At 65.2% G+C, this 57,671-nt stretch carries 49 protein-coding genes, 2 tRNA genes and 1 pseudogene; 35 read left to right on the top strand and 17 right to left on the bottom strand.

Features of this window, described 5'->3' with window-relative positions; genetic code table 11:
* Both ATO4_RS28820 and ATO4_RS22080 read left to right on the top strand, forming a co-directional pair.
* Positions 1 to 98 (top strand): annotated as a pseudogene (locus tag ATO4_RS28820) (DUF4126 domain-containing protein); the annotation flags it as partial.
* Complete coding sequence (locus ATO4_RS22080) at positions 95 to 1,474, top strand: FAD-containing oxidoreductase (protein WP_083593940.1); 1,380 nt, start codon at positions 95 to 97, stop codon at positions 1,472 to 1,474. The pseudogene ATO4_RS28820 and the gene ATO4_RS22080, both read left to right, overlap by 4 nt.
* Before the next feature lie 193 nt (positions 1,475 to 1,667).
* Here the strand turns inward: ATO4_RS22080 and ATO4_RS22085 are convergent, their stop codons facing one another.
* Complete coding sequence (locus tag ATO4_RS22085) at positions 1,668 to 1,865, bottom strand: hypothetical protein (protein ID WP_083593941.1); 198 nt, start codon at positions 1,863 to 1,865, stop codon at positions 1,668 to 1,670.
* Between the two features lie 124 nt (positions 1,866 to 1,989).
* Positions 1,990 to 2,745: an SDR family oxidoreductase gene (locus tag ATO4_RS22090; protein WP_083593942.1), complete on the bottom strand. Its 756-nt coding sequence runs from the start codon at positions 2,743 to 2,745 to the stop codon at positions 1,990 to 1,992.
* Between the two features lie 136 nt (positions 2,746 to 2,881).
* On the opposite strand from ATO4_RS22090, the gene ATO4_RS22095 reads away from it, so the two are divergent.
* From ATO4_RS22095 to ATO4_RS22135, 10 genes are all read left to right on the top strand, one after another.
* Complete coding sequence (locus tag ATO4_RS22095; RefSeq protein WP_083593943.1) at positions 2,882 to 3,775, top strand: AraC family transcriptional regulator; 894 nt, start codon at positions 2,882 to 2,884, stop codon at positions 3,773 to 3,775.
* A gap of 539 nt (positions 3,776 to 4,314) precedes the next feature.
* The gene (locus tag ATO4_RS22100) at positions 4,315 to 6,099 is read left to right on the top strand and encodes a DUF6538 domain-containing protein (protein ID WP_245308890.1); all 1,785 of its coding nucleotides are present in this window, start codon (positions 4,315 to 4,317) and stop codon (positions 6,097 to 6,099) included.
* A gap of 100 nt (positions 6,100 to 6,199) precedes the next feature.
* Entirely contained in the window at positions 6,200 to 7,057 is an 858-nt protein-coding gene (locus ATO4_RS27405; protein ID WP_139802626.1) for a hypothetical protein, read from the top strand.
* A gap of 146 nt (positions 7,058 to 7,203) precedes the next feature.
* Positions 7,204 to 8,439 carry a phage portal protein gene (locus tag ATO4_RS22105; protein ID WP_083593944.1) on the top strand — a complete coding sequence of 412 codons (1,236 nt, stop codon included), beginning with the start codon at positions 7,204 to 7,206 and terminating at the stop codon, positions 8,437 to 8,439.
* Positions 8,432 to 8,638 (top strand): hypothetical protein, encoded by a 207-nt coding sequence (locus tag ATO4_RS22110; RefSeq protein WP_083593945.1) that lies wholly within the window; start codon positions 8,432 to 8,434, stop codon positions 8,636 to 8,638. Before ATO4_RS22105 ends, ATO4_RS22110 begins: the two co-directional genes overlap by 8 nt.
* Positions 8,635 to 8,955 (top strand): gene transfer agent family protein, encoded by a 321-nt coding sequence (locus tag ATO4_RS22115; protein WP_083593946.1) that lies wholly within the window; start codon positions 8,635 to 8,637, stop codon positions 8,953 to 8,955. Before ATO4_RS22110 ends, ATO4_RS22115 begins: the two co-directional genes overlap by 4 nt.
* Positions 8,952 to 10,505 carry a phage major capsid protein gene (locus tag ATO4_RS22120; RefSeq protein WP_245308891.1) on the top strand — a complete coding sequence of 518 codons (1,554 nt, stop codon included), beginning with the start codon at positions 8,952 to 8,954 and terminating at the stop codon, positions 10,503 to 10,505. Before ATO4_RS22115 ends, ATO4_RS22120 begins: the two co-directional genes overlap by 4 nt.
* 10 nt (positions 10,506 to 10,515) lie before the next feature.
* Entirely contained in the window at positions 10,516 to 10,974 is a 459-nt protein-coding gene (locus tag ATO4_RS22125; protein ID WP_083593947.1) for a phage tail tube protein, read from the top strand.
* A gap of 2 nt (positions 10,975 to 10,976) precedes the next feature.
* Complete coding sequence (locus tag ATO4_RS22130; protein WP_083593948.1) at positions 10,977 to 11,588, top strand: hypothetical protein; 612 nt, start codon at positions 10,977 to 10,979, stop codon at positions 11,586 to 11,588.
* Positions 11,578 to 11,919, top strand: coding sequence for an HNH endonuclease (locus ATO4_RS22135; protein ID WP_083593949.1), 342 nt, complete (start codon positions 11,578 to 11,580; stop codon positions 11,917 to 11,919). The genes ATO4_RS22130 and ATO4_RS22135 overlap by 11 nt, the downstream gene beginning before the upstream one ends.
* Positions 11,920 to 12,004: 85 nt before the next feature.
* Here ATO4_RS22135 and ATO4_RS27410 read toward each other — a convergent pair whose 3' ends face one another.
* A complete protein-coding gene (locus ATO4_RS27410) occupies positions 12,005 to 12,298 on the bottom strand; it encodes a hypothetical protein (RefSeq protein WP_139802627.1) in 294 nt (97 codons plus the stop codon).
* A 101-nt stretch (positions 12,299 to 12,399) separates the two neighbouring features.
* On the opposite strand from ATO4_RS27410, the gene ATO4_RS22140 reads away from it, so the two are divergent.
* From ATO4_RS22140 to ATO4_RS27415, 12 genes are all read left to right on the top strand, one after another.
* A complete protein-coding gene (locus ATO4_RS22140) occupies positions 12,400 to 12,756 on the top strand; it encodes a phage tail protein (protein ID WP_083593950.1) in 357 nt (118 codons plus the stop codon).
* On the top strand, positions 12,753 to 13,151 hold the full coding sequence (locus ATO4_RS22145; protein ID WP_083593951.1) for a hypothetical protein: 399 nt from the start codon (positions 12,753 to 12,755) through the stop codon (positions 13,149 to 13,151). Before ATO4_RS22140 ends, ATO4_RS22145 begins: the two co-directional genes overlap by 4 nt.
* Before the next feature lie 407 nt (positions 13,152 to 13,558).
* Entirely contained in the window at positions 13,559 to 13,831 is a 273-nt protein-coding gene (locus ATO4_RS22150; protein WP_176223121.1) for a head-tail connector protein, read from the top strand.
* Positions 13,832 to 14,206: an HK97-gp10 family putative phage morphogenesis protein gene (locus ATO4_RS22155; protein WP_083593953.1), complete on the top strand. Its 375-nt coding sequence runs from the start codon at positions 13,832 to 13,834 to the stop codon at positions 14,204 to 14,206.
* Positions 14,203 to 14,616 (top strand): DUF3168 domain-containing protein, encoded by a 414-nt coding sequence (locus tag ATO4_RS22160; protein WP_083593954.1) that lies wholly within the window; start codon positions 14,203 to 14,205, stop codon positions 14,614 to 14,616. The genes ATO4_RS22155 and ATO4_RS22160 overlap by 4 nt, the downstream gene beginning before the upstream one ends.
* Positions 14,613 to 14,930, top strand: a complete 318-nt coding sequence (locus ATO4_RS22165; protein ID WP_083593955.1) for a phage head closure protein — start codon at positions 14,613 to 14,615, stop codon at positions 14,928 to 14,930. Before ATO4_RS22160 ends, ATO4_RS22165 begins: the two co-directional genes overlap by 4 nt.
* Positions 14,927 to 15,331 carry a phage terminase small subunit P27 family gene (locus tag ATO4_RS22170; RefSeq protein WP_083593956.1) on the top strand — a complete coding sequence of 135 codons (405 nt, stop codon included), beginning with the start codon at positions 14,927 to 14,929 and terminating at the stop codon, positions 15,329 to 15,331. The genes ATO4_RS22165 and ATO4_RS22170 overlap by 4 nt, the downstream gene beginning before the upstream one ends.
* The gene (locus ATO4_RS22175) at positions 15,300 to 16,916 is read left to right on the top strand and encodes a terminase TerL endonuclease subunit (protein WP_083593957.1); all 1,617 of its coding nucleotides are present in this window, start codon (positions 15,300 to 15,302) and stop codon (positions 16,914 to 16,916) included. The genes ATO4_RS22170 and ATO4_RS22175 overlap by 32 nt, the downstream gene beginning before the upstream one ends.
* A gap of 8 nt (positions 16,917 to 16,924) precedes the next feature.
* Positions 16,925 to 19,510 (top strand): tape measure protein, encoded by a 2,586-nt coding sequence (locus tag ATO4_RS22180; protein WP_083593958.1) that lies wholly within the window; start codon positions 16,925 to 16,927, stop codon positions 19,508 to 19,510.
* Between the two features lie 931 nt (positions 19,511 to 20,441).
* Positions 20,442 to 20,621, top strand: coding sequence for a hypothetical protein (locus tag ATO4_RS22185; protein ID WP_083593959.1), 180 nt, complete (start codon positions 20,442 to 20,444; stop codon positions 20,619 to 20,621).
* A 127-nt stretch (positions 20,622 to 20,748) separates the two neighbouring features.
* Positions 20,749 to 21,159 carry a hypothetical protein gene (locus tag ATO4_RS22190; protein WP_083593960.1) on the top strand — a complete coding sequence of 137 codons (411 nt, stop codon included), beginning with the start codon at positions 20,749 to 20,751 and terminating at the stop codon, positions 21,157 to 21,159.
* A gap of 710 nt (positions 21,160 to 21,869) precedes the next feature.
* The gene (locus tag ATO4_RS27415; protein WP_139802629.1) at positions 21,870 to 22,523 is read left to right on the top strand and encodes a hypothetical protein; all 654 of its coding nucleotides are present in this window, start codon (positions 21,870 to 21,872) and stop codon (positions 22,521 to 22,523) included.
* A 321-nt stretch (positions 22,524 to 22,844) separates the two neighbouring features.
* On the opposite strand, the gene ATO4_RS22195 is transcribed toward ATO4_RS27415, so the two are convergent.
* Positions 22,845 to 22,918 (bottom strand) — tRNA-Gln (locus ATO4_RS22195).
* A gap of 331 nt (positions 22,919 to 23,249) precedes the next feature.
* On the opposite strand from ATO4_RS22195, the gene ATO4_RS22200 reads away from it, so the two are divergent.
* Both ATO4_RS22200 and ATO4_RS22205 read left to right on the top strand, forming a co-directional pair.
* Complete coding sequence (locus tag ATO4_RS22200; RefSeq protein WP_083593961.1) at positions 23,250 to 24,212, top strand: DMT family transporter; 963 nt, start codon at positions 23,250 to 23,252, stop codon at positions 24,210 to 24,212.
* Positions 24,213 to 24,312: 100 nt separating this feature from the next.
* On the top strand, positions 24,313 to 26,829 hold the full coding sequence (locus ATO4_RS22205; protein WP_139802632.1) for a ligase-associated DNA damage response DEXH box helicase: 2,517 nt from the start codon (positions 24,313 to 24,315) through the stop codon (positions 26,827 to 26,829).
* 261 nt (positions 26,830 to 27,090) lie between these two features.
* Here the strand turns inward: ATO4_RS22205 and ATO4_RS22215 are convergent.
* Positions 27,091 to 27,175 (bottom strand) — tRNA-Tyr (locus ATO4_RS22215).
* Positions 27,176 to 27,803: 628 nt separating this feature from the next.
* Between ATO4_RS22215 and pdeM the strand changes: the two genes are divergently transcribed.
* On the top strand, positions 27,804 to 28,517 hold the full coding sequence (gene pdeM / locus ATO4_RS22220) for a ligase-associated DNA damage response endonuclease PdeM (RefSeq protein WP_083593963.1): 714 nt from the start codon (positions 27,804 to 27,806) through the stop codon (positions 28,515 to 28,517).
* A 9-nt stretch (positions 28,518 to 28,526) separates the two neighbouring features.
* On the opposite strand, the gene ATO4_RS22225 is transcribed toward pdeM, so the two are convergent.
* The 4 genes from ATO4_RS22225 to ATO4_RS22240 form a co-directional block, all read right to left on the bottom strand.
* Complete coding sequence (locus ATO4_RS22225; RefSeq protein ID WP_176223122.1) at positions 28,527 to 29,036, bottom strand: DUF3429 domain-containing protein; 510 nt, start codon at positions 29,034 to 29,036, stop codon at positions 28,527 to 28,529.
* A gap of 175 nt (positions 29,037 to 29,211) precedes the next feature.
* Positions 29,212 to 30,156 carry a TIGR02186 family protein gene (locus ATO4_RS22230; RefSeq protein ID WP_245308892.1) on the bottom strand — a complete coding sequence of 315 codons (945 nt, stop codon included), beginning with the start codon at positions 30,154 to 30,156 and terminating at the stop codon, positions 29,212 to 29,214.
* Positions 30,153 to 31,082 carry a sulfite exporter TauE/SafE family protein gene (locus ATO4_RS22235; RefSeq protein WP_083593965.1) on the bottom strand — a complete coding sequence of 310 codons (930 nt, stop codon included), beginning with the start codon at positions 31,080 to 31,082 and terminating at the stop codon, positions 30,153 to 30,155. The genes ATO4_RS22230 and ATO4_RS22235 overlap by 4 nt, the downstream gene beginning before the upstream one ends.
* A gap of 130 nt (positions 31,083 to 31,212) precedes the next feature.
* Positions 31,213 to 35,136: a peptidoglycan-binding protein gene (locus ATO4_RS22240; RefSeq protein ID WP_083593966.1), complete on the bottom strand. Its 3,924-nt coding sequence runs from the start codon at positions 35,134 to 35,136 to the stop codon at positions 31,213 to 31,215.
* A 304-nt stretch (positions 35,137 to 35,440) separates the two neighbouring features.
* Between ATO4_RS22240 and ATO4_RS22245 the strand changes: the two genes are divergently transcribed.
* Complete coding sequence (locus ATO4_RS22245; RefSeq protein WP_083593967.1) at positions 35,441 to 35,914, top strand: MerR family DNA-binding transcriptional regulator; 474 nt, start codon at positions 35,441 to 35,443, stop codon at positions 35,912 to 35,914.
* 339 nt (positions 35,915 to 36,253) lie between these two features.
* Positions 36,254 to 37,462 (top strand): acetyl-CoA C-acetyltransferase, encoded by a 1,209-nt coding sequence (locus ATO4_RS22250; protein WP_083593968.1) that lies wholly within the window; start codon positions 36,254 to 36,256, stop codon positions 37,460 to 37,462.
* A gap of 35 nt (positions 37,463 to 37,497) precedes the next feature.
* Here the strand turns inward: ATO4_RS22250 and ATO4_RS22255 are convergent, their stop codons facing one another.
* Positions 37,498 to 38,286 (bottom strand): EAL domain-containing protein, encoded by a 789-nt coding sequence (locus tag ATO4_RS22255; protein ID WP_083593969.1) that lies wholly within the window; start codon positions 38,284 to 38,286, stop codon positions 37,498 to 37,500.
* 155 nt (positions 38,287 to 38,441) lie between these two features.
* On the opposite strand from ATO4_RS22255, the gene ATO4_RS22260 reads away from it, so the two are divergent.
* Positions 38,442 to 40,649, top strand: coding sequence for a 3-hydroxyacyl-CoA dehydrogenase NAD-binding domain-containing protein (locus tag ATO4_RS22260; RefSeq protein WP_083593985.1), 2,208 nt, complete (start codon positions 38,442 to 38,444; stop codon positions 40,647 to 40,649).
* 336 nt (positions 40,650 to 40,985) lie between these two features.
* A complete protein-coding gene (locus ATO4_RS22265) occupies positions 40,986 to 42,251 on the top strand; it encodes an SH3 domain-containing protein (RefSeq protein WP_083593970.1) in 1,266 nt (421 codons plus the stop codon).
* 27 nt (positions 42,252 to 42,278) lie between these two features.
* On the opposite strand, the gene murI is transcribed toward ATO4_RS22265, so the two are convergent.
* The 3 genes from murI to ATO4_RS22280 all read right to left on the bottom strand — a co-directional run bounded on the left by murI (position 42,279) and on the right by ATO4_RS22280 (position 45,545).
* Positions 42,279 to 43,100 carry a glutamate racemase gene (murI, locus tag ATO4_RS22270; protein WP_083593971.1) on the bottom strand — a complete coding sequence of 274 codons (822 nt, stop codon included), beginning with the start codon at positions 43,098 to 43,100 and terminating at the stop codon, positions 42,279 to 42,281.
* Entirely contained in the window at positions 43,097 to 43,888 is a 792-nt protein-coding gene (locus ATO4_RS22275; RefSeq protein WP_280940519.1) for an RNA methyltransferase, read from the bottom strand. Before ATO4_RS22275 ends, murI begins: the two co-directional genes overlap by 4 nt.
* A 163-nt stretch (positions 43,889 to 44,051) precedes the next feature.
* On the bottom strand, positions 44,052 to 45,545 hold the full coding sequence (locus tag ATO4_RS22280; RefSeq protein ID WP_083593973.1) for a carboxylesterase family protein: 1,494 nt from the start codon (positions 45,543 to 45,545) through the stop codon (positions 44,052 to 44,054).
* 175 nt (positions 45,546 to 45,720) lie between these two features.
* On the opposite strand from ATO4_RS22280, the gene ATO4_RS22285 reads away from it, so the two are divergent.
* Positions 45,721 to 46,938, top strand: a complete 1,218-nt coding sequence (locus ATO4_RS22285; RefSeq protein ID WP_083593974.1) for an NADP-dependent isocitrate dehydrogenase — start codon at positions 45,721 to 45,723, stop codon at positions 46,936 to 46,938.
* Between the two features lie 114 nt (positions 46,939 to 47,052).
* Positions 47,053 to 47,544, top strand: coding sequence for a VOC family protein (locus ATO4_RS22290; protein WP_176223125.1), 492 nt, complete (start codon positions 47,053 to 47,055; stop codon positions 47,542 to 47,544).
* Between the two features lie 145 nt (positions 47,545 to 47,689).
* Here the strand turns inward: ATO4_RS22290 and alaS are convergent, their stop codons facing one another.
* Entirely contained in the window at positions 47,690 to 50,353 is a 2,664-nt protein-coding gene (alaS, locus tag ATO4_RS22295; RefSeq protein ID WP_083593976.1) for an alanine--tRNA ligase, read from the bottom strand.
* 226 nt (positions 50,354 to 50,579) lie between these two features.
* Positions 50,580 to 51,650: a recombinase RecA gene (recA, locus tag ATO4_RS22300; protein ID WP_083593977.1), complete on the bottom strand. Its 1,071-nt coding sequence runs from the start codon at positions 51,648 to 51,650 to the stop codon at positions 50,580 to 50,582.
* 158 nt (positions 51,651 to 51,808) lie between these two features.
* Between recA and ATO4_RS22305 the strand changes: the two genes are divergently transcribed.
* On the top strand, positions 51,809 to 52,759 hold the full coding sequence (locus tag ATO4_RS22305; protein ID WP_176223123.1) for a PfkB family carbohydrate kinase: 951 nt from the start codon (positions 51,809 to 51,811) through the stop codon (positions 52,757 to 52,759).
* A 10-nt stretch (positions 52,760 to 52,769) separates the two neighbouring features.
* The gene (locus tag ATO4_RS22310) at positions 52,770 to 53,681 is read left to right on the top strand and encodes a pseudouridine-5'-phosphate glycosidase (RefSeq protein ID WP_083593979.1); all 912 of its coding nucleotides are present in this window, start codon (positions 52,770 to 52,772) and stop codon (positions 53,679 to 53,681) included.
* A 109-nt stretch (positions 53,682 to 53,790) separates the two neighbouring features.
* On the opposite strand, the gene ATO4_RS22315 is transcribed toward ATO4_RS22310, so the two are convergent.
* Together ATO4_RS22315 and ATO4_RS22320 are read right to left on the bottom strand one after the other, a co-directional pair.
* Entirely contained in the window at positions 53,791 to 54,702 is a 912-nt protein-coding gene (locus ATO4_RS22315; RefSeq protein ID WP_083593980.1) for an agmatinase, read from the bottom strand.
* A 167-nt stretch (positions 54,703 to 54,869) separates the two neighbouring features.
* Positions 54,870 to 57,395 carry a PAS domain-containing sensor histidine kinase gene (locus tag ATO4_RS22320; protein WP_083593981.1) on the bottom strand — a complete coding sequence of 842 codons (2,526 nt, stop codon included), beginning with the start codon at positions 57,393 to 57,395 and terminating at the stop codon, positions 54,870 to 54,872.
* Between the last annotated feature and the right edge of the window lie 276 nt (positions 57,396 to 57,671).

Here is a 57,671-nt window from a genome sequence, read left to right on the forward strand (position 1 = left end):
GGCTCGCCGCGGCCCTCGGGCGAGACCTTCCGGCCGCGCTGATCGAGGATGTGGCTGCGATCGGCGGAGCGATCCTGATCGTCTGGTCCCTCGCATGACCCGGAACTTCGACGCCATCATTATCGGCGCCGGACAGGCGGGGCCCTCGCTCGCCGGGCGTCTGACCTCGAGCGGAATGACGGTGGCGCTAATCGAGCGCCACCTCGTCGGCGGCACCTGCGTCAACACCGGCTGCATGCCGACGAAGACGCTCGTCGCCAGCGCCAAGGTGGCCGCCATGGCGCGCCGCGGCGGCGACTATGGCGTCACGCTTGCCGGCGACGTTTCGGTGGACATGAGGCGCGTCCGGGCACGGGCCGAAACAGTGTCGCGCGACGCCCGTCAGAACAACGAGCGCTGGCTGGAGGGTATGGATCGGCTGACCTTCCTGCGCGGCCACGCCCGTTTCCTCGACGCAGGGACGATCGCGGTCGGCGATGAAACCCTCTCGGCTCCGCTGATCTTTCTCAATGTCGGGGGCCGCGCCATCGTGCCGGACATGCCCGGCATCGGCGACGTCGCGGTGATGACCAACACCGACATCGTCGCGCTGGACGTCCTGCCGCGCCATCTCGTGGTGATCGGCGGCAGCTATATCGGCCTGGAATTTGCGCAGATGTACCGACGCTTCGGCGCCAAGGTCACGGTGATCGAAAAGGGTCCCCGCCTCGTCTCCCGGGAGGACGAGGACGTGTCGTCGGCCATCCGCGAGATCCTGGAAGCCGAGGATATTCATGTCCGCACCGGCGCCGAGTGTATCGCCTTTGCCGCCCACGCCGACGGGGTCGCGGTTCGTGTCGATTGCCGGGAGGGCTCCCCCGAAATCGTCGGCAGCCACGTCCTCATGGCGGTCGGCCGCCGCCCCAACACCGACGACCTCGGGCTGGACGCGGCAGGGATCGACACCGATGGCCGCGGCTACATCAAGGTCGACGACCGGCTGCAGACGAATGTTTCCGGCATCTACGCCCTCGGCGACTGCAACGGCCGCGGCGCCTTCACCCACACCGCCTACAACGACTACGAGATCGTCGCTGCGAACCTTCTCGAAGGGGGCGCACGCAGCCTCGAGGACCGCATTCCCGCCTATGCGCTCTACATCGACCCGCCGCTCGGCCGCGTCGGCATGACCGAGACGCAGGCCCGTGCCAGCGGCCGGCCATTGCTGATCTCGACCCGCCCGATGAGCCGTGTCGGTCGGGCGAAGGAAAAGGGCGAGACGAAAGGGTTCATGAAGCTCATCGCCGACGCGCAGACCAGACGCATCCTCGGCGCGAGCATTCTCGGCGTCGAGGGCGACGAGGCGATCCACGGCATCCTCGACGTGATGGCTGCCGACCTGCCCTACACGATCTTCGAGCGCGCCGTTCCCATCCACCCGACCGTCTCCGAGCTCATTCCGACGCTGGCGGGCGATCTGCAGCCGGCGACGTAGCGACGAGGGCTGGCGCTGGTTTTTGTCAGCAGAGCGGCCAAGGAAACGAGACGACTTTGCAGTCGGTCGAAGCATATTCCGGTTATCTCCAACTCAAGTGCATGCTGCAGTGCATTCTTCATCCTCCACGGGTGGAGGATCCATGGCTTCTGATTTGCATGCGCGTGCGTCCGGCTATTCGACCGGCGCCTTGTTACGGATACTGTTCGCCTTCGGCCTCGTGCCCTGCCTGCCCTCGCCCAGTCGGCTCCCCTCCGGCATTGGCGACGATGGCGGCCAGCGGCTGGTTGACCTCGTGGACGATCGAGGCGGAGAGCTCCGCCAGACTGGCCGCCTGCATCGCCCCGGCCAGCCGATCCTGCAGGCGCCGCAGGGCGCGCTGGGAGCTCACTTCGCTGTCGACGTCGATCAGGATGCCGTAGCGACCGGCGAGATTGCCCGTGTCCCCGGTGGTGGTATGGGAGGCCGCGCGCGGAGCCTTCGGCGTAGCGCTGCGCGCGGCAGAGGGTGAAGCGTCAGATCGTCTGGCCGCCCGAAACCTCGATACGCTGGCCGGTGACCCAGCGATTGTCGGGCCCGAGCAGGCTTGCCACCATCGGGCCGATATCGTCGGGAAGGCCGACGCGGCCGAGCGCCGTCATTCCGGCGAAGGCCGCATTGTAGTCCGGAGTATCGCGCACCGCGCCGCCGAGGAAGTCGGTCTCGATGGCGCCGGGCGCGACGGTGTTTGCCGTGATGCCGCGGCTTCCGAGCTCCTTCGCCATGTAGACCGTCATGATCTCCACCGCTCCCTTGGCGGCGGAGTACGCCGAGAAGCCCGGAAACGAAACACGCGTCAGGCCGGACGAGAAGTTTACGATCCGGCCGCCGTCGGCCAGCATCGGCAGCAGGGCCTGCGTCAGGAAGAAGACGCCCTTGACGTGGACGGCGAACAGCCCGTCGAACTGCTCCTCGGTGGTGGCGGCGAAGTCCGCCATCTCGCCATGGCCGGCATTGTTGACGAGGTGGTCGAATGTCGCCCGCCCCCAGGTCGCAGAAAGAGCACTGCGCAACGCCTCGACGAAGGTTGGAAAGGTCGAGACGCGGCCGGTGTCGAGTTGCAAGGCGACCGCCTTGCGGCCGAGCGCCTCGATGTCGGCGACGACGGCCTCGGCGTTGTCCTTGCCGCTGTGGTAGGTGAGGATCACGTCGCCCCCGTGTCGGGCGATGCTGATCGCGGTGTTGCGGCCAAGGCCGCGGCTGCCGCCGGTGACGAGAGAAATGCTGGACATGGATGCCTCCGGGTTGGTTGGTGTCGGCGATCCTTGTAGCTCAGGCCGTGCGGGCGGGGTTGCGCGATCGTCCTGAAAACTTGCCTGATTATCCTGCCGCGTTGCCGAGACCTCGTTCCGCTTCTATGATCGGTCCATGCACGAACCGCTTCTCGACCATGCGCGGCGCTATGCCGATCGTCTCGCCGATCAGGGCGGCGTCGCCGCTACTCCTGTCGAGGGGCTGGTGATCCTGCGCGAGACCGCCCCCAGCATGCTGCAATACGCGATATCGAAGCCGTTGGTGGCGCTGGTCCTGCAGGGCGGCAAGCGCGTGTCGATGGGAAGCCACAGCTTCGACTTCGGCGCCGGCGAATCCCTCCTCATCACCACCGATGTTCCGACCGTCAGCCAGATCACCAAGGCGAGCCGCGTCTTGCCTTATTATTCGCTGGTTCTCGAACTCGACCCCGCCATCATCGCCGAACTGGTCGGCCAGATCGCCCCGGCACCGGTCAAGGCGGACCGGCCGGTTCGTGTCGATCCGACCGAGGCGGACGTGGCCGATGCCGCTTTGCGCCTGCTGCGCCTGCTCGACCGTCCCGACAGCCTCGCCGTGTTGGGGCCGCAGCTGGTCCGCGAGTGGCACTACTGGCTGTTGATGGGGCGACATGGCGGGGCCATTCGGGCGCTCGGCGTGACCGACAGCCATGCGCAACGGATCGCACGATCCGTCGCGGTCCTTCGCCGGCATTATGCCGAGCCCATCAAGATCGACGCACTGGCGGCGGCTGCCGGGATGAGCCTCTCGGCCTTCCACATTCATTTCCGCAGCATCACCTCACTCTCTCCGCTTCAGTTCCAGAAGCAGCTGCGGCTCATCGAGGCCCGGCGGCGAATGCTGGCGGGGGGAGAGAGCGTGGCGGACGCGGCCTATGGCGTCGGATACGAGAGCGTGCCGCAGTTCACCCGCGAATGTGGCCGCATGTTCGGGCAGCCGCCGGCCCGAGACATCCGCCAGGCCCGATCGCAGCTCGAAGCGGCCGCATAGGAGATCAGCGTGCGCCCGCAGAAGTCCGCGGCAGACGGATCACACGCTCCGGCCGGCATCGATCGGCGGTTCCACGCCGGTTAGGAAGGAAGCCGCTTCGAAGGCCGGACAAAGCGCGGCTGCAGCGACGTCGGCGGGGTTCGGTCAAGTGTCCGATCGAAACGGAATCGAAATATTTCCGTCTGTTCGCCGACTTGTCGGTGTGTAGTCTCGGCGCCGATCGGCGTGATAGGTCGCAGAGCGCTGTCAGCGCTGGGGGAGCAGCATGCGCTGCCGATTGGCAGCACGGAGCTGCCGAGCCTACCGGAAGCCCCTGGAAGTCAGGGGAACTCCCTGCAACAGGAATGCGACATGGAGACCGCGCGTTCGCCAACGTGGCGACGCCTCAATCACCGAATTTTCTAAAGAGTTTGAATGGCTGGGGAACCTGGAACATAATCCAAGTCTCATTAAGCCCTTGTCATCTTTAGAACTATCTGAATTTGTTGCCTTTTTCAAACGAAATTGCTACACTGGGATGCTACACTGATCCCTTCCGAATGGTCTTCAAATTGGCTCGAATTTCCTACCTCACCCGGCGCGGCTCCTCCTATTACGCTCGCATGAAAGTCCCGGCCGAACTCGCAGCAGTCGTCGGCCGAAACGAACTGACGAAGGCGCTCGGCACGAAGGACGAGAACGAGGCCAAGCGCCGACTGTGGCCTGTTATAGAGGGATGGCGGACGCAACTCGACGACGTGTCGCGGCGGCGGACTTTGACCGACGATGATCGTGCGGCAGCACCATGGGCGCACTACGAAGGCACCCTCGATCGCGACGACGCCAGTCGCGCGGCGAGGCCGACGCCAGACAAGATCGACGCGGCGACGCGATCCCTCTTCGCCAATGCCGGCACGATCGACGCCAGCGATCCGCTCGCCATGCTGGACGCCACCATAGAGGTAAAGGCGATGCACAGCGCGGGCGCACTCGACGCCAAGCTGAGACAGGCGAAGGCTGCTGATCTCCGCAAGCACCTCGTCTCTGGCGAACTTGCCCTTGTCCGGCACGAGATCGACGAGTTTGCCCTCAAACATGATCTCATCATCCCGCGCGGATCGCCGGAAGAGGCCGACATAGGCCGGCGCATGATCCGTGCCGAGATCGAGGCGCTTGAGCGCACCTTCGAACGCGACCGGGGCGATTACGGCGGCACCCCGCGCGACCCGATCGTGAAGCCGGCGACGACGCAGGTTCGCGAGCGCGCCAAACCGGGTGAGACGGTCCCGGAACTCTTCGAAGCGTATGCGCGCGACAATCCGAAGGGCATCGCGGCGGACACGTTGAACCAAGCCCGGCGCGACATTAGCACCTTCCTCGATCTTCACGGCCGGACTCTTCCCGTTCGCCGGATCGACCGCAAGGCCATTCGCGAATGGAAGGCGCTCCTTCGCGAGTATCCCGTGAAGGCGACGGAAACGAAGGCGTTCGCCGGCATGGGTTTTGCGCAGATCATCCGGGCGAACAAGGAAGTTGGGAAGCCGGTGATCACGCCCCGCACGGTCAATCGATACCTCGCGAGCATGGGCGCCTTCTGCCAATGGCTCGTCATCAACGGCTATCTCGACGCGAACCCGACGGCCGATATGTCGCTGCCGAAGTCGAAGAGTCGCACGACGAGGCCCTTCACGACCGAAGAGCTAAAGACCTTGTTCGCCTCGCCACTCTTCACCGGCTGCCAATCGGCCGACGAATGGCGCGACATGGCGAAGCCCGGCAACATTCGGATCGACGATCATCGCTACTGGTTGCCGCTGGTCATGCTCTACAGCGGCGCGCGACCGGCCGAAATTGCGCAGCTCGAAATCGCCGACGTGCGGCAACAGCACGGCCACTGGATCATGCACATCACCACAGAAGGCGGCAACGGTAAGAGCGTCAAAACTGACGGGTCTATGCGCGTCGTCCCGGTTCACTCCGAACTCGTTCGGCTGGGCTTCATCGCCTACCGCGACCGGATGGCTGCGGAAGGCCAGACCCGGCTTTTCCCAGAAGCGAAGCGCAACAGCCGAGGCCAGATGATCGCGGAATTCTCACGAGAGTTCGGGCGCTATCTCGAACGCATCGAGTTGAAGAAAGGGCGCGGCCTTTCGCTCTACTCATTCCGCCATGGCGTTGCGGATGCACTTCGCCGCGCCGGGCGTCTCGACGAGGAATTCGGCTTCATTCTGGGACACGTGAAGGGCAGCATGACCGGGCGTTATGGGCAGCTGCCGCAGGGGATGCTTGAACAGCGCGTGGCTTTGATTGAGTCGATCGTTTACGAGAGGCTTGATCTCAATTAATCTAGATTTGGAAATTCTGCAGCATAGCAACTCTCGCCGAAACCAGCTGCTTCTTTTTGTATTCAACGAGATAAAATTGATATACGTAGGGGAGAATTGGATGACGAATCTGAAGGACGGGAGAGACCATCATTGGTGGCCAAAAAGTCTCTCAAAAAACTGGTCATCCGACCCTGACAATAAAATCAATACCATATCACACAGAGGATATGAGAAACGTTACTCACCAAAGGCCATCGGCAAGACATATGATGGACACAATATAATCTTTCACAGTATCTGGGATTCATCGTTCGAACGTAAATTTGATCGTTCTGACAACGACTTCCCCGAGCTTACAAGATGGCTTCTATCGGCGGTGAGCGATGTCAGAGAAGGGCCGAAGCCGCTGCAGCATGATGAACACCAGTTGAAAATGCTGGCAGTCTGCCTTTCGTCGTTAGTTGCGCGGAACCCGACTATTCGAAACACGATCTCTTTGACGATCGAAAGTTATGGCCTTACCTCAAGTAATAATTTGATTGCAGCCAATTTGGCAAATTTGCATGATTTTTTCGCACCTCAGATCGAAAACGGGGGGAAATTTGCGATTTTTTTTGACAAGGCAGGATCGTTTATATTCGGCGATGGGTTTCTACATAATTTTCCTGCCACCCAACTTACTCTGTCGGATTCACATCTATTAGTTCCCATTAGTCCAAACATCGTGGTTATGTGGTTCCGGCCGACAAGATATAGGACTTACCCAAAGATAATTGGCATATCTGGGGATATTGAAGATATAGAATTTATTAACGAGAGCATTCAAGTGTATTCCTCAGAATACATTTATTATAAAGAAATTCGTCCAACGGTTTTGAATATATTTTCTGCCGGCAAGCATCAATGTTACCCATACCACAAGCCGCCCTACCTCGAATATATGATGCAGAAGGTTCTCGACTATCGGCCGAACTAGCAGAATAGGTGGCGTCTGCCCCAGACCGCCAAAGGATGCCAGTTCGTAGCCCTATGAAAATATCCCTAGAATTGTAGGATTATTTGCTTGCGCAGCGATTCGCGCCATGAGACAATATTACCAAGTCAAAGAGCTTGGATTGCTTCATGCGCCTGTCGGCGATCAAGGAGAAGATTGGTAGATTCCTCGCGCCTGTCGAGACGAAGAGCGTAATTTCGCCCTCCGGCTTCTTCGGTCTGGAGGACTTCCTTGTTCCGAATACGATCGCCGGGCCGTCGATCACGGCGCGAACCGCGATGCGCGTCCCGGCCGTCTCGGCTGCCGTCTCGCTGATCTCTTCGTCACTTGGCACCTTGCCGGCGAAAGTCTATGCGCGCGGCGACGAGGCGAAAGCTATTGCGACGGATCATCCCGCCTATCGCCTTGTGCATGGCAAGGCAAACGAATGGACGGCAGCCGGCGCACTTCGCTCGCAGCTGACGCAGGACGCGCTTCTTACCGGCAACGGCTATGCGATCGTTTCCCGCGTTGACGACGGCCGTCCCTCCGAACTCTTCCGCGTCGATCCCGCCGCGATGTCCGTCGAGGCCGATGCCTTCGGCGCCCCGTCCTACAGTCTCACCACGACGGGCGGCGTTCGCCGCTTCGGCTTCCACGACGTGCTTCATCTTCGCGCCCTGACGAGCTTCGACGCACTGAAGGGTGAAGCGCCGATCGCGCTTGCCCGCGAAGCCATCGCCACCCTCGCCGTCATGGAAGAGCATGGTTCGCGGCTCTTCCGCGACGGTGCGCGTCCTTCGGCAGCCGTGACCTACCCGCCCGATGCATCCCGTCCGATGCCGGGGCAGGATCATTCGACGGCCCGGACTAATCTCATTAAGGCTGCCAAACTTGGCCTCCAGGGCGTCGATGCCTCCGGGAAGCTCGCCGTCTTCTTCGACGGTGCGCAGTTCACGCCGTTTGCGTTCTCTTCGACCGATGCACAGTTTGCCGAACTTCGCCGCTTCGCAATCGACGAAATCGCCCGCGTCTTCCGCGTCCCGCCGCACATGCTCTTCGAAATGGGCCGAGCGACGTGGGGTAACTCTGAAGAGATGGGCGCGACGTTCGTTCGCTACACGCTTCTTCCGTGGATTGAGGCTTGGCAGGACGCCTATTCCCGCGTTCTTCTCGATCCCGACGAGGGCGATGCCTTCTCGATCGAGTTCATCGTTGACGACCTTCTCCGGGCCGATACGGCAACCCGCTTCTCCGCATATTCGCAGGCCATCGCCGCGCGCATCCTGAACCCGAACGAAGTCCGGGCGATGGAAAACCGCGCGCCCTATGACGGCGGCGACGAGTTTCTGAACCCCAACACGACGAGCAATCCGAATGGCTAAGGCTGCCAACACCAAGGCGGCGCCCGCCTTCGAACTCACCTCGCTTCTTCTCGATCCGATCACCCGTGCCGTTCACGCCCGCTTCCTCGTCGAGGGGCAGGATGGGCTTTCGGTGATTGTCGAGACCGATGCCGGCGACGATGCGCGCGCGGCCGTTCGCACCGCGCTTCAGGCCGCACTGAACGCGATGCCGGCATGAACCCCGTTCGCCAGTTCTTCGGCGATGCCGAGCGCGACTTTGCCCTGTCTGAAACGCTCGTCGTCGAGATTGAGCGCAAGGCCGGCGTCGGCATCGGCTCTTTCTGGAAACGCCTGATGTCGGGCGACTACTTCCTTGCCGATCCCTTCGAAGTCGTCCGGCTCGCCCTCGTCGGCGGCGGCACCGATCCGCAGGAAGCAAAGGCCCTCGTCGAGACCTACGCCCGGCCGCGCCCGGTTCAGGAAACCGTGCTTCTCGCGCTCGAAATCCTCGGCACCTTCCTCGTCGGCGTCGATAGCGAAGAGGCCGGCGCGTGACGATCGAGCATATCGAGTGCAAGGCCGCGATCACGGTCGACGAGGAAGGCACGATCGAAGTTCTCGCTTGGCCGTTCGGTTCACCCGATGTCGTCGGCGACATGATCGAGCCGACTGCCGAGATCAAGATTGCCTCGCCACTCCCGGCACTCTGGCACCATGACCCCTCGAAGCCGATCGGCGTTTGGGACCGCGTCGAGATCACCGCACGCGGCATCGAAGCGAAAGGCCGGCTTCTTCTCGACGGCGAACGCGCCCGCGCCGTGCGCACCCTCATTCTCGATAAGGGCGCTTCCGGCGTCTCGATCGGCTTCAACGAAACCAAAGCAACCCGCCGCAATCCGCGCGGCCGAACCATTCACGGGCTGACTCTTCGCGAGATCAGCGTGACCCCGACCCCGTGCCATCCCGGCGCGACGGTTCTGACTGCCAAAGCCATCCCGGCAACTTCTGAAGGATCTTCATTGGAAAACGAAACGACCGAAGCCGCGCCGGATAGCGCGGCAATCACCGCGCTCGAAAGCCGCCTTGCGGCCGTCGAGAAGAAGTCCCTCGATCGGCTCGACAAGATCGAGGCCAAGCTTGCCCGCCCGGCGATCGTCACCAGCACCACCGACGAGCCTGTCGAGCGCAAAGCCTTCGCCAATTATCTTCGCGTCGGCGCCCGCGACATGGACCCCGTCGAGAAGAAGGCGCTGAGCGTCAGCACCGACACGTCGGGCGGCTACCTCGCACCGGAACAGTTCACGCTCGACTTCATCCGCGACCTGGTGCCGTTCTCGCCGATCCGCGCCATCGCCGATGTTCGGTCCACCAATTCGCACAGTGTCACGATGCCGAAGCGCACCGCGATCACCAATGCGAAATGGAAGGGCGAAGCCGCGACGATGGAGCGTTCCGAGCCGGCATTCGACCAGCTGGAAATCACCGTCAAGGAACTCACCACCGAAGTCGTCGTGAACAACCAGCTGATCGAGGACAGCCGCGCCGACGTTGACGCGGAAGTGCGCCTTGCCCTGTCGGAAGACTTCGGCGCGAAAGAGTCGCTGGCCTTCGTCAACGGCGTGGGTGGATTGGAGCCGGACGGCTTCATGAAGAATACGGACATCGCCGCGACCTTGAACGGTCACGCGACGAACCTTTCGGCCGATGCCCTGATCAAACTCATGTATGCGATGCCGGCGACCTACCGGAACCGTGGCACATGGGTGCTGAACGGCACCACGCTTGCGGCGATCCGCACGCTGAAGGACACGACCGGCTCTTACATCTGGCAGCCGAGCTATCAAGCCGGGCAGCCGGAAAGCATCCTTGGCCGGCCCGTGGTCGAAGCCGAGCACATGCCGGACCTCGCGGCCAACGCGACCCCGATCATGTTCGGCGACTTCAAGACCGCTTATCGGATTTACGACCGGCTCGACCTGTCGATTTTCGTCAACCCGTATCTTCTCGCCAGCAATCGCCAGACGGTGTTTCACGCATTCCGCCGCGTCGGCGCGGGCGTGGTTCAGCCGAAGGCGCTTCGCGGCCTGAAGATGGCAACGGCGTAAGGGGCGGACCATGGCAAAGGTTGGTAAAGGCACCAAGCTCTTCGTCGGCCCCGCCGCGACCGTTCAGAACCCGGCGCTTGCGGCCTATACGGCCGTCACCGGCACGAGTTGGAAGCAGGTCGCCAAGCTGAAGGAATTCGGCGAGATCGGCGAAGGCTCGCGTGAAGTCGTCAAGGACGAACTTCTCGACGAGGACAACGTGTCGAAGTTCAAGGGCGTCAACGATCCGGGCTCGACGACCGTCAAGGTTCAGCGCGAACCGGCCGACGCAGGCCAGCTTGCGATGAAGGCAGCGGTTCAGACGGACGCGCCGCTTCTTTTCAAGCTCGTCTATTCGGACGGTGCGACGCAGTATTTCGCCGCGCTCGTCGTCTCGGCGAAGAACGAAGCGTCGGGTGCGAACGACGTCATGATGACCTCGTTCGAACTCGAATACACCGGCACCGTCGCCGAACAGGCGGCAGCGTAACCATGTCGCGGCTCGCAATAGAAAATCAGCGGATCACGCTCGACGCGACCCTCGTCGAGTGCAGGCCGACGTTGCGGGCCGCGATCCGCTTGGGGCGTCTCTATGGCGCCCCGAGTGCAATGCTGCGGTCGATCGCCGAAGGCTCGATCACCGTTCTTTCGGACGTGATCCGCGAATGCGCGATCGACCGGCCGAGCGTTCCCGATCCTCTCTTCGAAACAGGAACGGCGGGCATCTACCGCAACATTGCGGCGCTTCAGGCACCGGCCGCGCAGCTTGTCTATGATCTCGCTGGTTTCGATCCGCTCGACGACCTTGAAGACGAGGCCGACGAGGAGGAGAACGAAGAGCCGAGTGACGATGCGCCGGCATCGAAGCCCGTCACCTTCGTCGAGCGCATGACGAACCTCTTCGGCTTCGCGACTGGCATCCTTCGTTGGACGCCCGAAGAGGCATTCGACGCCACCCCTTCCGAGATCATCGCGGCCTATCGCTTTCGCGAGCGCTCCTATGCGCCGAAGAAGGACGAACCGAAAGGCGACACCGCCATTCGCGTCGGCTTTGCGGACCTTCAGGATAAATTCGTCGGGAAGGAAGCGGCCAATGCCGCATAAACCGGCCCGCCTTTGCGCCTGCGGCTACAAGGTCGCGGCCGACGTGCTTTGCGCATGTCAGACAAAGCGCGCCCGCGAACGTAAGGCCCGCTTCGACGCCCGGCGACCCTCGTCGAGCGAACGCGGCTATGACCGGGCATGGCAGAGGGCCAGTGCTGAATACCGGCGCGCCAATCCGACGTGTCGCCGCTGCGGCGCACCCGCGACCCTTGTCGATCATATCGAGCCGCATCGGGGCAACATGCGCCTCTTCTGGAACCGGGCGAATTGGCAGCCGCTTTGCACCGCTTGCCATAGCGGCGCAAAGCAGGCCGAAGAGAAGGCTCGATAAAAATGATTAGTTCAACGAATTCAATCGCCCGAAATATTTCATATGAACCGCAAATTAGCGAAATAATTGATCGATTTTCCGAGCATTATTGCGCAGAACGAGATGACCCTAGTGGAATCATCTTGGGTTTACGTGGTGCTCCAATTTTTCTTTCGATGCTATTCATTTCAGTAATGATCTTGCTCGCGCAATCTATAATGATCCCCGCCACAAAAACGGCGCATCCTGTAATAATTACACTATCAGCAATGGAAACCAGATGAAGATTTGCGATAGCACCAAATCCTCGCCCCGTATCAACACCAACTCCGAAAAGCAAAAACGCCCACCCTGCCGCAGCAATACACAACCCGGTCAGTGTGAGAGGATGATTGAACATGGAATTTCCTCACTTCGATTCTACAACGACACTTCGATACCCAAAATGAGCAGCGCTGCAAACGTTGAAGTCGCGCTTTTCAACCGACTTTTCCTTAGCTGATGACCCTCGCCACGTTTACCCCGCCGATCACGCCCTCGATCGGCATGACGGATAAGCCGGAAGTCAATGTGACCCGTGCTGACTTCGGCGACGGCTATTCGCAGGCCATGCCGAACGGTCTCAACCATGTCCGGCGCGTCGTCACCCTCCGATGGAATATGCTGGCACTCGACGAGGCACAGGCAATCATCGCCTTCTTCAAGGCACACCGCGGCGTCGATCCATTCTATTACCGCATCCCGCGCGAACCGGCCCCGCTGAAGTGGACGTGCGAGGATTGGCCTTCATCGCGCGGCACGGGCGGTTACACCTCGATCGAGGCAACGCTTCGTCAGAGCTTCGACCTGCGATCATGAGTGAAGGCGATGCAGAGCGGGCGCTTTGGGTGAAGGTGATCTTTCAGCACATGGAAGATGCAACGTCGATGTCGCCTTTCTATGCCGGTGACACACCGAATCTTCGGCACCTTGTCCGCCTGAAGGCGCGAACATGGCTTCTAATGCCGAATGATGGTTTCCGCGAAGTCTGCGATCTCGCCGGGCTCGATCATCAAGCCGTTCGGGAAGTCGCACGAGAACAGATCGCGGCATTCGAACGCGACAACGCCGATGCTCTTCGCGAGCGGGCGACCGCGATCAGTGAAGATCAGCCGCCGAAGCCTAAGCGCGCCATCCGCACCGGGGGCGGGTCGGCAATTTTGACCAACAAGCACAAGACCGGCGGATTTCCCTCCGTTCACGACTGTCTCTAAATAGGATTATTTATGTGTCTCTTAAATCCGGCAGATGATCCGCGACATAGTCGTGTCATTTGGGTTGTAACCAATACGTGTTCCCGAAAATCTCTCATCGGTGACCACGAAATTCTTAATGAGATTGACGTGATAAGGTCTGAAACCCACGCCGCTCCCGCCAGAGATTTGCCAGGCACTGAGAGTCAAAGTTCCGGCAGCGCTATTAAATCCCAGAAGATGAGGCTCGACAACACGATCGTCTGGCTGCGATCTCGGATACCAGAACCTGAGAAGGAAGCGCTCACGTATCGCCTCACATATTTGATCTTGAACGTTCATCTGAGATTCTCCCGATTTCGTCCAGTAGAATCCCGATGCCCGTATTCGCGCAACTTACGATGGGCCAATTGTGGAGGCTTATCCACATGAGCGTCACGGTTTCCGACCTCAAATCTCATCTGAACCTCGATACCGTCGAGGATGACGCGCTTCTGTCGAGGAAGATCGCAGCGGCGAAGGCATGGATTGCTTCGTATACAGGCACGCCTTTCCCTGAAACCGATACGCCGGCCGATCTCGACGAAGCGGTGCTTCAGCTGGCAACGCACTTCTACGAACATCGCGGCGACGAGGCCGAAGCCGACATTCCCGCGACGGTGCGCAGCTTGTGCGCCGGTTCCTATGTGTTCGCCTTCTGAATGGCGCGCTCGTCTTCCCAGCTGGCGCGCCTTTCCAAGCGCTTTGAAGCGGTTCCGAAGGCCGTCAAGGCTGCCGTCGAAAAGGCCGTTGAACAGTGCGCCGAAGAACTCGTCGCGCTGGCGACGACGCTCGCGCCTGAAGATCGCGGCGACCTGAAAGAGTCGATCCGCGTCGAGGCCGGCGAGCATGATCTTGCCCGCAAGATTGTCGCTGGCGATCAAGACGCCTTTTATGCCCGATGGGTCGAATTCGGCACCGTCGATCAGCCGGCACAGGCCTTCCTCTTCCCGGCCTATCGTTTGCTTCGCGAGAAGTTCAAGCGCCGGATCGACCGCGCGGCGCGCAAGGCGATTCAGGAAGCGTGGGCACGATGATCGCCGAACCGTCCCTCGCTCTTCAGAAGGCTATCCGGCGCGCCCTCGTCACATCGGCGGACGTGACGAACCTTGTTCCCGCGCGCTCGATCATCGACGGCATGCGCCGGCCCGACGATTTCCCGTCGATCATCATCGGCGATGGGCAGACCGTCAATGAAGGCCTGAACTTCAGCCGCAGCATGATCCGCGTTCATCTCGATCTTCATACCTGGACGAAGGGCGAAGCGCTCGCCGACACAAAGCAGATCGTCGGTGCGGTGACGGCCGCGCTCGACGAGGAACCCGCCGTCGAGGGCGTCGAGCTTGTCGATTTTCTGCTTTCTGGCACTCGCTACCTTCGCGATCCTTCTGGCGAATTCGGACACGCCGTCGTCAGTGTCGAAGCCCTCGTCGAGGTGCGCACATGATCCGCGCCGGCAAGCTCGATCGTCGCATCACCATCGAACGGGAAAGCGAGACTGTAGACGATGCCGGCCGCGTGACGCGCGCATGGGCACCGATCGGTTCGCTTCGCGCCGAGATCGTCCGGCTGTCGACGGGCGAATTCCTGAAGGGCTTCGGCGAGGAAGCGACGACGGGCATCGTGTTCCGCACCCGCTTCTTTGCCGACATCACCACGGCCGACCGGATCGCCTTCGACGGCGACGCCTTCAACGTGCGCGAAATCGTCGAGATCGGCCGTCGTCGGGGCCTTGAAATCCGTTGTGAGGCGCCGGAATGAGGGGCAGGAAACCGACCTCGATCGCGCCCGGCACCGCTGCCGTTGCCGACATCCCGAAGGCACCGGCTGTCTTGTCGCGCGAAGGCAAAGCCGAATGGAAGCGTATCGCCGCGATCCTCGTCGAGCGGCGCATTCTCACTGAAGCCGATCTCGGCATCCTCGAAGCCTATTGCATGGCCTTCAGCCGCATTCGCGAAGCCGAACGCATCATTGCGCGCGACGGACAGACGACTGTGAACGCCAAGGGCGAACACAAGCGGCACCCGGCTTCCTCGCTTCAGGATGCCTCGATCAAGACCCTTCGGCTTTGCGCTGGCGAACTTGGCCTGACGCCCGTTTCCCGCTCCCGCCCCACCATCCGAGATGACGATGCGAACGAAGACCTATCCTTCTTGGATTGATGACGGATCGGAGATCCCCGACCCCTTCGGCTATGGCGAGCGCGCGGTGAACTTTCTCCGCAACCTTCGCCATCCCAAGAGCACCCTTCCGGGCCACGCCTTTGCGCTTGATCCTTGGATGGAACGGATCATCCGGCGCATCTATGGGCCGCGCCATGCCGACGGCACGCGCATCGTGAAAACCGTCTTTGCGATGATCCCGCGCGGCAACCGCAAAACCACGCTTGGCGCTGCCTTGACGCTTCTTCACGCGATCGGTCCTGAGAAGGTGCCAGGCGGGCAGATCGTTTGCGCCGCTGCCGATCAGAAACAGGCGCGCATCGCCTTCGAAGAGGCGACGAGCGTCATCCGCGCCGACAAGCGACTCGTCTCGCTCGTCGATATTGCCGACTACCGCAACCGGCTTCGCGACAACCGATCCGGCTCGATCGTCGAGGCGATCTCGGCAGACGCCAAGACGCAGCACGGCCGAACGCCGACCTTCACCCTGATGGACGAACTTCATGCATGGCCGAAGCGCGATCTATGGGAGGCCCTGAAAACCGGACTTCTGAAAACGCCCGGAAGCCTGAACGTCATCATCACGACGGCAGGGCGTGGGCAGACCTCGATTGCCTTCGAAACCTACGACTACGCCCGCAAGGTCGCGCTTGGCGAAATTGACGACCCGGCGACGCTGCCGATCATCTTCGAAGCGCCGAAGGATTGCGATTGGCGAGACGAAGCCGTCTGGCATGCCGTCAATCCCGGCCTGTCATGCGGCTATCCCGATCTCGACGGGCTTCGCCAGTTTGCCCGCGAAGCCGCAAACCGTCCCGGCGATCGTGAGTCCTTTCGCCAGTTGAACCTGAATGTTTGGCTCGATCACCATAATGACCCGTTCGTCGAGATGGACGTTTACGACGCGGGCCGCGATCCGATCGATTTCGAACGGCTGAAGGCGGTGCCGTGCTTCATCGCGGTCGATATGTCGATCTCGACGGACCTTTCGGCCGTCGTCGCGGCGTGGCGCGATCCCGACGACGAGGAAGCCTTCATCGTCCGGCCCTTCTTCTTCTGCCCTGCGAACAATCTTCGCGCCAAAGCAGAGAAGGACGGCGTTCCCTATCCGACATGGGCCGAAGCCGGCTTCATCACGCCGACGCCCGGCGACGTGATCGACTATCGCGCCATCGTCGAGTGCATCCGCGAACTCGTCGCGACCTTCACCGTTGCCGAGATCGTTTATGATCGCGCCTATGCGATGCCCGTCGTTTTGGGCCTTCAGGAATACGGCATCGACGCGACTGCGATGGCGCTCGATCCGAAGTCGCAGAATGACGGCGTGATGCGCCTCGAAAGAGCGATCGGCGCGCGCAAGTTCAGCCACGGCGGACACCCGGTGCTTCGCTGGAACATGGCGAACGTCTCGATCTACACCGGCCCTTCAGGGCTTCGAACCATGCACAAGGGCCGCTCGACGGATCGGATCGACGGGGCTTTCGCCGCGTGGATGGCCGTTGCCCGTGCGGCCTCGAATGACTTCACCCCGTCCGTTTACGCCGACCCCGATTGCGATCCCGCGTCGTGGTTCGCAGCCGCATAAGGAACCCGATGCCGCGCGCCACCGAATACGATCTTTCAGTTCAGATCGAAGCGAAGATCGACCGCCTCGAGAAGCAGATGGCGAGGGCCGACAAGCTCGTCGATCGGCAGTTTCGTTCAATGGAACGCCGCGCAGAGACAGCCGCAGGCCGCTTTGAACGTTCTATGGCGAAGGCGGCGGCTGGAATGCAGTCGCGCCTTTCGGGGCTCGGCAAGGGCTTCCTAGTCGGCACGGCTGGCCTTCTCGGCGTTCAGTCGGCGAAGGAAATCGCTCAATACGCCGATCAATATCGCGGCCTTCAGAACTCGGTTCGCGATGCCGGGCGTTCGGGCGCCGATCTCACCAAGACTTTCGGTGATCTCTTCAGGATTGCGCAGGATCAGGGCGCAGCGATCGGCTCGCTCGTCGGGCTCTATCGTGATGCCGCCGCAGCCGGCGACGTCCTGAACGCCACCGAAGCCGATCGGCTGAAGTTCGCGTCGGGCGTTGCCAATGCGCTCCGGATCGAGGGCAAAAGCGCGGTCGAAGCTGCCGGGCCGCTTCAACAGCTTGGCCAGCTTCTCGCCGCCGGCACCGTTCGCGCCGAAGAGTTCAATTCGGTCAATGAGGGCACCCGGCCGATCCTTCAGGCCGTCGCCGATGGCTTGGAAGAGGCAGGCGGCTCGATCGCGAAGCTCCGCAAGCTGGTGCTCGACGGCAAGGTTTCTTCGGAGGCGTTCTTCCGCGCCTTCCTCGCCGGATCGGACAAGCTCGCCGATCGCGCCGACAAGGCTGAAGGCCGCGTTGGGCAGTCGATGAACCGCATCGGCAATGCGATGATCCTTCTCGCCGGGCACATCGACGAGGTTTCCGGCGCCTCCGACAATGCCGCCGCTGGCCTGAACGCCGTGGCAACGGTGATTGAGAAGCTGCCGGGCTTCATTGACGCGGCCGTGCAGGGGATGGGCGCGCTCACGAAATATCTGAGCGACCTCGGCAACTCGTCGGTGTTCAAGAAGCTGAATGAGCTTCTCGGCATCAACGAAATGACACCCGACGAGCTTCGCGCCTACGGCATCAATCCCACCAAGGAAACGGCCTCATCGACACCGGACGGCCGGATTGCGCATGCCTTCGACGTGACCGCAGGCACCGGCGTTCCCGAGGGTGTTGCTGCGGCGGGCAAGGCGGGCCGCGTGATCGGCGAAGGCGCGAAGGATGCCAAGGTCAGCCTGAAGGACTTCTCGACGGCCGTTGACGACGTGTCTGGCGATTTGGGCAAGGCAGCCGGCAAGGGCATGCTCGACTTGATCGGCCTCGCAGAAGGCACCGATCGCGGACGCGGCTACAACGAAACGCTCGGCTACGGGAAGTTCACGGGCGGCGACAAGAACCTCGTATTCATGACGCTCGATCAGATCGACGCGCTTCAGTCGAGCATGCTTCAGCATCCCGACAACACCTTCAACTCGTCGGCACTCGGCAGGTATCAGATCGTTCAGAAGACGCTTCGCGGCCTTCGCGGCGAGCTTGGCCTGTCGGGCGACGAACTCTTCTCGCCGGAGCTTCAGGACCGTCTGGCAATGCAGCTTCTTCGTCGCCGGGGCGGCGATGTCGCCGGCTTGCGCAGCGAATGGCAGGGGCTTCGCAAGGTCGATCCGACGATCATTTCGAAGGCATACAACTCCGAAACGTTTTCGATGCCGGCGATCGATCCCGGCTATGCCGCACAGCAGCAGGCATCAATCGACCGGCTCAAAGAGCAGCGCGAGGCCTATCAGCAGATCGTCGATGGCTCGCGCGAGTTCACGATTGCGCAGCAGCAGGAAATGGCGGCGCTCGGCATGTCGTCGCAGGCCGCAGCGAAAGCGCGATATGAAACCGAAATGCTCAATCAGGCCCGACGCGCCGGGATTGAGTTGACGCCTGAACAGCGAAGCCGGATCAGCGATCTTGCGTCCGGCATGGCCGAGGTTGAGGAGAAGACGAAAAAGGCGACGAAATCACAGGAGGAGATGAAGACCGCACAGGAGTTCCTGAAGAACGGCATTGCCAGTTCGTTGACGGGCATCCTGATGGGCACCGAAACCGTTGAACAGGCGCTTCAGCGGCTTTTGGCGAGCCTTGCAGAGGCCGCTCTTCAAGCCGCCCTTCTCGGTCAAGGCCCGCTGGCGGGTCTTTTCGGCGGCGCTGGCGGCGGCATCCTTGGTGCGATCTTCGGCTTCGCCGATGGCGGCATCGCCGCGAATGGAAAGCCGCAGGCGCTTCCTCGCTTTGCCAAAGGTGGCGTTTCACGATCCGCAGCCATCTTCGGCGAGGCCGGCCCTGAAGCGGCCGTGCCGCTTCCCGATGGCCGTCGCATTCCCGTCGATCTCCGCACACCGAATGTCGGGCACACCGGCGCGGTGACGAACACGAACGTCTCGACGGTCAATATCGCCCCGGCGATCTCGATCAAGATCGACGGGCGCGGCAATGACGAGAAGACAAACGCGGCGATGGCAAAGCAGACGGCCGCAGCCGTCGAGAACTCTGTGAGGTCGATTGTTCAGAGCGAGTTGCGTTCGGCGATGCGACCGGGCGGTATCGGCTTCAACTCAGGCTTCGGAAGATAAAAAAGGCGCACCGGCAGAGAACAGGACCGGCGCGCCTTTACAGAGACCGGATAAACTGCCGAGAAGGAGTATCGGCAGCGCATCCACCCTCTCTTATATGGCGGTCGCGCCGGAATGCAGAAAATAATCTTGCGAAACACGGATTTTCTTCGCGTCGGGTCGATGCTATAATCGTTGCACACAGAGAGGTCATGCCGGCCCGAGCTTTGTCAGTTCGGGCCGGACTATATCGACCTCGTTTCAAAGGGTGGGCGGAATACGAGACCGCCCCCATCAGGCCAGTCGAAGCCGCCCGGAAGATCGGTAGTGATCGCTCCCCGATGGAGAACATCGGACGCCCACTCCGGTTTGTGCCGAAGGTGCGCCCGCGCGCGACCTTGAAAGACAATCACAAAAAGACGACGCTCTGCGAACGCCTCAGAGGAGGCACTGCAACGTCGGTCACGCATCGGTCGCGGTTTAGGGCCGGGCGTGAAGTGCTGCGGCTACGGCCGTGGCGACCGGGATGGCTGAAAGGCCGGGTTTCGGAAGTGATGACGCGGTAATGGTCCCCGCCGCGTCGGCTCGACAAGCCAAACTTCTACATCGAACTGTCATACGCAGGATGAACCCCTTAGAAGGACGATGGCAGGCTTTTGGCCTTGCTTCCTTCTAGGGGGAAAGAACTATCTCCGCAGGAATGACACACTTACACGACCGACAAATCATGTTGAGCAGTTTTGTAGACAAGCAGAAAAAATCGACAGGCGAGCGCAGCGAGCCTTCCGAGCGAAGCGAGGTGCTAGACCACGCCTAATGAGCTGCGAAACAATTAGATAGGTCATTAATGATCTATACTTTGATTATTTGAGGCGATACTGAATTTCTTGCTAGACGACGCCTGACATTTGAATCATAGACGCCCTCGCAATTTCCAAAGCGAGGGGAATCCATGGAAATCACACTGTCCCGGCCCGAATTCTGGACCATCGTCGAGAAGCTCGTCGAGGCCGCAGCGGCTGTCTGCCCGATCACCGGCGCACCGGATGCGAGGAACGCCGTCGCGGTCGTCCTGGCTGGCTTCGCCGGCATCTCGGTCGCGGCCGAAGAGGGAGAGGGAGACGCGGCGTGATTGCTGCCGGCGCCTATGGGCAAATTTCTGCCGGAGGAATTTTCTGCATTCGGACCAACGATGCCTATACCGACAAATACACGAGGGAAGCACCATCCGGACTCGTGACAAAAAGTGGAGAACCAGAATGAGTAAGAGGACAGCCGCAGCAGCGGCACGCCACGAGGCAGAAACGAATGGCGAGGGCTTCGAAGTCCTCGTGACCTTTCCAGATGCTGACGGGACGGTGTCCCCGGCGGTCGAGAGCGCGATGCGGACGATTGGAGCGAACGCCGCGCTCGAAGCAGTCAATAGTTTCATCAATGATTTGACGGTCGTCGAGATCGAAGTCGATGGCGCATCGGTTGTCGGTGACTTCGTCGCGTATCAGACCGACGAGGGCCGTCAGCTGGCGGTCTTTTACAAAGATCAGACGAAGATCGTTCCCATTGGCGAGGGCCCGACCGGGGAAGCGCCCGGCGAGGTTCTTCGGGAATTGGTGAAGGCCACTGAGGCAATGAGTGGCGCGGACTTTGTCGCGCCTCCTAGCGGTTCGTGACCACGGTCCGCCAGCGACCTCATCGCGGCATCGACCTATGGCATGAGAGACGCTTTATCTTTTGAGAAAAACTTGATAACGGAAGAACCAGCGCGGCACATATGCCGCGCTGGCTAGCCCCTTTTGGAAGGGGGCTGACAGACCGCCCTTGTGGAAGGGAAGATCTATCGTTCTGGTGTTCGGATGCCGTGGCTGGAACCGGTGGCGTCCGAACGACCCATATATAGACAATGCCGCAGATGACGCGAAGCTTAATATCCGTGATTTTGCCGGATCTGGTGAGTTATCAACGCAATTCACCGCTTCTTCCTGTGGATATCGCTGTGGATAATTCGGGCGCTTGTTAGCAATTACAGCTGTTTAGGGTGGGCCTGATCGGGTTATGCACAGCCTGTGATTTGCGGGGATAACCCCCAGAGGCGGCTGCGATAGCCGCCGCATGGGCTTTCTCGCTACCTCGCCCTCGGCGTTCTCCAAAACGCGCTCACGAATCGTCATTGCGCTTGTTGAGGCATGGGGCGCGCCTAGAGCTTGCTGGCGGTCGCTGGCGATGATGTTGCGCCCTGCGGAGTCAGCATATTCATCCTTCAATGCATATCGGGAAGCACCTATGGCGCTGCCTGCCAAAACCCATGGCGAAAGTCGCGATAATGCGATAACGTTGCGTTAAAAAGAGCGTGTATAATCCGAGCCGAATTGGGTCTTAATGAATGGTCCATCTGGATATTCTTCTCAAAATCATACAGATTGCATTCTACGTCGTTGCTGCTGTTATAGCTATCATGACGTATATTAAAGCTAAGAACGGACTTCTTAATGCCGTTAATACAGAATATCAGAAGCGCGTTATTGAAAGGCTCTCCAACATTTCTGAAGAGCTTTTCGCCGAATTTGATATAGCCTCAGAGGATTCGTGGGCAAACGATAACATTGCGGATATAATATTTTCCAGCGTGAACGAAGAGGCTCTTCGAAACAAGCATGAAATAATTACGAACAAAATGACGATTTCTGGATATCAGATTCCTCAAAAATTCTTAAATATGCGATCACAGATCACCCGTTTTGAGTTTGACCCGTTCATACCAGACCCGATTCGATCAATGATCTTGGAATATCTGAACTCTCGACTAGGGGCTTTATCTAAATCATGCCACATCGCATTTGAATTGTATGAAAAAGGATTATCGGAAGGAAATTACTGGGACGATCTAGATGGCAACAAGCATTGGTTACATAATAAAATTATGGATTCTCTTAGAAAAGAAGGATTCGGGATCGACGACAGCCAAGCAAAAGTGAATGAGATTCGCAAAGCGATCCAAAATTATTTCAATAGTTTTGATACTATTAGCAGAACGTAGCGCCGTCACCTACTACGATGAGGCTCTCAATGCCAAACAGTGACAACGGAGCCCTGTCAGACCTATAGCTAGAGATTTTGACTAGACATCGAGCGTCAGAAAGCGCTCTGATTCTCCCAACTCCGATATCGCTACATAGGCTGCAACGCGGAAAAGGCGTCGCTCCAGACGTTGACTCTACCCGATGACCGATCCGGCTTCATCATCGTCGAGCGCCTGCCGCCGCTCTGACTTGTCCACAGATCGACAAACCCCAGAACTGCTACACTTGTAGCAGCAGGCTATTTCGTAAGTGGTTGATTTTTCAGAATAAAATTAGGCTGGCTGGGGAACCTGGATTCGAACCAGGACTAACGGAGTCAGAGTCCGTGGGTCTACCGTTAACCTATTCCCCAACGGGCGCCCTCGGGCGCCGTGTCCGGCCAAGCCTCGGATACCGGACCATGAGGCCGATAAGTCACGATGCTGGCGCCGAACGTGCCGTGCGGCTCTGACTGCCGCCGACCGGGCGTGATATAACGGGGTCGCGCGGCGATGTGAACCCTTCGCGACGGGTTTTTTTTGGAAGCCTCCCCGCATCCTGGAGACTCACCGCCGGTCGCACCAATGGCGCGGAGGCCGGTGGCGGGGAAAGGTCCGTCCGGCCTCTCCGATGCGGCGCCGGCAATTGACCTTGCCGGTCCGCCCGGTTCTATCTTCTCGAAAGCGGACGGCGGAGCGGCCCCAATGTTGCGTAGCTTATGGCCGACGAGCCTCGCGATGATCGCCTTTGCCGGCAATTCGCTTCTGGCGCGGCTGGCGCTGGCGGACGGCGCGATCGATGCCGCGAGCTTCACGGGCCTGCGATTGCTCTCCGGTGCCGCGGTGCTGGCGGTCATCGTCTTCGCGCCTTGGGGCCCCACGCGATGGAGGCGAGATCAGCGAAGCGGCGACGCGGCGGCGAGCGCCCCGCGCAGAAGGCTCGAGGGCAGCCTGGTCGCGACCCTGGCGCTCACGGCCTATGCGCTGTTCTTCTCCCTCGCCTATCTGCGGCTCGGCGCCGCGGTCGGGGCGCTGATTCTCTTTGCCTCCGTCCAGGCGACGATGATCGCCACCGGTCTTGCCCGCGGCGAGCGTCCCAGCGTCGGGGAGGCGGCAGGCTTGGCGCTCGCCTTCGGCGCCTTCCTCTGGTGGCTCGCACCGGGGCTGACGCGGCCCGATCCCCTGGGGCTGTCGATGATGGTCGCCTCGGGCATCGCCTGGGGCGTCTATTCGCTGAAGGGCCGCGGCGCCCGCGATCCCGTCGCCGCGACGGCGGGCAATTTCATCTTTGCCGTCCCCCTCGCCTTGCCGCTGCTGGCCGTCTCGGTGCTGGGCTTGCCCGGGCTGGGGCTATCAGCGCAGGGCCTCTCGGGGCCTGGCGGCCCGGCCCATGTCGGGTCGCCCCTCATCGGCACGATCACCCTCGAAGGCGCCTTCATCGCCTGCCTCTCCGGCGCCGTCACCTCGGCCCTCGGCTACATCCTGTGGTACCGGGCGCTGGCCGGCCTTACGGCGCTCGCCGCGGCGATCGTCCAGCTGTCCGTGCCGGTGATCGCCGCCATCGGCGCGGTGCTGTTCCTGGGCGAGCCGCTGACGGCCCGCTTCGCCCTCGCCGGCAGCCTCGTCATCCTCGGCATCGGCTTTGCCCTCGTGTCGAAGCAGCGGTGACCGTCATCCCGCGATTTCGGCGCTTCCCGCGCTGGCGCATCGTCGGTGCCGCTCCTACTTCATCCCGGTGACCGCTCATCCCTCCCCTTTTGCGCCCGGCCTGTTTGCGCCGGACTCGGCCCCCATCCACCTGCCGGACCAATTTCTCCAATGGTTCGCGCAGCATGGCTGGGCGCCGCGACCGCATCAGCTTGAGCTGCTTTCGAAGGCCGAGGGCGGCGCTTCGGTGCTGTTGATCGCGCCGACCGGGGCGGGCAAGACGCTGGCGGGGTTTCTGCCGGCGCTGGTCGATCTGTCGCTGCGCAGGCGCAGGAAACCCGGCGAGCGGCCACGCGGGGTGCACACGCTCTACATCTCGCCCTTGAAGGCGCTGGCGACGGACATTGCCCGCAATCTGGAGCGGCCGGTCGAGGAGATCGGGCTTGCCGTCACGATGGAGACCCGAACCGGCGACACCTCCCAGGTGCGCCGCCAGCGCCAGAAGCTGAAGCCGCCGGACATCCTGCTCACCACCCCCGAGCAGCTGGCCCTCTTGATCGCCGGCAAGGACGCGGCCGACTTCTTTTCCGACCTTCGCTATGTCGTCTTCGACGAATTGCATTCGCTGGTGACGTCGAAGCGCGGGCATCTCCTGGCCCTCGGCCTCGCGCGGCTGCGAAAACTGCGGCCGGCGCTGCAGACCATCGGCCTGTCGGCGACGGTGTCGGAGCCGCCCGAGCTCTGCCGCTGGCTGGTGGCGCAGACGCCGGGCGCGATCCGCGAAGCCGAGCTGATCACCGTCGAGGGCGGCGCGAAGCCGGACATCGCCATCCTGGAATCGGAGGAGCGCGTGCCCTGGCAGGGTCATACGGCGCGCTATGCGCTGCCCGAGGTCTATGCCGCGATCAAAGAGCACAAGACGACGCTGCTCTTCGTCAACACCCGCAGCCAGGCGGAGCTGTTGTTCCAGGAGCTGTGGCGGATCAACGACGACACGCTGCCGATCGCGCTGCATCACGGCTCGCTCGACGTCGGCCAGCGCCGCAAGGTCGAGGCGGCGATGGCGAAGAACGAGCTCAGAGCCGTCGTCGCCACCTCCACCCTCGATCTCGGCATCGACTGGGGCGACGTCGACCTTGTCATCCATGTCGGCGCGCCGAAGGGCGCCTCGCGCCTCGCCCAGCGGATCGGCCGGGCGAACCACCGGATGGACGAGCCGTCGAAGGCGATCCTCGTGCCGGCCAACCGCTTCGAGGTGATGGAGTGCCGCGCCGCGCTCGACGCCAACTATCTCGGGCACCAGGACACGCCGCCGCTTCGGGATGGGGCGCTCGACGTGCTGGCCCAGCATGTCCTCGGCATGGCCGTGGCGGCGCCGTTCCGGTCGGACGACCTCTACGAGGAGGTCGCGTCGGCGGCGCCCTATGCGAACCTTCCCCGCGAGACCTTCGAGCGCATCGTCGAATTTGTCGCCACGGGCGGATATGCGCTGAAGGTCTATGAGCGCTATGCCAAGATCAGGCTGACCGAGGACGGCACCTGGCGGCTCACCCATCCCCGGTTTGCCCAGCAGTATCGGATGAATGCCGGCACGATCATCGAGGCGCCGATGCTGGAGATCCGGCTGATCCGCCGGCGCACCGCCTCGGCCATCGCCCGCGGCGGGCGGCCGCTCGGCAAGATCGAGGAGGATTTTCTCGAAACCCTCTCGCCCGGCGACACCTTCCTCTTTGCCGGCGAGGTGCTGCGCTTCGAGGGCATTCACGAGACCTCCTGCCTCGTCACCAAGGCTGCGAGCGAGGATCCGAAAGTGCCCTATTACGGCGGCTCGAAATTTCCGCTCACCACCTATCTGGCGAAGGAGGTGCGGGCGATGCTGGCCGACCCCGCCCGCTGGGCGGTGCTGCCCGATCAGGTGCGCGACTGGCTGTCGATCCAGAAGCTGAAGTCGGTCATTCCCGGGCCCAACGACCTCCTGGTCGAGACCTTCCCGAACGGGAAGCTCTTCCAGATGGTGCTCTATCCCTTCGAAGGCCGCCTCGCCCACCAGACCCTCGGCATGCTGCTCACGCGCCGGCTGGAGCGGGCCCGGGCGATGCCGCTCGGCTTCGTCGCGACGGATTATGCGATCTCGATCTGGGGCCGGCGGGACATGGGGGCGATGATCGCCGATGGATCGCTTTCCCTCGACGCCTTGTTCGACGAGGACATGTTGGGCGACGATCTCGAAAGCTGGATGGCCGATTCCTGGCTCCTGAAGCGCAGCTTCCGGCAATGCGCGGTGATTTCCGGGCTGATCGAGAAGCGCCACCCCGGTCAGGAGAAGACCGGGCGGCAGGTCACCGTCTCCTCCGACCTCGTCTATGACGTTCTCAGAGCCCACGAGCCGGACCACATCCTGATGCAGGCCACCTGGGCGGACGCCGCGACCGGCCTTCTCGACGTCTCGCGCGTCTCCGATCTGCTGGCCCGCATCAAGCACCACATCGTTCCTATCGACCTCGACCAGATCTCGCCGCTGGCGGTGCCGGTGATGCTGGAGATCGGCCGCGAGAGCGTCGCCGGCGAGGCGCGGGACGCGGATCTCCGCGAGGCCTCGCGGGAGGCGATGATCGCGCTGGCGATGGGAGAAGGCTGAGCCCGCCCCCTCCATCGCCGCTGCGCGCCAGGCAGTCGATCGGAGAAGTCCGGGCAGGATGTCTCGCAGCCGAGGACGGGGCTGCTCCGTCTGTCCGGACCGGCCCGCCGGCTATTCGCGGGGCCGGCTGCGGCAGAACGTGAGCGGGATGCTGCGCATGGCCTTTCAACTGAAGGGGATCGAACCATCCTCATCAGCAACTTTGAAGGCTGTCGCTCCACCATTGGGAGCTACAGCCGCGCAGCGCAGGATGAAGCGATGTGGTGGGGGAGGTAGGACTCGAACCTACGAAGGCATAGCCAGCGGATTTACAGTCCGCCCCCTTTGCCGCTCGGGACACTCCCCCTCGAACGTCGGCCGTTCCCGAGACGGCTATAGTCGACGCCGGTCTTGCGACCACGCGGAGCCCTCTGCGCCGAAGCGCCAAGTCCCTGTGCGGCCGGGTTATGGTGACCGGCTCCAACCCTGTCAAGCCTGCATGGCTGAATGCCCGCCGTCGTGACACGGCTGTAATCGCGACGTGGCCGCGGCCATGACATGGAGCGCCGCACGCGAAACAAAACTGCCTCGACATCCCGGGCCCGACCCAGGATCCATTCCCAATCGTCGACGCTACCAAGGCGGTCGCCCCTGACCGCCCTAACCCACAATTTGTCTGGGGCGAATCGACGATTTCAGCGCAGAGGAATGGATCCCGGCTCAGGGGCCGGGAAGACGACGCGGCTATGTTGCAGCCGCACCGCCAACGCTCAGCCCTTGGCAGCCGATGCAACTGAAAGCGCCCTGCGCGGGTCAGTCGGAGAGGGTTGTTAAAGCCTCTGACTTTCGCGGCGCGTCCCCTCCACGCCGTCATCCGCAGTCTTGCGTCTGCGCCGTCCTGCCGCGGCGACGCTGTGCCGGGGACTCTTGCCTTCGCCGCCCCATCTCGACCAAATGGGAACGAACCGCGAATCAGGCAGCGAGACAGGCAGGCGATGAACGCACTGGCACGGCGGCGAGCGCAGGGCGAAGGCGAGGCGCTGGAGATCGCGCTGGCCGGCGAACGGGTCGCCTGCGATCCGGCCGGCGTCCTCTATCTGCCGGCGCAGGACTGTCTCGTCGTCGCCGACCTGCATCTGGAGAAGGGCGCCGCCTTCGCCCGCCGCGGCATGTTCCTGCCACCCTACGACACCGCCGCGACGCTGGCGCTGCTCTCTCTCGTCCTCCAACGCTATGCCCCCGCCCGGGTGATCTGCCTCGGCGATTCCTTTCACGACCGCAGGGGCGCGGCGCTGATGCCGGCCGGCGAGCGCGACAATCTGGCCGCCCTGATGCGCGGCCGCGACTGGGTCTGGATCACCGGCAATCACGATCCGGAACCGCCGCTAGGGATCGGCGGCGAGACGCTGTTCGAGGTGGCGGCGGGCGCCCTCGCCTTCCGCCACGAGCCGAGCGCCGGAACACGGCGCGGCGAGGTCTCGGGCCATCTGCACCCGGTGGCGCGGCTGGCGGGGCGCGGTTCGCGGCGGGCCTGCTTCGCCACCGACGGCCACCGCATGATCCTCCCCTCCTTCGGCGTCACCACCGGCGGCCTCAACGTCCTCGACCGGGCGTTTCACGGGCTCTTCGACATGCCACGGGCGCTCGCCTGCATGATCGGCCATGCCGGCATCTACCCGGTCAGGTTCGAGGCCCTCGCTGCCGGCTGATGCGGGCCGTCAGTTCCACGTCGCGAGGAAGGCGACGATCTGGCAGAGGGTGACGGAGGCCGCGAGCACGAGCCGCAGCCGGCCGAACCATCCCGGCAAGGCGCCGCGTCTTGCGGCGATCCCGTCCCAGACGCCGGTCAGGGCGAAGCCTGCCGCAAAGCCCGCAAAGACCCACGGGCTCGGCACGAAGAGCAGCGCCCAGCCGAACAGCGAAGGCAGCACGGAGAGGACCAGCGTGCCGATCGCCTGGTGCCCGGGGCTCAGCGCGTAGCCCCAGCGGATGCCGCCGAGAAAGGCGAGGATCGTCGCGGAATAGCCCGAGAACGCCAGGACGAGCATCGGAAAGGCGATGAACTCCCGGCCGGCATAGGCCAGCAGCCCCGCCATCACCACGAACGGCACAAGGCCGAAGAGGGCCAGCGCCCAGGCCGTGCGCGCGTGATCGTGCGGAGCCGCGAGGCTTGCGCCACGGGGTGGCCGGGCCGCATGGGCGGCGGGCGGGATGGGTTCGTCGTTCATCGTGCTCATCCCCGTCGAAGATAGGCGGCTACGGGCCATCGTCATCGGCGGAAGCCGCCGCGCCGCGAGCCGCCGCTCGATGCCCGCCGCTCTTCGGCCCGCCCTGTGCTGCTGTGGCGAGACGAGGGTCCAGGCCGAGCGCGGTTTCAGGCCGCCGTCCCCGGCCGGCGACGGGTCAGTCGCGCTTGAAGACCAGGCGCCCGAACCAGCCGGTGAAGATCGCCAGCAGCACCGCGGCGATGCCGTAGAGGACGCCGTAGCGCGTTGCCATGTCGTCGATATAGCTCTCGAAGCCGGACTTGCGCACATAGAGCGGCTCCGAACTCTCGCGGATGAAGACCCCGCTGCGGAAGAGATAGGCTCGTGCCGTGTGCGTGCCGGTGGGAAGGTCCGCCGGCAGCTGCAGGTCGGCCCGGAACAGCGTCGGGCTGACGAACTGGACGGCGCCGACGCTCTGATTGTAGAGGCCCTTGCGCTCGCGGATGCGCTTCAGCGCCTCGGCATAGGCGTCGACGGCGGCGGCTTCCGGCGGCCGGCCGGCGGCGATGGCACGGCGCTCGGCGAGGCCGACATTGGGCTGGATCTCCGCCACGCCCGCCGGCTCGCCCACGGCCGGCGGTGCGCCGGCCAGCCGCGCCGGGACGTTCGTCAGCTGCAGATCTTCGATCCCCAGCGACAGCCTCTCGCGCAGTTCCTTGCGCGCGATGTCGGCGAGCGGCCGCGTCGCAGCCAGCGCGTAGGACGCGGGGACGGATTCGAAGGTTTCCGAACCGCGATTGATCCAGAGGCCGAAGGTGCGCTCCTTCTCGCGCACGACGACCGGTCGACGCGGGCCGGCCAAGACGACGACGATGTCGTAGCGCTGCTGTCTGAGGAGCCGCGAATCGGCGTTGTCGAGGGCGCCGAAAACGACGAGCCGCGCGCCGGTGAAATCCGAGCTGATCGAGATGGTGCTGGTGGAGAGGCCGATCTCGAAGCTTTCGTTGCCCTCCTGGGCCTGGGTTCCGGGCGCGAGGATCGCCAGCCAGCCACAGGCCAGCACCGCCAATGCCATGCGCATCGTCCATGCAAGGCGACGGATCGTCGGCCGGTCGCGCCCGATCCGCCCTTCGCCGGTCACCCGGTCTCTCCCGTCGGCAGGGTGATGGTGTAGGGCTCGACGGGCGTGACCACGAGTTCGAAGCCGAGCCGCAGGCCGACGGCAAGGACCAGCACCGCGAGCAGGGCCCGCAGCTGGTCGCCCCGCAGCTTGCGCCCCGCCTCGGTGCCGAACTGGGCGCCGACGACGCCGCCGAGCATCAGGAGGAAGGCGAGGACCACGTCCACCGTGCGGTTGGTCGCCGCCTGCAGGATGGTCGTGGCGGCGGCCGTGAAGATGATCTGGAACAGGGACGTGCCGATGACGACGTTGGTCGGCACCCTCAGGAGATAGATCATCGCCGGCACCGCGATGAAGCCGCCGCCGACCCCCATGATGCCGGCGAGCAGGCCGATCAGCGCGCCGAGCACCAGCACCGGGATGACGGAGACATAAAGCTTCGATCGGTGGAAGCGCATCTTCAGCGGCAGGCCGTGGACCCAGCTGTGCTGGCCCGGCCGCCTCACCTCGCCCGACCCTTGCGAGCGCGAGCGCAGCATCGACTGGACGCTCTCGACCAGCATCAGCCCGCCGATCCCGCCGAGAAACACCACGTAGAGCAGCGAGACGACGAGATCGAGCTGGCCGAGCCGGCGCAGCAGAGTGAACAGGAGGACGCCCCCGACGGATCCGAAGAGGCCGCCGATCAGGAGCACCGTCCCGAGCTTCAGATCGACGGTGCCGCGCCGATAATGGGCGAGCGCGCCGGAAAAGGAGGCGGCGATGACCTGGTTGGCGCCGGTCGCAACGGCCACGGCGGGCGGGATGTTGTAGAAGATCAGCAGCGGCGTGATCAGGAAGCCGCCGCCGACCCCGAACAGGCCGGAGATGAATCCCACCGCCGCGCCCATCCCCACGAGGACGAAGACGTTCAGCGAGATTTCCGCGATCGGCAGATAGAGATTCACGGGCGGCGCGGCCGATGGAGCTTGAGTGGCCCCGCCGGGCGGCGGGTGCTTTCGTTCTGGCTCGAACCCTGTCCCCTGTCAAACGCCGAAGCGCCGTTGCGCCCGGTCGCGGACGAAGAAAAGCGCAGGCTCAGCCGTCCTTGCGCTCGAGCAGCTTGCGGATCAGCGTCTCGTCCACCTTGCCGCTCGGCTGGAGACCGGAGTCCTTCTGGAAGGCCATGATCGCCTCGGTCGTCTTGCCACCGATGACGCCATCCGGCGCGCCGGGCTCGTAGCCGAGCTTGATCAGGATCGCCTGGATGTTGCGGATGGCGCGGGCCATGTCGATCGACGAGGTCTCGGTCTGCTCCGAGGCGCCCGACCAGTCCTTCGGGATGTCGACGGTGTTGGCCGCCTCGTTCCGCGCCAGCGGCTGGAAGTCGGTGATCTGGGTCTCGGCCACCTTCAACTGCGCCGGGGTCAGCGCCTTGCGGATCTCGTCGCGCTTTGCCGCCGCGTCGGTATCGCCGGACTTGGCGACGATCGAGAACCACTTGTAGGACCGGGCGAGGTCCTGATCGACGCCGGCGCCGCGGGCATAGAGGATGCCGAGATTGTACTGGCTGTCCGGCATGCCGTAGCTGGCCGCCTTCTCGAACCACTTCGCGGCCTCGGCCGGGGCGGACTTGCCGTCTATGCCGGTGGCGTAAAGGACCGCGAGGTTGTGCATGGCGCGCACGTTGCCGCCGTCGGCGGCCGCGAGATAGGCGTCGCGCGCCCGGGCGAGATCGCGCTCGACGCCGTTGCCCTTCTCGTAGAGCGTGCCGAGGCTGTATTCGGCGGGAGCGAAATCGCGATCCGCCGCGAGCTGGAACCATTGGGCCGCGAGCTTGGGATCGGGATCGCCGACGCGGCCCTCCATCAGCCGGAGGCCGATCTCGAACAGCGCCTTGGGATCGCCGGCCTTCGCCGCCTCGGTCAGCGGCGCGGAGGCGAGACCTTCGGGGAGCGCCGGCAGCTCGGCCGCCGCGACCGGCTGCGCACGTGTCGTCGCCGGCACCTCGCCGGCGCCCGCAGTCGCCGCGGCACCGCCCGTATCCGCCTCGCTGGCGACGTCGGAAACGACCGGTGCATCGGCCGGTGCATCGCCCGCCTGCGGCGCCGCAGCGGCCTCGCCGGCGCCTGCGAAACCTGCCTGGCCCGCGCCGTCTTCGAGGGAGAAGCCAACCTTCGGGGCGTCGGCGCCGCTTGCAGGCGCGGCCAACGGCGAGAATTCCGTCTCGCCCGAAGACCGGACCTGCGGCCCGTCGCTCGCTGCGCCCCCCGTCTCCGGCGTGAGGACCGGCGCAGAGGGCATGGCCGGGCCGGGTTCGGACGAGGCCGCCGGCGCAGGGGCCTCGTCGGGGGCGGTCCTCGCCTGTTCGGCCGGACGCTCGTCCGTCAGAATGCCCGAGGCCATCTGGCCGAGGGGGATCGCCAGGAGGGCGAGCAGCACGGCGCTGACGGCGAGGAGGATCGGCTTGCGGCGACGCTGGACGGTCGCGACGAAACCCTCGCCCTGCTCGTCTTCCTCGCCAGGATCGCGCGACGTGCGCATGGCATCGGCTTCGGCCGCCGCAGCCAGGGCAGCGCGGCGGGCGGCCGCGATGAAGTCGGCCTTCCCGCCGTGGTCTTCGGCATCGGCCCGGCCCGCCTGCTGCGCCCGCACCCGCTCGATCAGCGAGACGATGTCGGGTTGTCCCGAACCCACGGCGAGCGGACGGTTGACCTCGCGGGCCGTCAGGGCGTCGGCTTCGCCGTCGACCGCGGCGGGTTCGACGTCGTAGCGGCTCTCTCGCGTGAACTCGCCGTTGACCTCGCTTTGCGGCGCAAATTCTGGCTCGTGCCACGGGTCGCGGGGCAGATCCCGGGGCGCTGGCGCTTCGGCGCGCTTCGGCGTGCGCCGCTTCAGCAAGGCGCGCAGTCCCTGGGGGGCTGCCTCCTGGACGAGTTCGGGAGCCGGTGCGCGGCCCTCGGTCGACGCAGAAGCCTCCCCCTGAATGGTCGTCTCGCGTGTGCTCACCAGCTCGGAATCGATCCGGTCGATCCGGTCGACGAGCTTCAGCAGCGTCTGGTGCATCGCCTCGTAGAAACCCTGGCTCTGTTCGCCGCTCGCGCGGGACATCGCCTGGAGCTCACGCAGGTCGCCGGCCAGCTGCTCGACATAGCCGTTCTGGCCGCCCGCGCCGGTTTCCATCATCCGGCGCACGGCAGCCTCGGCCGCCGCCTCGGCGGATTCCAGGATCGACTCCCGATTCTCCTCGATGCGGAACTCGATCGTCGCGAGGCGTTCGTCGAGATCGGGATCGGACAGGGCGGTGAGGCTTCCGACTTCGGCGATGCGATCGGACAGGCGGACGATCTGGGCCTCGAGGGCGGCGACGATCTCGGGATCGAGGCCGGGCACCGCGAACATCTCCAGCCGATCGCTGAGGCCAGCCAGGCGAGCCTCGATCGCGCTGATGTCGGGCGACTGGGCCTCGCCAAATCCAGCGAGCGCGTCGAGCTGGGTCGAAAAGGATTCGATCCGCTCGGTGAGCATGGCAATGGCGGGGCCGTTGGACAGGCTCTCGATCCGGTCGGCGAGTTCGGCGATCCTCGCCGACATCGCGTCGACATCCGCCTCGGCAAGGCCATCGACCCGGTTCGACAGGGACTGCAGCCGCGCCTCGACGCGCTCGACCGGCGACATGTCGACGGGGGGCGCCTTGGTGGCGGCGGCGACGATCGCCCGCGAGATCTCGTCGAGGCGTTCGTCGATGGCCTGGAAGTGCGCGGTCTCCGTCTCGTCGACGCGGTTCCGGCCGAGCGCCTCGAGACCCTCCGCGAGCGCCTTCAGGCGCGTCTCGATCGGCTCGAGGGCGAGACTGCCCGGAAGCTTGCTCAAGGTCAGCTCGAGCTGCTCCATCCGGCCCGCGAGGCCGGCCATGTTCTCCTCGATCGCCCGCGAGGCGAAGCGTTCCTCGAGCGATCCCCAGCGCGCCTCGACGGCCTTGACCGACTGTTCGGAGGCCAGCGTCTCGAGCTTCTCGCGCAGATGGGCCATTTCCGACTTCAGGAGTTCGGTGAGGTCGGCCCCCTCTTCCTTCTCGGGCTTGTCGAGATAGCGGCTCTCGAATTCGTCCCAGCGGCGCTCGACCGCCTTGACATGCTCTTCGCTGGCGAGCCCGCCGAGAGACAGGCGCAGACGCTCCAGCTGGTCCTTGATGTCGCGGCGCTCGGAGGTGTTGGCCTCCTCGCGGCTGGTGATGGTGGCGCGGATGTCGTCCCACTTGCGGTCGGCGACGTTGAGGCTCTCCTCGCGGGCCAGATCCTTGACCAGCGTCTTGATCGACTCGAGTTCCGCCCTCAGGCTCTCGACACCGGAATTGTCGGCGCCGTTGGTCGCCATCCGGGCCAGCCCGTCGTTGACCCGTGCGATCTCGGCGTCGATCCGGTCGGTGCTCGCCCGCTCGGCGATCATCCGGCGCAGGTCGTCGACCGCATCGCGCATGTCGTCGAAGCGCGGCTGGAAACTCTTCGCCATGTCGGCGCGCAGCTCCTCGCGCAGCCGCTCCAACTGCTGGGTGATCGTCGGCCCGGACGGGACGTTGCCGCGCACGGCGCCCTGCTCTGCAGCGGCGGCAACCGTCGGCAGGGCAGCGACCTTCTGCGTCGCGGCCGGCTCGTCCACAGCTTTTCCGGCGGCGACATCCTCCGCCGCATGGTCGTCGCAAGGGGCGTGCCGGGCGGCCTGCTGCCGGTTCAGCGCCCGCTGGCGCAGGACGATCTGGGACACCGCCTGGGAAAGATCGGCCCGCGGGGCAGCCGCCCCGCCGCCTGCGGCGACCCGGCGCGGCGCGGCGTCGGCGACCTCGTCGCGATAGGGTGCCCGACTTTCCTCGCGCCGCAGATCGGCCGCGGCACGGGCATGGCTGGCGGTCAGCCGAGACAGCCGGGTTTCCAGCTCCTCGAGAGTCCGGTTCAGTGATTCCAGCGACGTCGCCTCGTGTCCACCCTGGCGTCTGCCCGCTGCCATCCCGCTCAGATCGGCCATTTCCAGCTCTTCCCGATTCCCACGGCCGCGGGCCGTGATTGCCCCCGTCTCGTCACGCGTCGCGATTCGTCTTGGAACGGCCTCGATGCACCCCATTTAAAGGCGATGAGAACTAAGCCCGTCCCATTTACGGCTCGCTAGGGATTAGAACGGGAAGCCGGCTTGAAGCTGGAGCCGGTTTCGGTGCCTGTTACAAATATGTCTTTGAAGAGCCGCAATTGGGTCGGTATTCCTCTAGGTAGGGATTCGGGGCTTGCCTTCCGGCAGGTCGACCCGCGTCTCGGGGCAAGAATGGAATCTTGTAATGGCTAATCAAACAGCGGCCGCTCGGCCGATAGAAGAAGAGATCGGCGTCGACGTCGACTTCCTGCTGGGGCTCAGCGGTGATCCCCACGCCGAAAAGGAGACGTTCCGGATCGGCGACCTGTCCCAGGAGTTCGGCGTCACGCTGCGAACCCTGCGGTTCTACGAGGATCGCGGGCTGCTCGCGCCGGCCAGGCGCGGCACGACGCGGCTCTACAGCCGCCGCGATCGCACGCGGCTTCGGCTCATCCTGCTCGCCAAGATGCTGGGCTTCTCGCTCACCGAGGCCAAACAGCTCATCGAGCTCTATCATCAGCCGAACGGCAAGCGGAAGCAGCTCGAAGTCTCGGTGGAGCGGTTCGAAGAGCAGCGCCACATCCTGCTGGAGCAAAAGCGCGAGATCGAAGCGTCGATCAAGGCGATGGATACCACGATCGACTTCGTCCGTTCGCGACTGGACAGTTCGGCGGACTGATCGCCACCGCGGCATCAGCCGCATGTCGGATCGGACCTGGCGCGGCGCGGCGGCAAAGCGTCGCGCCGGTTCGGCTCCCGACACCCGACGCCTCCCGCCGCGGATTTGCGCGGCGGCCTTGGCGTTGCAGGATGTCGCTTTTCCGTCGCAGTGACGGTCTACCGTTTCCGTTGAACCGGTCTGCAGCGAGCTGTGGACACACGAGGCGGGCGTCGCATTTTCATGCGCGAAAATTGACGTTTACGTCAATGTAAGTCATACAGGACGCAACGCGGGCGGCATCGCGGCGACCCATCGCCGACGGTGGACCAGCCCACACCATGGGAGAGGAGGCACGCCGTGGCCGAAGCTTACATCTACGATCACGTCCGCACCCCGCGCGGGCGCGGCAAGAAGGACGGCGCGCTGCACGAGGTGCCGGCGGTTCGTCTCGGCGCCAAGGTTCTCGAGGCCCTGCGCGATCGCAACGGCATCGACACCGCCAGGGTCGACGACATCATCTTCGGCTGCGTCGATCCCGTCGGCGAGGCCGGCAGCGTCATTCCGAAGGCCTCCGCCTTCGAGGCCGGCTACGACTTCGCCGCGCCCGGCATGCAGATCTCACGCTTTTGCGCCTCGGGCCTCGACGCGGTGAATCTCGCCGCCGCCAAGGTGGCGCAGGGCGCCGACGATCTCGTCATTGCCGGCGGCGTCGAGTCGATGTCGCGGGTCGGCATGGGCATGTCCGGCGGCGCCTGGGTCATGGACCCCTCGGTCGGCATCCCGGCCTATTTCATGCCGCAGGGCGTCTCGGCGGACCTGATCGCGACGAAATACGGCTTTTCCCGCGACGACGTCGACGCCTATGCCGTCGAGAGCCAGAAGCGAGCGGCCAGGGCCTGGTCCGAGGGTCGCTTCTCCAGGTCGGTGATCCCGGTCACCGACCAGAATGGCATGATGATCCTCGACCGGGACGAGCACATGCGCCCGTCGACGGACATGCAGTCCCTCGGCAGCCTGAAGGCCTCGTTCGCCCAGATCGGCGAGATGGGCGGCTACGACGCCGTCGGCATCCAGGCCCATCCGGAGATCGAGACCGTCGAGCACGTCCATCACGCGGGCAACTCCTCGGGCATCGTCGACGGCGCCGCCGGCGTCCTCGTCGGCTCGAAGGCGGGCGGCGAGATGCTCGGTGTCAAGCCGCGGGCCCGCATCCGCGCCTTCACCAACATCGGCTCGGACCCGGCGCTGATGCTGACCGGCCCGGTGGACGTGACGAGGAAGCTGATCGAGCGGTCCGGCATGTCGCTGAAGGACATCGACCTGTTCGAGCTGAACGAGGCCTTCGCCGCCGTTGTGCTGCGCTATTGCCAGGCCTTCGAGATCGATCCCTCCATCATGAACGTCAATGGCGGCGCCATCGCCATGGGGCACCCGCTGGGCGCCACCGGCGCGATGATCCTCGGCACGGTGCTTGACGAACTCGAGCGCCAGGACAAGCAGACGGCCCTCGTGACGCTCTGCATCGGCGCCGGCATGGGCACGGCGACCATCATCGAGCGGGTCTGAGGCGCGCGATGTCACCTCTCGCCGGATCGGCCGCGTCAGGCGACCGCTTGCTTGGTTTGGACCGCAGCCATGCCTTCGGCTGCGATCCGGACCGGCGGCAGCGCTTCGAAGCTCGGCCTGGCGAAGTAGTAGCCCTGGAACAACTTCACGCCAGCGGCCTTCAGCGCCCCGAATTCGGTTTCCGTCTCGACCCCCTCGGCAAGCACGGTGATGCCGAGTTCGCGCGCCACATGGAGGATCGCCGACAGGATCGCCTGGCGGGAACGGGACTGGTCGATGCCGCGGACCAGCTTCATGTCGATCTTGATCAGGTCCGGCTGGAAGTCGGCGAGAAGGCCGAGGCCGGCATAGCCCGCGCCGAAGTCGTCGAGGGCGGTGATGAAGCCCATCTTGCGGTATTCGCCGATGATGTTCTGGAGATGGGCGACGTCGGTCATCTCTTCGGATTCGGTGAATTCGAACATGATCGAGCCGAGCGGAAAGTCGCTCTTGCGAGCCGCCGCAAGCGTCGCACGCAGGCAGGCGGCCGGTTCGTAGACTGCGTTCGGCAGGAAGTTGATCGACAGATGCAGCTCGGGACTGGGAAACAACCGTGCGGCGAGTTCGATCGCCTTGACGCGGCAGGCCTGGTCGAACCGATATTTCTGCTCGTCGGAGACGCGACTGAGGATGGAATAGGCCCCCTCGCCGGCTTCGCCCCTGACCAGAGCCTCGTATCCCCAAACGCGGCTGGCCGAGGTGTCGACGATCGGCTGGAAGGCCATGGAGAAGGTGAAGTCGAGGGGCTTCGAGCTCTGACAACCAGGGCATGCAGGCGCGGACATCGAATCATCTCCCTCGCTTTAGTTCGCGAAGGTGACAATGCGCGCGAAAGATTGAGACTGTCTCAACGAGACCTTCGCCAGCGGCGATAACGCATTCAATTCAATGGAAATACGGTAACCGGACAAAGGTCTGCCGGAACGGGATGGGAGCAGCCATGACCTATGAGAACTTCACCGTCGAGACCGATGCCGACGGCATCGCCCTCGTCACCTGGGACATGCCCGGTCGCTCGATGAACGTCTTCACCGACGAGGCGATGACCGAGATGGACCGGATCATCGACCAGGTCGTGGCGGATGCGGCGATCACCGGCGCGGTCGTCACCTCCGGCAAGAAGGGCTCCTTCACCGGCGGCGCCGACCTCAAGACGATCAGCGCGATGTTCGAGAACTTCCACGCCGAGATCGACCAGAACCGCGAGGCGGCGATCGCCACGCTGTTCGACAAGGCTGGGCGAATGTCCTGGCTGTGGCGCAAGCTCGAGACCTGCGGCAAGCCTTTCGTCCTCGCCATCAACGGCACCTGCATGGGCGGCGGCTTCGAGATGGCATTGGCGAGCCACGGCCGGATCGCCGCGCGCTCGGCCAAGATGGGCCTGCCGGAGGTCAAGGTCGGCATCCTGCCCGGCGCCGGCGGCACCCAGCGCGTGCCCCGCATGATGGACACGCAAGGCGCGCTGCAGATGCTGATGAAGGGCGCGACCCTGTCGGCAGACGAAGCCCTGAAGATGGGCCTGATCGACGCCGTCGTCGACGACGCGGAACTGGTCGATGCCGCCCGGGCGATGCTCAAGAAGGGCGTCTCGCCGGTGAAGCCCTGGGACGAGGATCGCTTCAAGCTGCCCTCCGGCCCGGTCTATTCGCCCGCCGGCGCCAAGGTCTGGCCGGCGGTCGCCTCGCTCTATCGCAAGGAGACCAACGACAACTACCCCTCCGCCAAGGCGATCGTGAAATGCGTCTATGAAGGCCTGCTCTTGCCGATGGATACGGCGCTCAAGGTCGAGCAGCGCTACTTCACCGAGGTGCTGCGCTCGACGGAAGCGCGGATGATGATCCGCTCGCTCTTCGTGTCGTCCCAGGCGCTGGCCAAGGGCGCCCGCCGCCCGAAGGACATCGCCCCGAGCGAGTTGAAGAAGATCGGCGTCGTCGGCGCCGGCTTCATGGGCGCCGGCATCGCCTATGTCGCCGCCATGGGCGGGCTCGAGGTGGTGCTGATCGACCAGGAGCAGGCCGCCGCCGACAAGGGCAAGGCGCATTCCCAGAAACTCGTCGAGGGCGCCGTCGCCAAGGGCCGGATGGCGCAGGCGAAAGGCGAGGCGCTGCTCTCCCGCATCACCGCGACGACCGACTACGGCCACCTCGCCGATGCGCAGCTGGTGATCGAAGCGGTCTTCGAGGACCGCGACGTCAAGGCCGAGGTGACGCGGAAGGTCGCCGAGGTGCTGCCCGCCGATGCGATCTACGCGTCCAACACCTCGACCATCCCGATCACCAGCCTCGCCGAGACCTTCCCCGATCAGGGCCGCTTCATCGGCATCCACTTCTTCTCGCCGGTCGACAGGATGCAGCTGACCGAGGTGATCCTCGGCGCGAACACCGGCGACAAGGCCCTCGCCGTCGCCCTCGACTTCGTCCGCGTGATCAAGAAGACGCCGATCGTCGTCAACGACTCGAGAGGCTTCTTCGCCAATCGCTGCGTGCTTCGCTACATGAACGAGGCCTATGACATGCTGGTCGAGGGTGTGCCCCCGGCCATGATCGAGAATGCCGCCAAGTTCGCCGGCATGCCGGTCGGCCCGCTCGCCCTCAACGACGAGACGGCGGTCGATCTCTCCCAGAAGATCATGAAGGCGACCATGCGCGACATGGGCGAGGATGCCGTCGACCCGCGGCACTTCAAGCTGATCGAGACCATGGTGGGCGACGGCCGGCTCGGCCGCAAGGCCGGCAAGGGCTTCTACGACTATCCGGAGAAGCCGGCGAAGAAGAAGCTCTGGCCCGGCCTGAAGGAGATGTTCGACCAGAAGGACCCGGACGGCATCGACTTTGAGGAGCTGAAGCAGCGCTTCCTCGTGACGATGGCGCTGGAAGCGGCGCGCACCATGGCCGAAGGCGTCGTCGTCGATCCGCGCGAGGCCGACATCGGTTCGATCTTCGGCTTCGGATTCGCGCCCTATACCGGCGGCACGATCAGCTACATCGACGGCATGGGCGTGAAGACCTTCGTCGCGCTCTGCGAAAAGCTCGAGGCAAGGTTCGGCGAACGCTTCGCGCCCATCCCGCTGCTGCGGGAAATGGCCGAAAAGGGCGAGACCTTCTATCAAAGGTTCGACCCGGCCGGCGCATCCGCACGGGCCGCGTAGGCCGCTGCAACCGGCGTCGGCGGTTCGCGCCGACGCGTCACCACCGAACTTGCGACCAAGGTCTGGCACCGTCCTGTCCCAAAACGGGATGGCGTCAGACCTTCGCCATGTTTAAAGGCTCCAATTCGAACGAAGGGATGCAAGGCGGACTGTCAGGCGCCTGGATCTTTCAGCTCCGCGGGGACCGGGGCCGAGACGGCAATCTCGAGACGACGTGCGAACGTGCAATCCGGGCCGACCGGATCACGCTCCGCCGTTCGATCGGGCGCTTGCGGGGATCCATTGCGAGGGCGCCGAGGGCCGCAGCCGAGTGTATCGGCAAGGAGACGGGAATTCATGGAAACGGGGGATCGACCGTCCCGCGACGGGGAAAACGTCGTCGCAAAAAACGCGGAAAAGCCGAGCGAACAGGCCATTCGCGGCCGCCTGATCGATCGGCGCATGGCCTTCGACAAGGCCGAGGAAGACCGCCGGCTGATCAACCGGATGCGTCGGCGCCTGGACGCCCGCTCCGGCGCATCGGCGTCCGGCCGCACCCGCGGGGCACCTCTGGCCGCCATCTCGCGCGCCGCTCGAGGCCTGCGCGACCGTCCGATCATCGCCTTCCTGGCAGCGGCGTCGATCTCGGCAGGCATCCTCGTGCCGCTGGCGGTCTCGTCCTTCGCGCCGCTTCCCGGCGAGATGCCGGAGCCGCATGAGACCGCCTTCCGGACCCCGCCGGCAGCCGAGCGAGACATCGAGCCCGCAGGTTTTTCCGGCATGTCCGAGGGGTCCGCCGCGGCAGCGCCGGACGGTGGCGACGGCCAGTCCGACCCCGCAACGGATGCGCGAGCACAGGCAGCGACGGGCGGCAGCACGCGCGCCGATCACGCCACCGGCGAGCGCCCCGTTGCCGCCCCGCCCGAAGCCCCGCAGACGACCGCCCGGGCATCCGCCGACGGCTCGTCCGATACGGCGCTGCTGGACGATGCCTCCCTGCGCCGCGCCGACGCTGCAGCGCCGGCTGACGCCGCGACCGCCGTGCCCGGAACGCCCGCAGAAGCCCCCGGAGAAACCATCATCGACCCCGTCGCGGCCGCCCTTGCCCTTCGCCTTCCGACCGAGATGGCGCCGCAAGCGCCGGGCCTGCCGGATCTCGACCCGACGGCGACGGGCGCCATCGGCGCGGCTGCCCCGATCGCAGACGAGTTCGAAGGCGCCGCGCCGCCGGCTTCATCCGAGGCCTTGCCGCCACCGGAGACGGCCGGAGCCGCCAACGGTCTCGTCACCGTCTCGCCGTCGATCCTTCTTTCGACCGGTGAGGCGGACGAGGCGCCGGCGGCGGCACAGCCACCCGTGCCTGCCGCTGGCACTGAGCCTGCCGAAGCCGCCGGCGAGGAGGCTTCGCAGCAGGAAGCCGCGCTGCCGGCGGCGACCGGCCGCGCCACCGCCTCGGTCAACATGCGGGCCGAGCCGACCAATGACGGGGCGATCGTCGCCATCCTTGGCAAGGGCGATACGGTGACGGTGGTGTCCTGCCAGGGCTGGTGCGAGATCGAGTCAGCGGACGGACAGAAGGGCTTCGTCTACGAAAAGTTCATCGAGCGCGGGACGAAGGGTTGACGCGAAGCCTCTTTCCCGCCAGCGGCTCTATGCGCTCAGTCCGAAGCCCTGCATCAGCCGGCGGGTCACCGCGTCCGCCCCACCGGACGTGAACAGCGCCGTGTCGTCATGGCGCGTCATCGGCGTGTCGGGCGAAGCCTTCGGCAGGATCGACAGGGCGCGGCGGGCGATCGCCTCGGCCGGGTCCAGCCAGTCCACCGGCCATGGCGCCATCTTGCGCATGCGATTGACGAGGAAGGGATAATGCGTGCAGGCGAGGACCACGATGTCGGTCCGCCGGCCATCGTCCTTCTCGACGAAACAGGGGGCGATCTCCGCCCTCACCGCCGCTTCCTCCACGAGGCCCTGGCGCATGTAGGTCTCGGCGAGTGCCGCGAGATTGACGCTGGCGACCAGCGTCACCTCGCATTTCGTCGCCCACTGCTCGACGAGGTCGCGGGTATATTGCCGCTTCACCGTGCCGGGCGTCGCCAGCACCGAGACGAGGCCCGAGCGGGTTCGCTCGGCCGCCGGCTTGATCGCCGGCACCGTGCCGACGAAGGTCATCTGCGGATAGGCGGCGCGCAGCGCATCCAGCGCCAGCGTCGAGGCGGTGTTGCAGGCGATGACGCAGGCGAGCGGATCGTGCCCGGCGATGAGATCGCCGAACAATTCGACCAGCCGCCCGCGCAGCGCCGTCTCCTCCCAATTGCCATACGGAAACGCGGCATCGTCGACGACGTAGACGAAGCGCCGTTCGGGCATCAGGACGCGCGCCTCCCGCAACACCGTCAGCCCGCCGATCCCGCTGTCGAGCACCAGCACCGGCCGGTCCGGCCCCGGCGAGCCGCGCAGCCCGTCGCCGGTCATGACGCATCCCCGAGCTTCTTGCGCAGCTGGGCCGCCTCGTAGTCGAAGGCCTTGATGACGCCCCGCAGCGTGTGAACCTCGGGCTCCGACAGATTGGCCTTGGTCAGCATCGTGCGGATGTTCTGCGTCATCACCTCGCGCTTGGGCTCGGGGAAGAAGTAGCCGGCCCGCTCCAGCGAGGCTTCGAGATGGTGGAACAGTCGGAAGAGATCCTCCTTCGTCGCCGGCTCCGGCACCTTGGCCTCGAAGCGCGGCGACTGGTCCCCCTCCCGGCCCGCCGCCTGAAAGGCATAGCTCATCAGCAGCACCGCCTGGGCGATGTTGAGGGAGGCGAATTTCGGATCGACCGGAAAGGTGACGATCTCGTCGGCGAGGCCGACTTCCTCGTTCGTCAGTCCCCAGCGCTCGCGGCCGAACAGGATGCCTGTGCCCTGCCCCTCGGCCGCCCGGCGCCTCAGATCGACCGCCGCCGCCTCCGGCCCGCGCACCGGCTTGAAGCTGTCGCGGGCGCGCGCCGTCGTCGCCATGACGAAGTTCAGATCGGCGGTGGCCTCCTCGAGCGTCGCAAACAGCCGGACCGCATCGACCACATGATCGGCCCGCGAGGCCGCCGCCCGCGCCTTCTCGTTCGGCCAGCCGTCGCGCGGGTTGACGAGACGCAGGTCGGCGAGGCCGAAATTCGCCATGGCCCGCGCCACCATGCCGATGTTCTCGCCGAGCTGCGGCTCGACGAGGACGATGGCCGGGCCGGCGCCGACGGGACCTTGCTGGCCGGTCGTTTCGCTCAAGATGCATGCCTCCTTCGCAACGTCGGCCGGGCTTTCGCCTGCCGCATCGCGCGCCCGGCCTCCAGCGCCGGCTGCGCGGCGATCCGCGACGTTTCCGACGGCTGATAGCGCTTTGCATCCTGCCAGCCAAGCGGCTGCAGGGTCGCAAGCATCGCGCCAGGGCTCAGATGGCATAGCCGTCGACGCCCTGCCAGGTGATCCGGCGGACGGCCTCGGGGTCCGGCACGACGTGGTCGCTCTCGCCGAAGACCTTGGTCAGGCGCTCGCCGCCGCGATAGGCGGGCCACTCCGTCTCGGGGCTCACATGGGGGCTCGCCTCGCGCACGAAGGCGAGCCAGTGCTCGCGCATCCGCTCGGCGAGCGCGTGGCGCCGCGCATCGGGCAACACCCCGAGATAGGCCGAGCGGAAGGGCTTCAGAAAATCCTCGAAGAGCAGCGGCAGGTCGACCGAATGAGTCGCGCCGAGCCGCGACATCAGGCCCTTGGCCTCCCAGTCCAGCCGGTAGCAGTAGACCGGATTGCCCGCAGCCGCGTGGCCGTCGGCGAAGGCGAGCGCCGGCATGCGGAAGAGCAGGTCCGTGCCGAAGGCGATCCGGCCCTTCCTGTCGTCGGCGTAGAGGCGGCCGATGCGCTCGGCGGCCTCGGGTCCGGCCAGACGCTCGATCATCTCCATCATGGCCGGCTTGTCCGTATCGATCGGCAGCAGGGGAAGGCTAGCAAAGAACGAGAACTCGTCGCGATTGGTGCCGATGAGGAGCGGCACGGGCTTTGCCGCGGCAGCAAATTCGGCCGGCAGGAGATCCGCCATCTCGTGGCCGTCGACATGCGGCCGCGAGATCACCCCGGTGTGGCTCGTCACCGCCCGCCGGGACGCCTCGTCGAGCTGCTTCGGCGTCAGCGTGAATAGGCGCTCCCGGTCGATCCGCAGCCCCATCCCCGCAGTCAGCGCCTCGCCGACCTCGACGGCCCGGGCGCGCGCATAGAAGAGGTTGAGTGCCCCGGACTGCATGATCGCCCGGTGGTAGAGGGGCTGCGAGCCCCTCGTCACGAGGTGCCAGGCGACCGAGACCGACCCGGCCGACTCGCCGGCGATCGTCACGTTGCCGGGGTCGCCGCCGAAGGCCGCGATGTTGTCGCTCACCCATTTTAGGGCGAGGCGCTGGTCGAGGAGACCGGCATTGGCGACGAAGCGCTCGTCGCCCGGAAAGATCTCGGCGAACGGATTGAAGCCGATCAGGCCCAGACGGTAGTTCATCGTCACCACGACGACGTTGCCGCGCCGCGAAAGATCGTCGCCCGGATACTGTTCCCCCGCCCCGAGGATGAAGCCGCCGCCATGGATGAAGACGAGGACCGGCCGGGCGCCCGTCACGTCCGGCGTCCAGACGTTGAGGGAGAGGCAGTCCTCGTCGGCGCGGTGATTCGCTCCGACGAGCCGTGCCAGCGGCGGCGGCAGGAGCGGTCGCTGGGGCGCCACCGGCCCGTAGGAGAAAGCCTCCAGCGGCCGGTTGAACGGCGCCCGCGGCTGCGGCGCCGCAAAGCGCCGGGGTCCGACGGGGGCCTGCCCATAGGGGATGCCGAGAAACCGCACCACCCGATCGCGCCACTGTCCGACGATGCGGCCGCACGCCGCCTCGATGCGCACTTCACCCGTCATCAGCCGATCCCGAACCCTTCATCCTCGGCGCGCTGCGATCCCGCGCTGCCGCAAACTTCGCCGGGCGTCGCTTTGCGTCCGCATTGGCGGGTGTTATAGGGCCGGGCAATGGATCTCGCATCCGTTCTTGGCGGGGTCCGGCCCTGCCCCACTCTGATTCCCAAGGAAGGCACCAATGGCGAAGATCAAGGTCGAAAACCCGGTCGTGGAACTCGATGGCGACGAGATGACCCGGATCATCTGGCAGTTCATCAAGGACAAGCTGATCCATCCCTATCTCGACATCGACCTTGAATACTACGATCTCGGCATGGAGCATCGCGACGCGACCGACGATCAGGTCACCATCGATGCGGCCAACGCCATCAAGAAGCACGGCGTCGGCGTCAAATGCGCGACGATCACGCCGGACGAAGCCCGCGTCGAGGAATTCGGCCTGAAGAAGATGTGGCGCTCGCCGAACGGGACGATCCGCAACATCCTCGGCGGCGTGATCTTCCGCGAGCCGATCATCATGAAGAACGTGCCGCGCCTGGTACCCGGCTGGACCAAGCCGATCATCGTCGGCCGCCATGCCTTCGGCGACCAGTACCGCGCCACCGACTTCAAGTTCCCCGGCAAGGGCAAGCTGACGATGAAGTTCGTCGGCGAGGACGGCGCGACGATCGAGCACGAGGTGTTCGACGCCCCTGCCGCCGGCGTCGCCATGGGCATGTACAATCTCGACGAGTCGATCAGGGACTTCGCCCGGGCCTCGTTCAACTACGCCCTGCAGCGCAACGTGCCGTGCTACCTGTCGACCAAGAACACCATCCTCAAGGTCTATGACGGACGCTTCAAGGACATCTTCCAGGAGATCTTCGACGCCGAATTCAAGGCGGAGTTCGACGCCAAGAAGCTGACCTATGAGCACCGGCTGATCGACGACATGGTCGCCGCCTCGCTGAAGTGGTCGGGCGGCTATGTCTGGGCCTGCAAGAACTACGACGGCGACGTGCAGTCGGACATCGTCGCGCAGGGCTTCGGATCGCTCGGCCTGATGACCTCCGTCCTGATGACGCCGGACGGCCAGACCGTCGAGGCCGAGGCCGCCCACGGCACCGTCACCCGGCACTACCGCCAGCACCAGAAGGGCCAGGAAACCTCGACCAACCCGATTGCCTCGATCTTCGCCTGGACCCGCGGCCTTGCCCATCGCGCCAAGCTCGACGGCAACGACGCGCTGGCCGAGTTCTCCGCCAAGCTGGAGAAGGTCTGCGTCGACACCGTCGAGAGCGGCTACATGACCAAGGATCTGGCGCTTCTGATCGGCCCCGACCAGTCCTGGCTGACCACCAACGGCTTCCTCGACAAGATCGACGAGAACCTCACCAAGGCGATGGCCGCCTCGTAAGCTCGCCGAACCGGCTTGCCGGCTCCGAAGGCCCGGCGCGGTTTGATCCGCGGCGGGCCTTTTGCTTGACGAGAGGAGCGGTTTCCACTTCCCGAAAAAAGCCGTCCCGGCTGCATCGTCGCCACCTGCCGGACGGGCGAGCTTCAGGGCGCCCTCGACGTCTGGTCCGGCCTGTCCGGCTGCACGGGCAAGATCGACGACGACGGGAATTATGCCGTCCTGAAGATGCCGAGCGGCGAGGCGAAAGTCCTGATCCGGGCCGTCGATCACCCGCCGCGCGTCCATTGCGATATCGAGACCGACGACCAGAAAGCCGAAGCGACGCGGCTCGAAGGAGTCGGAGCAAGGCAAATCGGGGCGGTGAAGTCCTGGATCGTGATGGAGACGCCGACCGGCCACCGCTTCTGCCTGGTGGAGCCGCAGCGGGACGATATCGATCGCGATGCCCGAGAGTTCGACCGATTGCCGGCCAATCCGGAAATGCGTCGCCCGATCGATCGGGCCGGCAGGGGCATCGAGCCGGCGCAGCCGTCGAGCCGAGCAAATCAAAGCGGGACGAGATCAGCTTCGAGCGGCATCCCGCTCGATCATCCTGTTGCCGGATGATCTCTCGCGAGAACCGGCTCTCGGGTTTCGGGATCACGCCCCAGCAAAGCCGACATCCCGGCCGACTTCGTCGATGTCACTCTCGATCCGCTGACGCAGCCGGCAGTCGAACCGGCAGCGTCTCACCTGACCTGCCTGGCGGGTGTCAGCCCGCCATTGCCGCCTCGACCGCGGCCACCGCCTGGGCGGCACTGTCGCCGTCCGGGCCACCGGCCTGTGCCATGTCGGGCCGCCCGCCGCCGCCCTTGCCGCCGATTGCGAGGCTCGCGGCCCGGACCAGCTCGACGGCGTCGAAGCGACCAGTAAGGTCCGGCGTCACCCCGACGACGACCGAGGCCTTGCCGTCGGCGACCGCGACCAGCGTGACGACACCCGAGCCGATCTGCGCCTTGGTGTCGTCGACAAGTCCTTTCAGGTCCTTCGGCGAGACGCCTTCGAGGACGCGCCCGACGAAGGCGACGCCGGCCACTTCCTGCGGCGCGGCGCCCGACGAAGCCCCGGCACCGTCGCCGACGAGGGCGAGCTTCTTCCTGGCCTCAGCCAGTTCGCGCTCGAGCCGGCGGCGCTCCTCGACGATCGCGTCGAGCCGGTCCGCCACTTCGCCCTGGGAGACCTTCAGCGCCGCCGCCATCCGGCGCACGCGCTGGTCCTGCTCCAGGAGATGGGCCCGCGCGGCATCGCCGGTCAGCGCTTCCACCCGGCGCACGCCAGCCGCGACGCCGCCCTCGGCGACGACGTGGACGAGGCCGATGTCGCCGGTCGCGCGCACATGGGTTCCGCCGCAAAGCTCGACGGAATAAGCCTTGCCGGCCTTCTCGCCTTCCTCGGCGACGCCCATCGAGACGACCCGGACCTCGTCGCCGTATTTCTCCCCGAACAGCGCCATGGCGCCGGATTCGATCGCGTCGTCAACGGCCATCAGCCGGGTCTCGACGGGAGCATTCTGGAGAATGATCGCATTGGCGAGCCGCTCGACCTCCGCGATCTCCGCCACCTCGATCGGCTTGGGATGTGAGAAGTCGAAGCGCAGGCGATCGGGCGCCACCATCGAGCCCTTCTGGGCGACATGGCTGCCGAGAACTTCCCGCAGCGCCTCGTGCAGCAGATGCGTCGCCGAATGGTTGGCACGGATCTGGGTGCGACGGCGGTGATCGACCTCGAGATCGAGCGCCATGCCGACCTTCACCCGTCCCTTGGTGACGCGGGCCCGGTGGACGAAGAGCCCCTCGGCGAACTTGCGTGTGTCGGTGACGGAAATCTCGACGCCTTCGCCGCGCATCACGCCGGTGTCGCCGAGCTGGCCGCCGGACTCGCCGTAGAACGGCGTCTGGTTGACCACCACCGAAACCTCGTCGCCCTCGCCGGCCTCGCCGACCTCGGCGCCGTCCTTCACCAGAGCCACCACCGCGCCTTCGGCCCGCTCGGTGCCGTAGCCGAGAAATTCGGTCGCGCCGACGCGCTCGCGGATCGGATACCAGACGTTTTCGGCCGCCGCCTCGCCGGAGCCGGCCCAGCTCGCCCGTGCCTCGGCTTTCTGGCGCTCCATGGCGGTGTTGAAGCTGTCGAGATCGACCTCGATGCCGCGCTGGCGCAAGGCGTCCTGGGTCAGGTCCAGCGGAAACCCATAGGTGTCGTAGAGCTTGAACGCGGTCTCGCCGGACAGGCGCTCGCCGGTCGCCATGCCCTCGGTCGCGCCGGCGAGCAGCGTCAGTCCGCGGTCCAGCGTCTGCAGGAAGCGCTTCTCCTCGAGCTTCAGCGTCTCGGAAATCAGCGCCTCGGCCCGCCCGAGCTCGGGATAGGCCCGGCCCATCTCGGCGACCAGCGTCGGTACCAGCTTGAACAGCACCGGCTCCTGCGCCCCGAGCATCCGCGCGTGGCGCATGGCGCGGCGCATGATGCGGCGAAGGACATAGCCGCGGCCCTCGTTCGACGGCAGAACGCCGTCGGCGATCAGGAAGGACGTCGCCCGCAGATGGTCGGCGATCACCCGGTGGCTCGCCACCTTGCCGCCCACCGCCTCGGAGCCGATCGCATGTTCGACGGCGCCGATCAGGGTGCGGAAGAGATCGGTCTCGTAGTTCGAATGGACGCCCTGGAGGATGGCCGCCATCCGCTCGAGGCCCATGCCGGTGTCGATCGAGGGGCGCGGCAGGTCGAGCCGCGTCGACCCGTCGACCTGGTCGAACTGCATGAAGACGAGGTTCCAGAATTCGAGGAACCGGTCGCCGTCCTCGTCCGGGCTTCCCGGAGGGCCGCCGGCAACGCTCTCGCCCTGGTCGAAGAAGATCTCCGAGCACGGGCCGCACGGACCGGTCTCACCCATGGTCCAGAAGTTGTCGGAGGTCGGGATGCGGATGATCCGGTCATCGGACAGACCGGCGATCTTCTTCCACAGGGCGGCCGCGTCCTCGTCCTCGGAAAAGACCGTCACGAGGAGACGGTCCTTGGGCAGGCCGAACTCCTTCGTCGTCAGGTTCCAGGCAAGCTCGATCGCCCGCTCCTTGAAATAGTCCCCGAAGGAGAAATTCCCGAGCATCTCGAAGAAGGTGTGGTGGCGCGCGGTGTAGCCGACATTGTCGAGATCGTTGTGCTTGCCGCCGGCGCGCACGACCTTCTGCGCGGTGGTCGCGCGGCTGTAGGGTCGCTTCTCGAGGCCCGTGAAGACGTTCTTGAACTGCACCATGCCGGCATTGGTGAACATCAGCGTCGGGTCGTTGCGCGGCACCAGCGGCGAGGAGGCGACCCGTTCGTGCCCGTTCTTCTCGAAATATTCGAGAAAAGCCGACCGGATTTCATTGACGCCACTCATGAGCGAGACCTTCGCAAGACATTACGGATCGATTGGCCACATCCCATCACGTCAAGCGACCGGCGAGACCGTCGCGCCTTTTACAAAGGGCAGCCGCCCATGTCCATCGACCGCTCGCGGCGCCGCCCGCGCCTTCCAACGGGCGGCGGAATGGAAATCTCGCGACCCTGCATAGCGCCGCCGCTCGAAACGGCGGCGCGGCCTTTTCAGGCATCTCCGGGTGAGATCAGTCCTCGGACGGTTCGTCGCGACCATCGTCGAGGAGCTGCTCGGCGATCAATCCGGCATTCTGCCGGATCGACGCCTCGATCTCGTCGGCGATCGCCGGATTGTCGCGCAGGAAGCTCTTGGCGTTCTCGCGCCCCTGGCCGAGGCGCTGGCTGTTGTAGGAAAACCAGGCGCCGGACTTCTCGACGATGCCGGACTTCACGCCGAGATCGACGAGCTCGCCGGTCTTCGAGACGCCCTCGCCATACATGATGTCGAACTCGACCTGCTTGAAGGGCGGGGCCAGCTTGTTCTTGACGACCTTCACCTTGGTCTGGTTGCCGGTCACCTCGTCGCGATCCTTGATCGAGCCGATGCGGCGGATGTCGAGGCGGACGGAGGCGTAGAACTTCAGGGCGTTGCCGCCCGTCGTCGTCTCCGGCGAACCGAACATCACGCCGATCTTCATGCGGATCTGGTTGATGAAGATGACCATGCATTTCGACCGCGAGATCGAACCGGTGAGCTTGCGCAGCGCCTGGCTCATCAGCCGAGCCTGCATGCCGGGCAGCGAATCGCCCATCTCGCCCTCGATCTCGGCGCGCGGCGTCAGCGCGGCGACCGAATCGACCACCAGGACGTCGATCGCCCCGGACCGGACCAGCGTGTCGGTGATCTCCAACGCCTGCTCGCCGGTATCGGGCTGCGAGATCAGGAGGTTCTCGAGATCGACGCCGAGCTTGCGGGCATAGACCGGATCCAGCGCGTGTTCGGCATCGACGAAGGCGCAGATGCCGCCCTTCTTCTGGGCTTCCGCGATGGTATGGAGCGCCAGCGTCGTCTTGCCCGAGCTTTCCGGGCCATAGATCTCGATGACGCGCCCCTTCGGCAGACCGCCGACCCCGAGCGCGATGTCGAGACCCAGCGAGCCGGTGGACACGGTTTCGATCTCGACGATCTTCTCGTTCGCGCCGAGGCGCATGATCGAGCCCTTGCCGAAGGCGCGTTCGATCTGCGACAGAGCCGCATCGAGAGCCTTGTTCTTGTCCAACGAATTATCCTCGACGAGACGGAGAGCATTTTGTGCCATGGTGACGAGACCTTATTTCACGCGCCAATGAGGGGTGCAACATGCGAAATCCATTCGTTTTCGTACCGCATTTGTTCTCGCCCCGCAAGGAATATTCGCGATTTGTTCGCATTCGCGAATCGCGCTGAGTGAAACGTGGTAGTTAAAATGCGATGAACATGTCCCGCGGCAGCTCCGCCCCCTCGGTCCTGTTGATCGGAGCAGCCCATGTGGACCGCCGCGCCAGGGCCGGCGGGCCGTTTCATCCGGCTGCTTCCAATCCGGGCACCTTGAGCGACATGCCGGGCGGCGCGGCCTTCAACGCCGGCGTCGCGCTGCGGGCCCTCGGCTGCAGGGTCGGCCTCGTCGGCGCGCGCGGCGGCGACGCCGACGGCCGGCGGATCGCGGCGGAGATCGAAACCGTCGGGCTGAGCGATCTCTCGGTCACCTTTCTCGACCGCAAGACCCCCACTTACACGGCCATCCTCGACGATCGCGGCGAACTCGTCGCGGGCGTCGCCGACATGGCTCTCTACGACCGGCTCGGCCCGAAGACGCTGCGGCGCCGCGTGGTGCGGGACGCGGTCGCCCGGGCCGACGCCCTCCTGATCGATGCCAATCTTCCGGCGGAGACCATCGCGGCCGCCATCGAGGCCGCAGAGGGCCGGCCGGTCGCCGCGATCGGCGTCTCGCCGGCCAAAGTCCGGCGGCTCCTGCCCGTCCTGCCTCAGCTGACGGCTATCTTCCTGTCGCGGGCCGAGGCGGCGGCGCTCGCCGAGGTCACCGCGGCGACGAACCTCCAGCTGATCTGCCAGCTCTTCGCCGAGCTCGGCGCCCGGCGCGCGGTGATCTCCGACGGCGGCCGGGCAGCGGCGATCCTCGATGGCGACGCGATCGTCTTCCAGCGGCCGCCGGCGGTCCGCCCCCACGACGTCACCGGCGCCGGCGACACCCTGGCCGCCGTCGCCTTCGTCGGCCATATCGGTGGCGCATCCTTTCTCGACGGCGCTCGCCGGGGCATCGTCGCGGCGTCGCTGCGGATCTCCTCGGCCAGCTTTCCGCCCGAGGACCTCGTCGCCGGCATCGACCGCCTGGTCCCGCAGCTGCCGGCCCCGACCACAGACCATTGAGATCTCTCCCATGACCGATCACCTCATGTTGTCCCCCGCGGTCGCAGCGGCGAAGGCTGCCGGAAATCCCCTCGTCGCGCTCGAATCGACCATCGTCACCCATGGCATGCCCTACCCGGCCAACCTGCGGACGGCGCTGGCCGTCGAGGCGGCCGTCCGCGACAGCGGCGCCGAGCCCGCGACCATCGCCGTCATCGACGGCCGAGTCCGCATCGGCCTCGAGACCGACGAACTGGCGGCGCTGGCCGAGGCGCGGGACGTGATGAAGCTGTCACGCGCCGACCTGGCCTTCGCCGTCGCTTCGGGCCGCACCGGCTCGACCACCGTCGCGGCGACGATGATCGCGGCGAGAGCCGCCGGCCTCTCGGTCTTCGCGACGGGCGGCATCGGCGGCGTCCACCGCGGCGGCGAGACGAGCCTCGACGTCTCGGCCGATCTCGAGGAACTGGCGCGCACCGATGTGATCGTCGTCTCGGCCGGCGCCAAGGCGATCCTCGATATCGGCCGGACGCTGGAATATCTGGAGACCAAGGGCGTCCCCGTCGTGGTCTATGGCAGCGACGAGCTGCCGGCCTTCTGGTCGAGGCAATCGGGACATGCCGCCCCGCTGCGGCTCGACGCGCCAGCCGAGATCGCGCGCTTCCACAAGGCCCGGGCGGCGCTGGGGATCGCAGGCGGAATGCTCGTCGCCAATCCGCTCGACGCCGCAAACGCCATCCCCCGCGAGACCGTCGAGGGCTGGATCGAGCAGGCGCTCGGCGAAGCCGCGGCGAAGAGTGTTGCCGGCAAGGCGGTCACGCCGTTCCTGCTCGGGCGGATCGTCGAGCTCAGCGAGGGCCGCTCGCTGGAGGCAAACATCGCGCTGATCAAGGCGAATGCCCGGCTTGCCGGCGAGATCGCTGTGGCGCTCGCACAGGATTGAGGGCGCTCGGCGAGGCTGAAGGCGCCGGCCTGCAGGATTTCCGATCCTGGGGCGCGGCAGGCGCAGGCCCCTCTCCCGCGATGGATGGCGATGGCTGGGAGCCGTGCCTTCAAGCCTGCCGAACGATGCCGCCGATCGCGTTGACGAGCAGCCGCGCCGCGGTCAGGGCCGAGATCCCGTCCATGTCGGCGGGCGGATAGAGTTCGACGAGATCGAACCCCGCGATCCGGCCTTTCCTTCGAACACCTGCGATCAGATCGATCACCTGCGTGTAGGTGAGGCCGCCCGGCGTCCGCGCGGCAACGCCCGGCATGACGCCGGGATCGAGGCCGTCGCAATCGAGAGTGATGACGACCCGCGCATCGTCCGGAATGGCATGGAGGGCGACTTCGACGCCGCGGGCATGGACATCGCGGGCCGTGACGAGACGACTGCCATAGCGCCGCGCCGCCTCGTATTCCTCGCGCCGGGCACTGCCGACGCTGCGCAGGCCGACCTGGACGATACCCGCGACATGGGGCATCTCGCTGGCGCGCCGCATCGGGCTCGAATAGCCGAAGCGTTCGCCGTCGATCTCGTCGCGCCAGTCGAGATGGGCGTCGATCTGCAGGATCCAGACGGGACCATGATCGGCAAACCCCGCCAGGAAGGGGATCGGTACGGAATCGTCGCCGCCGATCAGGATCGGCACGGCCGGCATGGCCAGAACCTCCCGGGTCTTCGCTTCGATCAGGGCCCGGTTGCCGGCATTGTCGTGCAGTCTGGTGGGGAGGTCGCCGGCGTCGATGCACGAGATCGGCCCGCCATCGAAGAGCGGCCCACCGAGATCGAAATCCCAATGGCCAACGAGGGATGCATCCTCCTCGCTCGCCTTCCGGATCGCCTCGGCGGCCAGCGCATGGCCGCCGTCGTCCCTGCCCGGATAGCTGCTGCCGTGGCCGGCGGCAAAGATGACGGCGCGAACAGCGCCGACATCGTCGAGACGATCGGGAAGGCCGAGAAACGGCGGGAAACCGGTCATTGCGAAAGAGCCCCGATGATCGTCCTCGTCAGACCCGAGCCTGAAGCCACCATGGCACTCCCCCGGGGGCGATACCGGGCTTGGCCGAACCCGAACCGTCCAGCCGATCGGGGCGTCCGCGCGGTGGCCCCCGCATCGCAGCCCACAATCGCAGCGCACCGCCAGGATCAGCCGTCGAGCATCGTCTTCACCGAGACGGCGAGCTCACGCAGGGAGAACGGCTTGGCCAGGAAGCCGAATTTCTCGCCCTCCGGCATGTTCTTGGCGAAGGCATCCTCGGCATAGCCCGAGACGAAGATGAACTTCAGGTCGGGCCGGGTCTTGCGCATCTCGCGCAGCAGGGTCGGCCCGTCCATCTCCGGCATCACCACGTCGGAGACGACGAGATCGATCTTGCCGTCGAGTTCCTCCATCACCTCCAGCGCCTCTACGCCCGAGGCCGCCTCGTGGACGTCGTAGCCCCGCATCTTCAGCGCCCGCACGTTGCCCGCCCGCACGTGGTCCTCGTCCTCGACGAGGAGGATGGTGGCCGTGCCGGAGAGATCCATCTTGGCACCGGCGACGCTCGCCGCCGCCTCGGGGCTCGTCGCCGCGGTCTCCGCCGGCACGAAGCGCGGCAGGAAGATCCGGAACGTCGTCCCCTCGCCCGGCCGGGAGTCGACGAAGATGAAGCCGTTCGACTGCTTGATGATGCCATAGACCATCGACAGGCCGAGGCCGGTGCCCTTGCCGATCTCCTTGGTGGTGAAGAACGGCTCGAAGATCCGCTCGGCGACGTCCGGCGGCATGCCCGTCCCGGTGTCGGCGACCTCGACGAGGACATAGTCGCCCTCGGTGAGCTCGGCATAGCCGAAGCCGCGCGCCTCGGCTGCGAGGACGTTACGCGTGACGATCGAGATCTTGCCGCCGTCGGGCATGGCGTCGCGGGCGTTCTGCACGAGGTTGGTGATCACCTGCTCGAACTGCCCGATGTCGGCCATCACCGGCCACAGGTCCCGCGCATGCTGGCGCTCCAGCGTCGCATGGTCGCCGCTGACGCGCTTCAGGAGGAGATGCATGTCGGCGACGACGTCGGTGAGGTTCAGCATCTTCGGCCGCATCGTCTGGCGGCGCGAATAGGCGAGCAGCTGGCGCACCAGCGAGGCCGCCCGGTTGGCGCTCTGCTTGATCAGGAGGAGGTCCTGGAAGGACGGATCGCCTGTGCGGTGGTTGAGCAAGAGGAAGTCGACGGATGCGGTGATGATCGTCAGGACGTTGTTGAAGTCGTGGGCGATGCCGCCGGCCAGGTTGCCGATCGCCTGCATCTTCTGGCTCTTGGCGATCTGTTCCTCGAGCGCCCGCTGTTCGGTGATGTCGACGCCGTAGAGGATCGCGCATTCGTCGCTGTCCGCCCCGACCTTCGGCACGGCGCTGAGATAGAGCCTGACGGTGCGCGGCCCCTCGCCCGCGACCTCGGCATCCACCGGCGCGATGCCGGAGCGGCCGACGCTCGCCTCCGCCAGCGCCTTGCGGAACGCCTCGCGGCCAGCTTCCCGGATGGCGGCCTGGAAGCCGGTCGCGCCCTCGGCCGTCTCGCCGCCGAACAGCCTGCGGAAGACCGCGTTCGAACGCACGACCCGGCCGCCGGGATTGAGCGTCGCGATGGCCATCGGCGAGGAGTTGAAGAACCGGGTGAAGCGCGCCTCGGCGAGTTCGACCGGGGTGGCTGCCTCATTGTCTCCGCTGCGGTCGAGAACCAGCGTGCGCACCATGCCGGGCGCCGCGCTGTCATCGTTGACCGGCCGGCGCAGCAGCCGCACCGGCAGGGTCTTGCCGGCGGCGGTGATCAGGTCGATGTCGTCGATGGTGTCGGCAGCGGCGTGCTCGGTGAACATCGCCTGGGAGCCGGGCGCGAGGAACTCGAGGAACGAGCGCTGGTAGGGTTTCACGTCGGACAGGTCGAGGCCGAGCCATTCGGCCAGCGTGGCGTTGATATAGGCGATGCGGTGCTCGCCGTCGGCGGCGAAGAAGCCGGCGGGCGCCTTGTCGAGATAGTCGATCGCGTGCTGCAGGTCCTGGAAGGAGGATTCCTCGTGCTTGCGGTCGGCGGTGATGTCGAGGATCTGCCAGGCCTGCATCTGGCCGCCGCGTGTGGCGAGCGGCCGCACCATGACGCGATACCAGCAGGGCGCGTCGTCGGCCCGGCCGGACGGGGCAAGGCTGCGGGCGAGCCGGAACTCGCGCTGGCCGGACCGGCCGTCGCGGGCGAGGTTGGCGAGATAGTAGATCGCTTCGGTCGCCTCCGCCTCGCGGGCGAGCAGGCGCTCGAGGCTGCGGATGTCGGCCGGCCGGGCCGCGCCGGTCAGGTCCCCATAGGCGCGATTGGCGTAGACGACCTGGCTCTTGCGGTCGAGGATGAGAAGACCGGTGCGGGCCGTGTCGAGGAAGTCGCGGGCGATGCCGCCGTCGCTGGCCCGCGCCGAGAAGCGCATGAAGCCGAGGGCGGAGGCGAAGATCGCCCCGATGCCGATCACCGACAGGGCGCCGAAGATGACGAGCAGCGCCATCTCGCCATATTCGCGCCCGAACAGGGCGAGGCTGGCGCCGGCCAGGATCAAGGCTCCCCCCAGGAGCAGGAGCCGCCTGACACCCGACGCAGCCGCCGTCCGGTCGATCAACGGCTTGTCGATCGCCCCCTGAGCCGCTCCGTTCATCGCGATCTGCCTCTCTTTGCCAGTCGTTTCGTTGTCTCTTGCAGCGCGGACCGCGCCGGCCGTTCGCCCGATGCCCGGCGCGGGAATCGGGCTTCGGCGTCGATGCGCGGAGCATCCCGATTGTGAATCAATTTCCTCGCGGAAGCGAGCGCGCAGGAGACATTTTCGCCTCTCTGCCGGCACTTGGCCGACGAGCGTTGCAGCCCCGTCGCCACGGTCTTCCCGGCTCCGCCTGCGATGGCAAATTCGTCAATCAGACACAGCTATTCGGGCAAA

It is taken from the genome of Aurantimonas sp. 22II-16-19i, assembly GCF_002088275.1.
Taxonomy (GTDB): Bacteria; Pseudomonadota; Alphaproteobacteria; order Rhizobiales; family Rhizobiaceae; genus Jiella.

Coding starts and splice junctions, on each gene's coding strand:
- ATO4_RS22260 (WP_083593985.1), top strand. CDS start 38,442: ATGACCTATGAGAACTTCACCGTCGAGACCGATGCCGACGGCATCGCC.
- murI (WP_083593971.1), bottom strand. CDS start 43,100: ATGACCGGCGACGGGCTGCGCGGCTCGCCGGGGCCGGACCGGCCGGTG.
- ATO4_RS22240 (WP_083593966.1), bottom strand. CDS start 35,136: ATGGCCGATCTGAGCGGGATGGCAGCGGGCAGACGCCAGGGTGGACAC.
- ATO4_RS22305 (WP_176223123.1), top strand. CDS start 51,809: ATGTCCCGCGGCAGCTCCGCCCCCTCGGTCCTGTTGATCGGAGCAGCC.
- ATO4_RS27405 (WP_139802626.1), top strand. CDS start 6,200: ATGACGAATCTGAAGGACGGGAGAGACCATCATTGGTGGCCAAAAAGT.
- ATO4_RS22225 (WP_176223122.1), bottom strand. CDS start 29,036: ATGAACGACGAACCCATCCCGCCCGCCGCCCATGCGGCCCGGCCACCC.
- ATO4_RS22245 (WP_083593967.1), top strand. CDS start 35,441: ATGGCTAATCAAACAGCGGCCGCTCGGCCGATAGAAGAAGAGATCGGC.
- ATO4_RS22165 (WP_083593955.1), top strand. CDS start 14,613: ATGATCCGCGCCGGCAAGCTCGATCGTCGCATCACCATCGAACGGGAA.
- ATO4_RS22135 (WP_083593949.1), top strand. CDS start 11,578: ATGCCGCATAAACCGGCCCGCCTTTGCGCCTGCGGCTACAAGGTCGCG.
- ATO4_RS22265 (WP_083593970.1), top strand. CDS start 40,986: ATGGAAACGGGGGATCGACCGTCCCGCGACGGGGAAAACGTCGTCGCA.
- ATO4_RS22095 (WP_083593943.1), top strand. CDS start 2,882: ATGCACGAACCGCTTCTCGACCATGCGCGGCGCTATGCCGATCGTCTC.
- ATO4_RS22320 (WP_083593981.1), bottom strand. CDS start 57,395: ATGAACGGAGCGGCTCAGGGGGCGATCGACAAGCCGTTGATCGACCGG.
- ATO4_RS22255 (WP_083593969.1), bottom strand. CDS start 38,286: ATGTCCGCGCCTGCATGCCCTGGTTGTCAGAGCTCGAAGCCCCTCGAC.
- ATO4_RS22145 (WP_083593951.1), top strand. CDS start 12,753: ATGAGTGAAGGCGATGCAGAGCGGGCGCTTTGGGTGAAGGTGATCTTT.
- ATO4_RS22140 (WP_083593950.1), top strand. CDS start 12,400: ATGACCCTCGCCACGTTTACCCCGCCGATCACGCCCTCGATCGGCATG.
- ATO4_RS22200 (WP_083593961.1), top strand. CDS start 23,250: ATGTTGCGTAGCTTATGGCCGACGAGCCTCGCGATGATCGCCTTTGCC.
- ATO4_RS22130 (WP_083593948.1), top strand. CDS start 10,977: ATGTCGCGGCTCGCAATAGAAAATCAGCGGATCACGCTCGACGCGACC.
- ATO4_RS22280 (WP_083593973.1), bottom strand. CDS start 45,545: ATGACGGGTGAAGTGCGCATCGAGGCGGCGTGCGGCCGCATCGTCGGA.
- recA (WP_083593977.1), bottom strand. CDS start 51,650: ATGGCACAAAATGCTCTCCGTCTCGTCGAGGATAATTCGTTGGACAAG.
- ATO4_RS22190 (WP_083593960.1), top strand. CDS start 20,749: ATGAGTAAGAGGACAGCCGCAGCAGCGGCACGCCACGAGGCAGAAACG.
- ATO4_RS22150 (WP_176223121.1), top strand. CDS start 13,559: ATGAGCGTCACGGTTTCCGACCTCAAATCTCATCTGAACCTCGATACC.
- ATO4_RS22125 (WP_083593947.1), top strand. CDS start 10,516: ATGGCAAAGGTTGGTAAAGGCACCAAGCTCTTCGTCGGCCCCGCCGCG.
- ATO4_RS22160 (WP_083593954.1), top strand. CDS start 14,203: ATGATCGCCGAACCGTCCCTCGCTCTTCAGAAGGCTATCCGGCGCGCC.
- ATO4_RS22315 (WP_083593980.1), bottom strand. CDS start 54,702: ATGACCGGTTTCCCGCCGTTTCTCGGCCTTCCCGATCGTCTCGACGAT.
- ATO4_RS27410 (WP_139802627.1), bottom strand. CDS start 12,298: ATGTTCAATCATCCTCTCACACTGACCGGGTTGTGTATTGCTGCGGCA.
- ATO4_RS22170 (WP_083593956.1), top strand. CDS start 14,927: ATGAGGGGCAGGAAACCGACCTCGATCGCGCCCGGCACCGCTGCCGTT.
- ATO4_RS22090 (WP_083593942.1), bottom strand. CDS start 2,745: ATGTCCAGCATTTCTCTCGTCACCGGCGGCAGCCGCGGCCTTGGCCGC.
- ATO4_RS22100 (WP_245308890.1), top strand. CDS start 4,315: ATGGTCTTCAAATTGGCTCGAATTTCCTACCTCACCCGGCGCGGCTCC.
- ATO4_RS22115 (WP_083593946.1), top strand. CDS start 8,635: ATGAACCCCGTTCGCCAGTTCTTCGGCGATGCCGAGCGCGACTTTGCC.
- ATO4_RS22080 (WP_083593940.1), top strand. CDS start 95: ATGACCCGGAACTTCGACGCCATCATTATCGGCGCCGGACAGGCGGGG.
- ATO4_RS22185 (WP_083593959.1), top strand. CDS start 20,442: ATGGAAATCACACTGTCCCGGCCCGAATTCTGGACCATCGTCGAGAAG.
- ATO4_RS22180 (WP_083593958.1), top strand. CDS start 16,925: ATGCCGCGCGCCACCGAATACGATCTTTCAGTTCAGATCGAAGCGAAG.
- ATO4_RS22175 (WP_083593957.1), top strand. CDS start 15,300: ATGCGAACGAAGACCTATCCTTCTTGGATTGATGACGGATCGGAGATC.
- ATO4_RS22155 (WP_083593953.1), top strand. CDS start 13,832: ATGGCGCGCTCGTCTTCCCAGCTGGCGCGCCTTTCCAAGCGCTTTGAA.
- ATO4_RS22285 (WP_083593974.1), top strand. CDS start 45,721: ATGGCGAAGATCAAGGTCGAAAACCCGGTCGTGGAACTCGATGGCGAC.
- ATO4_RS27415 (WP_139802629.1), top strand. CDS start 21,870: ATGGTCCATCTGGATATTCTTCTCAAAATCATACAGATTGCATTCTAC.
- ATO4_RS22105 (WP_083593944.1), top strand. CDS start 7,204: ATGCGCCTGTCGGCGATCAAGGAGAAGATTGGTAGATTCCTCGCGCCT.
- alaS (WP_083593976.1), bottom strand. CDS start 50,353: ATGAGTGGCGTCAATGAAATCCGGTCGGCTTTTCTCGAATATTTCGAG.
- pdeM (WP_083593963.1), top strand. CDS start 27,804: ATGAACGCACTGGCACGGCGGCGAGCGCAGGGCGAAGGCGAGGCGCTG.
- ATO4_RS22110 (WP_083593945.1), top strand. CDS start 8,432: ATGGCTAAGGCTGCCAACACCAAGGCGGCGCCCGCCTTCGAACTCACC.
- ATO4_RS22310 (WP_083593979.1), top strand. CDS start 52,770: ATGACCGATCACCTCATGTTGTCCCCCGCGGTCGCAGCGGCGAAGGCT.